Source organism: Roseivirga sp. YIW32 (assembly GCF_057219245.1).
Genome location: NZ_JBXVVG010000002.1, coordinates 1 through 57,671 on the forward strand (window position 1 = coordinate 1; position 57,671 = coordinate 57,671).

The 57,671-nt window shown below is 44.1% G+C and carries 47 protein-coding genes and 2 tRNA genes (1 of these 49 running past the window's edge); 20 read left to right on the plus strand and 29 right to left on the minus strand.

Annotated features, from left to right (window positions below):
* Positions 1-365: 365 nt before the first annotated feature.
* From AC2D6U_RS08720 to AC2D6U_RS08735, 4 genes are read right to left on the minus strand one after another with little or no spacing between them, the layout of a single operon-like run.
* Positions 366-1,634, minus strand: a complete 1,269-nt coding sequence (locus AC2D6U_RS08720) for an adenylosuccinate synthase (RefSeq protein WP_484720594.1) — start codon at positions 1,632-1,634, stop codon at positions 366-368.
* Positions 1,635-1,654: 20 nt separating this feature from the next.
* Positions 1,655-1,999 (minus strand): STAS domain-containing protein, encoded by a 345-nt coding sequence (locus AC2D6U_RS08725; RefSeq protein ID WP_484720595.1) that lies wholly within the window; start codon positions 1,997-1,999, stop codon positions 1,655-1,657.
* Positions 1,996-2,451 (minus strand): Fur family transcriptional regulator, encoded by a 456-nt coding sequence (locus AC2D6U_RS08730; RefSeq protein WP_484720596.1) that lies wholly within the window; start codon positions 2,449-2,451, stop codon positions 1,996-1,998. The genes AC2D6U_RS08725 and AC2D6U_RS08730 overlap by 4 nt, the downstream gene beginning before the upstream one ends.
* Positions 2,452-2,491: 40 nt before the next feature.
* Positions 2,492-4,711, minus strand: coding sequence for a RelA/SpoT family protein (locus tag AC2D6U_RS08735; RefSeq protein WP_484720597.1), 2,220 nt, complete (start codon positions 4,709-4,711; stop codon positions 2,492-2,494).
* 110 nt (positions 4,712-4,821) lie between these two features.
* On the opposite strand from AC2D6U_RS08735, the gene AC2D6U_RS08740 reads away from it, so the two are divergent.
* The 4 genes from AC2D6U_RS08740 (at position 4,822) to clpX (ending at position 8,280) form a co-directional block, all read left to right on the plus strand.
* A tRNA-Leu gene (locus AC2D6U_RS08740) sits at positions 4,822-4,903 on the plus strand.
* Between the two features lie 66 nt (positions 4,904-4,969).
* The gene (tig, locus tag AC2D6U_RS08745) at positions 4,970-6,295 is read left to right on the plus strand and encodes a trigger factor (RefSeq protein ID WP_484720598.1); all 1,326 of its coding nucleotides are present in this window, start codon (positions 4,970-4,972) and stop codon (positions 6,293-6,295) included.
* Between the two features lie 84 nt (positions 6,296-6,379).
* The gene (locus AC2D6U_RS08750) at positions 6,380-7,048 is read left to right on the plus strand and encodes a ClpP family protease (RefSeq protein ID WP_484720599.1); all 669 of its coding nucleotides are present in this window, start codon (positions 6,380-6,382) and stop codon (positions 7,046-7,048) included.
* Between the two features lie 5 nt (positions 7,049-7,053).
* Entirely contained in the window at positions 7,054-8,280 is a 1,227-nt protein-coding gene (gene clpX / locus AC2D6U_RS08755; protein ID WP_484720600.1) for an ATP-dependent Clp protease ATP-binding subunit ClpX, read from the plus strand.
* 183 nt (positions 8,281-8,463) lie between these two features.
* On the opposite strand, the gene AC2D6U_RS08760 is transcribed toward clpX, so the two are convergent.
* Complete coding sequence (locus AC2D6U_RS08760) at positions 8,464-8,880, minus strand: 6-pyruvoyl trahydropterin synthase family protein (protein ID WP_484720601.1); 417 nt, start codon at positions 8,878-8,880, stop codon at positions 8,464-8,466.
* A gap of 66 nt (positions 8,881-8,946) precedes the next feature.
* On the opposite strand from AC2D6U_RS08760, the gene rfaD reads away from it, so the two are divergent.
* Together rfaD and AC2D6U_RS08770 are read left to right on the plus strand one after the other, a co-directional pair.
* Complete coding sequence (rfaD, locus tag AC2D6U_RS08765; protein WP_484720602.1) at positions 8,947-9,912, plus strand: ADP-glyceromanno-heptose 6-epimerase; 966 nt, start codon at positions 8,947-8,949, stop codon at positions 9,910-9,912.
* A gap of 51 nt (positions 9,913-9,963) precedes the next feature.
* The gene (locus tag AC2D6U_RS08770) at positions 9,964-10,380 is read left to right on the plus strand and encodes a TonB-dependent receptor plug domain-containing protein (RefSeq protein WP_484720603.1); all 417 of its coding nucleotides are present in this window, start codon (positions 9,964-9,966) and stop codon (positions 10,378-10,380) included.
* Between the two features lie 15 nt (positions 10,381-10,395).
* Here AC2D6U_RS08770 and AC2D6U_RS08775 read toward each other — a convergent pair whose 3' ends face one another.
* The 10 genes from AC2D6U_RS08775 to lepA form a co-directional block, all read right to left on the minus strand.
* Entirely contained in the window at positions 10,396-13,995 is a 3,600-nt protein-coding gene (locus AC2D6U_RS08775; protein ID WP_484720604.1) for an FG-GAP-like repeat-containing protein, read from the minus strand.
* Between the two features lie 200 nt (positions 13,996-14,195).
* A complete protein-coding gene (locus tag AC2D6U_RS08780; RefSeq protein ID WP_484720605.1) occupies positions 14,196-15,128 on the minus strand; it encodes a hypothetical protein in 933 nt (310 codons plus the stop codon).
* Positions 15,129-15,148: 20 nt separating this feature from the next.
* Positions 15,149-16,651 (minus strand): SusD/RagB family nutrient-binding outer membrane lipoprotein, encoded by a 1,503-nt coding sequence (locus AC2D6U_RS08785; protein ID WP_484720606.1) that lies wholly within the window; start codon positions 16,649-16,651, stop codon positions 15,149-15,151.
* Between the two features lie 86 nt (positions 16,652-16,737).
* A complete protein-coding gene (locus AC2D6U_RS08790) occupies positions 16,738-19,845 on the minus strand; it encodes a SusC/RagA family TonB-linked outer membrane protein (protein ID WP_484720607.1) in 3,108 nt (1,035 codons plus the stop codon).
* Positions 19,846-20,471: 626 nt separating this feature from the next.
* The gene (locus AC2D6U_RS08795; protein WP_484720608.1) at positions 20,472-23,903 is read right to left on the minus strand and encodes a S8 family serine peptidase; all 3,432 of its coding nucleotides are present in this window, start codon (positions 23,901-23,903) and stop codon (positions 20,472-20,474) included.
* Positions 23,904-24,085: 182 nt separating this feature from the next.
* Positions 24,086-25,930: an OmpA family protein gene (locus tag AC2D6U_RS08800; RefSeq protein ID WP_484720609.1), complete on the minus strand. Its 1,845-nt coding sequence runs from the start codon at positions 25,928-25,930 to the stop codon at positions 24,086-24,088.
* Position 25,931: 1 nt separating this feature from the next.
* The gene (locus AC2D6U_RS08805; protein ID WP_484720610.1) at positions 25,932-26,543 is read right to left on the minus strand and encodes a 7-carboxy-7-deazaguanine synthase QueE; all 612 of its coding nucleotides are present in this window, start codon (positions 26,541-26,543) and stop codon (positions 25,932-25,934) included.
* 123 nt (positions 26,544-26,666) lie between these two features.
* Positions 26,667-27,542 carry a bifunctional methylenetetrahydrofolate dehydrogenase/methenyltetrahydrofolate cyclohydrolase FolD gene (gene folD, locus AC2D6U_RS08810; RefSeq protein WP_484720611.1) on the minus strand — a complete coding sequence of 292 codons (876 nt, stop codon included), beginning with the start codon at positions 27,540-27,542 and terminating at the stop codon, positions 26,667-26,669.
* A 40-nt stretch (positions 27,543-27,582) separates the two neighbouring features.
* Positions 27,583-27,942: a four helix bundle protein gene (locus AC2D6U_RS08815; protein WP_484720612.1), complete on the minus strand. Its 360-nt coding sequence runs from the start codon at positions 27,940-27,942 to the stop codon at positions 27,583-27,585.
* A gap of 48 nt (positions 27,943-27,990) precedes the next feature.
* Positions 27,991-29,778 (minus strand): translation elongation factor 4, encoded by a 1,788-nt coding sequence (lepA, locus tag AC2D6U_RS08820; protein ID WP_484720613.1) that lies wholly within the window; start codon positions 29,776-29,778, stop codon positions 27,991-27,993.
* 207 nt (positions 29,779-29,985) lie between these two features.
* Between lepA and AC2D6U_RS08825 the strand changes: the two genes are divergently transcribed.
* Positions 29,986-30,525: a DUF4924 family protein gene (locus tag AC2D6U_RS08825; protein ID WP_484720614.1), complete on the plus strand. Its 540-nt coding sequence runs from the start codon at positions 29,986-29,988 to the stop codon at positions 30,523-30,525.
* Positions 30,526-30,558: 33 nt separating this feature from the next.
* On the opposite strand, the gene AC2D6U_RS08830 is transcribed toward AC2D6U_RS08825, so the two are convergent.
* Both AC2D6U_RS08830 and AC2D6U_RS08835 read right to left on the minus strand, forming a co-directional pair.
* Complete coding sequence (locus AC2D6U_RS08830) at positions 30,559-31,836, minus strand: amidohydrolase family protein (RefSeq protein ID WP_484720615.1); 1,278 nt, start codon at positions 31,834-31,836, stop codon at positions 30,559-30,561.
* Positions 31,837-31,932: 96 nt separating this feature from the next.
* Complete coding sequence (locus AC2D6U_RS08835) at positions 31,933-32,658, minus strand: class I SAM-dependent methyltransferase (RefSeq protein WP_484720616.1); 726 nt, start codon at positions 32,656-32,658, stop codon at positions 31,933-31,935.
* A gap of 245 nt (positions 32,659-32,903) precedes the next feature.
* Here AC2D6U_RS08835 and AC2D6U_RS08840 point away from each other — a divergent pair, with 245 nt between their 5' ends.
* The 5 genes from AC2D6U_RS08840 to crcB all read left to right on the plus strand — a co-directional run bounded on the left by AC2D6U_RS08840 (position 32,904) and on the right by crcB (position 39,452).
* Positions 32,904-35,375, plus strand: coding sequence for a DUF5916 domain-containing protein (locus AC2D6U_RS08840; protein WP_484720617.1), 2,472 nt, complete (start codon positions 32,904-32,906; stop codon positions 35,373-35,375).
* Between the two features lie 117 nt (positions 35,376-35,492).
* Positions 35,493-37,994 (plus strand): DUF5916 domain-containing protein, encoded by a 2,502-nt coding sequence (locus tag AC2D6U_RS08845; protein WP_484720618.1) that lies wholly within the window; start codon positions 35,493-35,495, stop codon positions 37,992-37,994.
* 45 nt (positions 37,995-38,039) lie between these two features.
* Positions 38,040-38,639: an acyl carrier protein phosphodiesterase gene (locus tag AC2D6U_RS08850; RefSeq protein ID WP_484721759.1), complete on the plus strand. Its 600-nt coding sequence runs from the start codon at positions 38,040-38,042 to the stop codon at positions 38,637-38,639.
* A complete protein-coding gene (locus AC2D6U_RS08855; protein ID WP_484720619.1) occupies positions 38,636-39,085 on the plus strand; it encodes a hypothetical protein in 450 nt (149 codons plus the stop codon). Before AC2D6U_RS08850 ends, AC2D6U_RS08855 begins: the two co-directional genes overlap by 4 nt.
* Positions 39,078-39,452, plus strand: a complete 375-nt coding sequence (gene crcB / locus AC2D6U_RS08860; protein ID WP_484720620.1) for a fluoride efflux transporter CrcB — start codon at positions 39,078-39,080, stop codon at positions 39,450-39,452. The genes AC2D6U_RS08855 and crcB overlap by 8 nt, the downstream gene beginning before the upstream one ends.
* Here crcB and AC2D6U_RS08865 read toward each other — a convergent pair.
* From AC2D6U_RS08865 to AC2D6U_RS08890, 6 genes are all read right to left on the minus strand, one after another.
* Positions 39,449-40,501 carry a M42 family metallopeptidase gene (locus AC2D6U_RS08865; protein ID WP_484720621.1) on the minus strand — a complete coding sequence of 351 codons (1,053 nt, stop codon included), beginning with the start codon at positions 40,499-40,501 and terminating at the stop codon, positions 39,449-39,451. The two genes, crcB and AC2D6U_RS08865, sit on opposite strands and share 4 nt — an antisense overlap.
* Before the next feature lie 50 nt (positions 40,502-40,551).
* Positions 40,552-41,106, minus strand: coding sequence for a hypothetical protein (locus tag AC2D6U_RS08870; protein WP_484720622.1), 555 nt, complete (start codon positions 41,104-41,106; stop codon positions 40,552-40,554).
* Between the two features lie 109 nt (positions 41,107-41,215).
* Positions 41,216-42,988, minus strand: a complete 1,773-nt coding sequence (locus AC2D6U_RS08875; protein WP_484720623.1) for a hypothetical protein — start codon at positions 42,986-42,988, stop codon at positions 41,216-41,218.
* Between the two features lie 43 nt (positions 42,989-43,031).
* Positions 43,032-43,325 (minus strand): hypothetical protein, encoded by a 294-nt coding sequence (locus AC2D6U_RS08880; protein WP_484720624.1) that lies wholly within the window; start codon positions 43,323-43,325, stop codon positions 43,032-43,034.
* Between the two features lie 29 nt (positions 43,326-43,354).
* Entirely contained in the window at positions 43,355-43,960 is a 606-nt protein-coding gene (locus AC2D6U_RS08885) for a hypothetical protein (protein ID WP_484720625.1), read from the minus strand.
* A gap of 450 nt (positions 43,961-44,410) precedes the next feature.
* A tRNA-Leu gene (locus AC2D6U_RS08890) sits at positions 44,411-44,494 on the minus strand.
* 122 nt (positions 44,495-44,616) lie between these two features.
* On the opposite strand from AC2D6U_RS08890, the gene AC2D6U_RS08895 reads away from it, so the two are divergent.
* From AC2D6U_RS08895 to AC2D6U_RS08925, 7 genes are all read left to right on the plus strand, one after another.
* Positions 44,617-45,294 carry a LiaF transmembrane domain-containing protein gene (locus tag AC2D6U_RS08895; protein WP_484720626.1) on the plus strand — a complete coding sequence of 226 codons (678 nt, stop codon included), beginning with the start codon at positions 44,617-44,619 and terminating at the stop codon, positions 45,292-45,294.
* A gap of 6 nt (positions 45,295-45,300) precedes the next feature.
* A complete protein-coding gene (ggt, locus tag AC2D6U_RS08900) occupies positions 45,301-46,989 on the plus strand; it encodes a gamma-glutamyltransferase (RefSeq protein ID WP_484720627.1) in 1,689 nt (562 codons plus the stop codon).
* A gap of 144 nt (positions 46,990-47,133) precedes the next feature.
* Positions 47,134-47,709 carry a hypothetical protein gene (locus AC2D6U_RS08905; RefSeq protein WP_484720628.1) on the plus strand — a complete coding sequence of 192 codons (576 nt, stop codon included), beginning with the start codon at positions 47,134-47,136 and terminating at the stop codon, positions 47,707-47,709.
* Between the two features lie 241 nt (positions 47,710-47,950).
* Positions 47,951-48,685, plus strand: a complete 735-nt coding sequence (locus AC2D6U_RS08910) for a lysophospholipid acyltransferase family protein (protein WP_484720629.1) — start codon at positions 47,951-47,953, stop codon at positions 48,683-48,685.
* A 47-nt stretch (positions 48,686-48,732) separates the two neighbouring features.
* The gene (locus tag AC2D6U_RS08915; RefSeq protein ID WP_484720630.1) at positions 48,733-49,878 is read left to right on the plus strand and encodes a hypothetical protein; all 1,146 of its coding nucleotides are present in this window, start codon (positions 48,733-48,735) and stop codon (positions 49,876-49,878) included.
* Between the two features lie 33 nt (positions 49,879-49,911).
* Positions 49,912-50,307, plus strand: a complete 396-nt coding sequence (locus AC2D6U_RS08920) for a DUF4174 domain-containing protein (protein WP_484720631.1) — start codon at positions 49,912-49,914, stop codon at positions 50,305-50,307.
* Complete coding sequence (locus tag AC2D6U_RS08925; RefSeq protein ID WP_484720632.1) at positions 50,276-51,037, plus strand: tryptophan-rich sensory protein; 762 nt, start codon at positions 50,276-50,278, stop codon at positions 51,035-51,037. The genes AC2D6U_RS08920 and AC2D6U_RS08925 overlap by 32 nt, the downstream gene beginning before the upstream one ends.
* Before the next feature lie 24 nt (positions 51,038-51,061).
* Here AC2D6U_RS08925 and AC2D6U_RS08930 read toward each other — a convergent pair whose 3' ends face one another.
* The 6 genes from AC2D6U_RS08930 to AC2D6U_RS08955 form a co-directional block, all read right to left on the minus strand.
* Complete coding sequence (locus tag AC2D6U_RS08930) at positions 51,062-52,438, minus strand: pyridoxal-phosphate dependent enzyme (protein WP_484720633.1); 1,377 nt, start codon at positions 52,436-52,438, stop codon at positions 51,062-51,064.
* Between the two features lie 82 nt (positions 52,439-52,520).
* Positions 52,521-53,492, minus strand: a complete 972-nt coding sequence (locus AC2D6U_RS08935) for an alpha/beta hydrolase (protein ID WP_484720634.1) — start codon at positions 53,490-53,492, stop codon at positions 52,521-52,523.
* A gap of 6 nt (positions 53,493-53,498) precedes the next feature.
* The gene (locus AC2D6U_RS08940) at positions 53,499-54,425 is read right to left on the minus strand and encodes an aspartate carbamoyltransferase catalytic subunit (RefSeq protein ID WP_484720635.1); all 927 of its coding nucleotides are present in this window, start codon (positions 54,423-54,425) and stop codon (positions 53,499-53,501) included.
* Positions 54,425-54,973, minus strand: a complete 549-nt coding sequence (gene pyrR, locus AC2D6U_RS08945; protein ID WP_484720636.1) for a bifunctional pyr operon transcriptional regulator/uracil phosphoribosyltransferase PyrR — start codon at positions 54,971-54,973, stop codon at positions 54,425-54,427. The genes AC2D6U_RS08940 and pyrR overlap by 1 nt, the downstream gene beginning before the upstream one ends.
* A gap of 56 nt (positions 54,974-55,029) precedes the next feature.
* A complete protein-coding gene (locus tag AC2D6U_RS08950; RefSeq protein WP_484720637.1) occupies positions 55,030-56,577 on the minus strand; it encodes a hypothetical protein in 1,548 nt (515 codons plus the stop codon).
* The gene (locus tag AC2D6U_RS08955) at positions 56,574-56,981 is read right to left on the minus strand and encodes an EVE domain-containing protein (protein ID WP_484720638.1); all 408 of its coding nucleotides are present in this window, start codon (positions 56,979-56,981) and stop codon (positions 56,574-56,576) included. Before AC2D6U_RS08955 ends, AC2D6U_RS08950 begins: the two co-directional genes overlap by 4 nt.
* A gap of 72 nt (positions 56,982-57,053) precedes the next feature.
* On the opposite strand from AC2D6U_RS08955, the gene AC2D6U_RS08960 reads away from it, so the two are divergent.
* Positions 57,054-57,671, plus strand: partial view of a helix-hairpin-helix domain-containing protein gene (locus tag AC2D6U_RS08960; RefSeq protein WP_484720639.1) — the start only. The gene runs 1,089 nt beyond the window's last position; only the first 618 of its 1,707 coding nucleotides appear in the window; its start codon is at positions 57,054-57,056; its stop codon lies beyond the right edge, outside the window.

The window sequence follows — 57,671 nt, forward strand, 5'->3', positions numbered from 1 at the left end:
GGATCTGACCAATTAGACGCTTCTACAATAGCTAACTCATGGTTATATCTAATCGCCGATCCCTCGCAGTAAACGTAAAACTTCTAAGGCTTTCAAACCCCTTAAGTCTTATTCGAAAACTCACCATTGTGAGCCCCCACTTTTTTACACTTTCTAAACCTTCGTTCCGAAAGCGGATGCAAAGGTAAGAAGATGTTTTGATTCCAACCTATAAATCAAGAAAAATATTTTCAGTGATTGGTCAGTTTTTCAAGTTATTCCCTACGCCATTTGCTTAAGGGACTGCAAAGGTAAAACAATAATTTCTTTTGGAAAGCCTTTTGTGAAAAGAAATTCAAAGAAAATTCTTCGGTAAAGCTATCTGCTTAGCGCAGAATAGTTTGTGTTCTATCAGGACCTACAGAAACGATCTTGATCGGAATACCCGTTGCCTTCTCAATGTAGGTGACATAATCCATCAGTTGTTTTGGAAAGTCATCATACGACTTCACATTTGTCAGATCTGTTGTCCAACCCTCCATGGTTTCGTACACCGGGGTGATGTCTTCATCCATTAGCTGAAATGGCATCTCTTCTGTTTCCTTACCATCTGCCAAACGGTACTTTGTGCAGATCTTGATCTCGTCTAAGATCGACAACACATCCGCCTTCATCATGAAAAGCTGTGTTACACCATTGATCATGATCGCGTATTTCAAGGCAGGAAGATCCAACCATCCACAACGCCTAGGTCGACCTGTGGTTGCCCCAAACTCCCTACCTTCATCTTGAATCGCTTTGCCTACCTCGTCAAAAAGCTCGGTTGGAAAAGGGCCTCCTCCTACTCGTGTGCAATAGGCTTTAAAGATTCCGAATACCTCTCCAATGTTTCTTGGAGCAATACCGAGCCCTGTACAGGCACCCGCTGTCATGGTATTGGAACTGGTCACGTATGGATAGCTACCAAAATCAATGTCCAATAAAGAGCCTTGTGCACCTTCCGCCAATACCGTTTCATTGGTATTGATGGCTTCATTGATCATGTACTCTGAGTTGACCAAGTTGAAGCCCCTTAAAAACTCAATGGCATCAAAGAAGGGCGCTTCTACTTCTGAAAGATCATACTCGAACTCATAATGTTCAAGAATGCGTTCATGTTTACTGACCAAATTGCGGTAACGCTCTTCAAAGCCTTCTGCTAAAATATCTCCCACACGCAAGCCATTTCTGGCGATCTTATCTTGGTAGGAAGGTCCTATTCCCTTTAGGGTAGAACCGATCTTATCTTTTCCCTTTGCCTTTTCGTATGCCGCATCAAGCAATTTGTGACTAGGCAAGATCAGCTGTGTCTTTTTCGACAGGTACAAATTGGCCTTGAAATCAATGGTGAAATCAGCTAAGCCTTCAATCTCTTTCTTGAATATCACCGGATCGAGCACTACCCCATTGCCGATGATGTTTTTGATCTGTTGCCTAAAAATTCCGGAAGGGATCTGATGCAACACATGCTTATGTCCATCAAACTCAAGCGTATGCCCGGCATTAGGCCCCCCTTGAAAACGCGCAACAACATTGTATTTTGGAGCGAGGTAATCAACCACTTTTCCCTTGCCTTCATCTCCCCACTGTAAACCTAAAAGTACATCTGCTTTCATTAAACTAATTGATTGCTCCGTTAAGACTGTTGTAAATAATCGATCGCCTCTTCTATCCCATCGGCGATCTTAAAGATGGCTGTTAATTTTGTGATGATCAGTAGTTTTTGCACATGCTCAGACGGATGCATGATCACTACTTCTCCGTCATTGTTACGGAATTTCGTTAAAAGTGTGATCAACACACCGATCCCTGTACTATTGATGTACTTGACTCCTTTAATATTGATGATGCAATTCTTGACCTGTTCACTGATCGCATCATTGGCTACTTCGAGAATACCCGAGCCCATGTCTTCTCCGATCAGATTTCCCTCCAGGGTCAACAATAAATAGTCGTGATGAATTTCTGATTTGAATGTCATTGAGCCTCTTTTTCAGATTTCTGCTTAGCGAAAAAGTAGAGCGTATGGTGCATGATCTCAATATCGAACATCTCTTCCAGGGTATTCTTGATGTTTTGAATTCTCGGATCACAAAACTCCTTCACCTCAGAAGAATCTATCATTAATATGTGATCATGCTGCTTATAACCAAAAGACTTTTCGTATTGCGCCATGTTCTTACCAAACTGATGTTTGGTGACCAAATCGCACTCAACCAATAAGTCAAGGGTATTGTACACGGTGGCTCTGCTTACGCGATAATTCTTATTCTTCATACTAATGTACAAAGACTCTACATCGAAGTGACCATCTCTCGAATAGATCTCTTCCAAAATCGCGAAGCGTTCAGGTGTTTTTCTCAAGGACTTATTCTCGAGATAAGCCGTGAAAATCTTCTTTACTTCATCAAAAACACCTTGGTTCAAGGCCATATCAACTCTGTTAGATTGCAAATATAATACTTTGTAGAATCTATAAATCCTCCTTGGATTCAAATCGACTCACTCCCATAACGCCTTGTACCTTTTCTAGTTTTGCGATGAGTTCGTCAAGGTGGGCAGTATTGTTGATATATAACCTAATCTGTCCATCAAAAATTCCAGTTTCTGTATCAATACTGATCGATCGCATGTTGACTTTCAGTTCATTTGAAATGATATCGGTCACATCTCGCATGAGGCCTACTCGATCCGTTCCGATGATGCGCAAGCCTGCCAAGAAAGCCGACTGTTGTTTTGAGAGCCACTTGGCCTTCACGATTCTGTTGCCATGATTTGACAGCAACTCCGGGGCATTGGGACAGGTGGTCCGATGAATCTTTATGCCCTCATTGATCGTGACAAAGCCAAACACATCATCCCCTGGGATCGGATTGCAGCATTTTGCAAACTTGTAATCGATCACGTCCATGTTCTCTCCGATCAGGAGAATGTCGTGCCCATTGTCTTTGACCTTGCTGAAGTCATCCGAAAAAGCAGATTTATTGGTTTTGGATCGCCTCGTTTTGCTCTTTTCGGTTTTAAAGTCCTTATACTTTTTAATGTCCGCCGGGTCGATCAGGCCTTTACCTACCTTATAATAGAAATCCGTAATGGTTTTTTCTTCAAAAAAGGCACGCAATTGGTTCGCCACATCACCATCAAAAGGCACTTTCATCTGTTTGAGCTTTCGCTGAATGATCTCCTTCCCATCGGCGGCCGCTAATTTCTTGGCCTCCTTGAGGGTGTCCTTGATCTTGGATTTGGCCTTTGAGGTCACCACGAACCGCAGCCAGTCTTCATTCGGCTTTTGTTTGGACGAGGTCAGTATTTCGATCTGATCACCATTATGCAATTTGTAGTTGAGAGGAACCAGTTTGTTGTTGACTTTTGCCCCCAGACACCGCGCGCCCACTTCCGTATGGATATCGAAGGCGAAATCGAGTGCAGTTGCCCCGGCGGGTAGGATCTTCAAATCGCCTTTTGGGGTAAAGACGAAAACTTCTTCATTAAATAAGTTGCCCCTAAAATCATCTACGAATTCAATGGCATTGGTGTCATCCTGCTCCAGGATGTCCCGCACTTTCTGAATCCACATTTCAAGGCCCGACTCATGAGCCGGCGACATGCCATCTTTGTACTTCCAATGTGCTGCATAGCCCTTTTCAGCAATCTCATCCATTCGTTTGGTTCTGATCTGCACCTCGACCCACTTTCCTTTACGACTCATTACCGTTGTGTGCAGCGACTCATAGCCGTTGGCCTTTGGCGTACTCACCCAGTCCCGTAAGCGATCTGGATTAGGCATATAAAAATCCGTCACGATGGAATATACCTGCCAACATGCAGATTTTTCATGCTGAAGATCCGTATCAATGATGATCCGCACCGCAAACAAGTCATACACCTCTTCAAAAGGTATGTCTTGTTTCTTCATCTTATTCCAGATGGAATAGATGGACTTAGGTCTTCCTTTAACCTCAAAATGCAAACCCGTTTTGTCCAGCTCATCTGAAATTGGATTGATAAACCCACGGATGAAACGGGTTCTTGATGCCTTGCTTTCGGCAACTTTTTCTACGATCTGCTCATATACTTCAGGCTCAGTATACTTCAACCAAAGGTCTTCCAATTCCGATTTGATGGCATAAAGGCCCAGCCTATGGGCCAAAGGCGCATAGAGATAAATGGTTTCTGAAATGATCTTGAGTTGCTTGTGACGAGGCATGCTCCCTAACGTGCGCATGTTATGGAGTCGATCGGCCAATTTGACCAAGATCACCCGGACGTCGTCCGAAAGGGTCAGTAACATTTTTCTGAAGTTCTCCGCTTGCTGTGAAGAACCGTGATCAAAAACCCCTGATATTTTGGTTAGGCCATCGATGATGCGTGCCACTTTGGGGCCAAAATCTTCGGCAATCTCCTCCAGCTCGATGTCTGTATCTTCTACCACATCATGTAGCAATGCCGATACGATGGAAGTCGTACCAAGTCCGATCTCTTCTACACAGATCTGTGCCACCGCGAGAGGATGATAAATGTATGGCTCTCCAGACTTTCGACGCATTTCTTTGTGCGCCTCTAGTGAGGTATTGAATGCCTTTTTAATGACCTTCGCGTCGTCGTCTTTTAAAAAGGGTTTCGCTTTCCGCAGTAGCCTTCTGTACCTCCGAATTATCTCTTTTCTTTCTTCTTCTAAGTCAACCGCGATCATAGAGTAAATTTAATCAGAATTTGTGTTGTAGCCTTACAAATATTTCAGGAGAATATTGTTGCATTAAAAAGTATTCCACTTACCTTTGCATTCCATTTTCAAACACATAGGCGGATGTGGCGAAATTGGTAGACGCACTAGACTTAGGATCTAGCGCCTCCGGGCATGGGGGTTCGAGTCCCTCCATCCGCACAAAAGGAACCCTCGGTCGCAAGATTTGAGGGTTTTTATTTATTGTCAACATAAAAAGAGTTAGTAGTGGATATCACGTTAGACAAAAAAGATTCGAATGTCGCTTCTATTAAAGTTACACTAAAGGAAGCTGATTATCAATCGAAGGTGGACGAAAAGATCAAGGATTACAGCAAGAAAGCACAGATCAAGGGTTTTCGTCCAGGCAAAGTTCCACAAGGAGTCATCAAGAAAATGTATGGTAAGTCGATCCTTGTCGACGAGATCAACCACCTGGTTGGCCATGCAGTACAAGATTACATCAAAGACAATGAGCTGAAGATCTTAGGAGAACCCATTCCGAATCAGGAAGCGATCAATCAGGTCGACTGGGATACTCAACAAGATTTCGAGTTCGAATACAACATTGGTTTGGTAGACGAATTTGACGTGGCCCTTGACAAAAAGGTGAAAGTAACTGCCTACGAGATCGAGGCGGATAAAAAAGTACTTGACGAGACCTTAGAGAATGTCAGAACCCAATTTGGCACAATGACCAACCCGGACAAAAGTGAAGCGGGCGACGTCCTTTTTGGTACCTTGAAACAAGGTGACTTCTCTCACGATACCACCATTGACTTGAACGACCTAGCCAAAACCCATGCGAAAAATTTTGTGGGCAAAGCGAAAGGCGATGAGATCTCCGTTGACTTAGCAAAACTTTACAAAGAAGAATCAAAAAGAGCTGCTCAATTGGGCAAAACTGCAGATGAGCTGGCTGGAATGGACATGAACTTTGTATTTGAAGTCAAAAACGTCAATCGAAGAGCCTTGGCAGAAATGAACCAAGAGCTATTTGACAAAACCTTTGGCCCGAACACAGTTTCAAGCGAGGAAGAGTTTTTGGCTAAGATCAAAGACACCATCTCCGAAAACTATGCAAGAGAGACGCAGGCCTATTTGACCAAATCGATCCAAGATGCCTTGGTTGCCAAGACGGCGATTTCTCTTCCAGATGACTTTTTGAAAGAATGGTTGAAATTAACTGGCGAAGGCAAAGTCACTGATGAGGACATCAAAAAGGAATACGGCCTTTATGCCGATCAGCTTCGTTGGAACTTAATTTCCGGTGAGATCGCCAAGCAGCATGACATCAAACCAGAGCACGAAGATATCAAGGCGGCCACTCGTCAAATGATAGAAGCGCAATTTATGGGATCAGGCATGGGTCAGTTTGCTGACCAGATGGATGCCTTTGTTGAAAACTACTTGCAAGGAGAAAATGGCCAAAACTACATGAAGGTGGCTGAGCAAGTGCAAGGCGACAAAGTGATCGAATTCATCAAAGAAAAGATCACCATCTCGAACAAAAAAGTGAGTCTTGACAAATTCAAAGAGATTGTTGAGAACTAAAGCGACTTACAGCATGTTAAAAAAGAGTCCTTTGGTAGAAGGGCTTTTTTTTTAAATTTGTTAGGCTTAGAGCAATAAAATCGAATGATAAATAAAGAAGAATTCAGAAAATACGCCATCCACAACCAAGGGGTGAGCGGTACCTCAATAGATAAGTACGCCAATTACATCGAGAACATGACACGCTCCGTGATCGAAGAAAGACCGACTCGTTTTGCTGAGATCGATGTTTTTTCTCGTTTGATCATGGACCGTATCATCTTTTTGGGTATGCAGGTAGACGATAACATTGCGAACATCATTACGGCACAACTCCTCTTCTTAGAGTCTGTCGATCCGAATAGAGACATTGTGATGTACATCAACAGCCCTGGAGGCTCTGTCTATGCCGGTTTGGGCATGTACGACACGATGCATTTCGTTAAGCCAGATGTCGCAACGATCTGTACGGGCTTGGCTGCATCCATGGGGGCCGTCTTACTTGCCGGAGGGGCAGAAAATAAGCGCTCTGCTTTGCAGCATTCGCGCATTATGATTCACCAGCCGATGAGCGGGATGCAAGGACAGGCTTCTGATATGGAAATCTCTTTGAAACAAACCCTTGAAGTGAAAAAGGATTTGTACAACATTCTCTCAAAGCACTCAGGACAAACTTATGCCAAGATCGAAAAGGATTCTGATCGTGATTATTGGATGAGAGCTGAGGAAGCGAAAAAATATGGCCTCATTGATGAGGTATTAACAAGAAAATAAAGAGCATGGCAGAGGTTACCTGTTCATTTTGTGGGCGTAATAAGAAAGATGTTGACCTGATGATATCAGGTATTCATGCGCATATATGCAATCATTGCATCACGCAAGCCAACCAAATTCTTTCCGAAGAATTGAAAACCAAATCTTCGGACGACGCTCCAAAGTTCAACCTGATCAAACCCGTCGAGATAAAAAAGTATCTCGACCAATATGTGGTTGGACAGGATGAGGCCAAAAAGGTGATCTCTGTTGCGGTCTATAACCACTACAAACGCCTGATTCAAAAAAAGGTAGATGATGATATCGTGATTGAAAAATCAAACATCATTATGGTGGGCGAGACGGGAACCGGTAAGACCTACATCGCACGAACGCTTGCGAATATTTTGCAAGTCCCTTTTTGTATTGCAGATGCGACCGTCTTGACGGAAGCAGGATATGTGGGTGAAGATGTTGAAAGCATCTTGACCCGCTTACTTCAGTCGGCCAATTACGACGTAGAGGCCGCTGAAAGGGGCATCATTTACATTGATGAGATCGACAAGATCGCTCGAAAGTCAGATAACCCGTCGATCACACGAGATGTGAGTGGTGAAGGTGTTCAGCAAGCCTTGTTGAAATTATTGGAAGGCACAGCGGTGAATGTACCGCCTCAAGGTGGCAGAAAGCACCCGGATCAGAAAATGATCTCGGTCGATACGAAGAACATCTTGTTTATCTGTGGTGGCGCCTTTGATGGCATTGCGCGAAATATCGCCAATCGTTTAAATACCCAACCGCTAGGCTTTGCTTCTAAGAAGGAATCGCACTTGGAAATTGACCGTGATAATTTACATCAGTACGTCAATGCACAGGATTTAAAAAATTACGGATTGATCCCGGAATTGATCGGACGTCTACCCATCGTAACGCATCTGAATCCACTGACCATCGATATCCTCAAAAGCATTCTCACCGAACCGAAAAATGCCTTGACCAAACAGTACGCAAAGCTGTTCGAAATGGAAGACATCAGTCTAGCCTTCGACGATGACGCCTTGGAGTACATTGTGGAAAAAGCCATGGAGTTCAAGTTAGGTGCCAGAGGCCTGCGTTCCATCTGTGAGGCCATCATGACAGAAGCCATGTATGAATTACCCTCAGACGAGAATGCGAAATCTCTTCACATTGACAAGACTTACGCAAAAGACCAATTTGAAAAGTCGAAGTTCAAAAAGCTCAAGGTGGCGTAGTGCGTAGTGCGTAGTGCGAAAAAACGGAAAAAATCCTCGTCCTTAATTGATCTGAGTTTATCAATCTAGAGGTTGTGTTTGGTATTTGACAGCACCTTATTGCCGGCCTACTTAAAAGAGATTCCACTTCTAAATCTTAGCAATAAATTCAGACAAGCGGGATTGAACCCTCTCCTTTAGGCGCTAGCCAAAGTACTCAACAAAGTTTCGAGGCGTTTCATAGAGCTTCAAGGAATGCAATTCACCTGTTTCGCAAATTGACTTGATCTTAGGTGCCAAGATCTTCCAGAACTCCATCACTAAGATCTCGCAGCTGGCCATTTTGCCCTGCATAAAATCCACATCCAGGTTGAGGTTCTTATGATCCACTTTGTCGATGATCTCTTCCTTGATCAGGATCGATAAGGCCTTCAGATCAATCACGAAACCTGTTTCAGGGTCAGGTTCTCCTTTCACCGTGGTGATCAGCTCAAAGTTGTGCCCATGCCAATTCACATTGGCGCAAGGACCGAAAACTTCTACATTCTTTTCTTCACTCCAGTTCGGATTGTACAGCTTGTGTGCCGCATTAAAGTGTTCTTTCCGACTAACGTAAACCATCTACTCTGAATTTGACGGCAAATATACGCGCTAAATCTTTAACTTTGGGCATCAAAATAGAGCATCATGATCGTAGTTACAGGCGCCGCAGGTTTTATTGGAAGTTGTCTTATCAGCAAACTCAATCAAGAAGGTTTTCGTGCCATTGTTGCAGTCGATCATTTTGGTGATACAGCAAAGCAAAAAAACTTAGCCGGTAAGCAGATCCAGGCCTTTGTCGAAAGAGCAGAATTCAGCGACTGGCTCGATGTGCAACAAGATCGGGTGGAGTTCATCTTTCATCTAGGTGCCCGGACCGATACAGCCGAATTTGATCGGGCGCTGTTAGAAGAGCTCAATACGACTTACAGCAAAAAGGTATGGGAGCAATGCATCGCTTATCAGATCCCACTGGTTTATGCCTCGTCGGCGGCCACCTATGGCTTGGGCGAATTAGGCTATGCCGATGACCATGCCATCATTCCTGATCTACAGCCGCTGAACCCTTATGGCGAATCAAAAAATGCTTTCGATCAATGGGTACTTCAACAAGAAACAACGCCTTTCTTCTGGGCAGGGCTCAAGTTCTTCAACGTTTACGGACCGAATGAATACCACAAAGGTAGAATGGCCTCCGTGATCATGCATGCCTTTACGCAAATCTCTGCAACAGGGCACATGAAACTGTTCCGTTCTCATCATCCCGACTTCAAAGATGGTGAGCAAATGCGAGATTTTGTATACGTCAAAGATGTGGTTGACGTGTGTTACTTCCTGATGCATCATCGCAAAGATTCAGCGATCTATAATTTAGGAAGTGGCCAAGCCAGAACCTTCTTAGACCTTGTGCGCGCGACATTTGCTGCGATGGGCAAAGAGGAATCCATTTCATTCATTGACACCCCTGAAGACATTAGAGATAAATACCAGTATTTTACTGAAGCCAAAATGGAAAAACTAAAGAAAATTGGCTTCACACAGCCATTTACCTCACTCGAAGCCGGAGTTACTGACTATGTGCAAGAGTATTTACAGCAAGAGCGATATTTTTAGGAATAATATTTGCTGTGTTTAGTAAATTGTAACAGCTTTTAATCAACAACTATGAAAAAACTACATACACTTAGCCTAACCTTGGTTGTCGCTTTCTTCCTTGCCTCATGTGCGAGCGGTGGAGCTAGCGCGCCAAAATCTGCAGATGCTGAAAAAGATTATTCGAATTACACCTCTCTTGTGCAGGTATTGCGTTCGGTACCCGGTGTTCAGGTTTCGGGAACTTTATCAAACCCTAACATCGTCTTAAGAGGTGGGGGTAGTGGAGGCATCAACAACCTACAGCCTTTGTTTGTCATTGATGGACAGATCGTGGGTACTAGTTATGAACAAGCCAATGGCTTAGTAGCTCCAGATAACATCAAATCGGTCAGGGCATTAACCGGTCTTGCGGCTACTAACCGATATGGACAAGAAGGCGGTGGTGGTGTGATCTTGATCACCACGAAAGCGGCCGACAATAAATAAAAACTAAAGAGAGGATCATTGGATAATGATCCTCTTGAATATTCTTCTCTCCCCGAGGCTTGCCTCTACAATGTAGAGACCCGGTTTTAACTCTTGTGTTCGGATGTGGTGTTCTGTACCAGCACTTACATTGAGTAACTGCTCTACATACACACTCCGACCGTTCAAATCAATTACTTTTAAATCCACATTGCGCGTTTGAAACGAGCCGGTGAAGCGAAGATAAAATTCATTGTTCGCTTCAACTGGGTTTGGAAATACGGTCATTTCCAGCTTCTCATCGATTTGATCAGGCAGCACATCGGTAACCACATTCTCAAAATAGCTTAGGGCATAGTCAAACGCCTTGTTTCCAATATATTCGCCCATTATGCGACCAGGTAAATCATCTGCCGGAGGATGAATACCTCCCCAAATTCGAGATAAACTGGTTTGATCCGATGCATCGCGATAGGTCGCCCACTGCAAATGAACATCAACACTTGGTCCTTCCTCAAAGACCAAAAACTCATTCCTTGGTGCCGTGAATTCTCCCACGCCTCCCGGAAAGAACTCGTCTCCTGTAAGTCTGGTCATGACTTCTGCTGCGGCTCTAGAAAAAGTAGAGTGCCCCGAGACAAAGCCGGCAAATGGTGGGGTAACGAAAGAAGGCCGCTGATAAGGCCACCAATTCTCTGCCAAGATCCAACCGACACCTGCTTCATCTACTTCAGGATCATCTATATAGTCTGGTCCTCTCCAGGCAAACAGTTTGATCTTGCCTACATGCTCATTGTTTGCCCCGGCCAAGGCGTCGCCTGACCTGACCAATTCGACATATCCTTCATACAACGGAATGCCATGGACGTGGTAAGAGAGATCATTGGGGTCAGTACTTTGCCCTTGATCCGCCATGTAGCGAATGGCAGAAACCGGTCGGATATAATCGTAATAGCCCTTTACACTCCAGGCCGATACAGCCGCATCATGCATGGCACCTCCTAAAGTAAAATAAGAAACGATATCCCATTCCAGATCAGATAGCTCTCTACCCTCTCCACCTAACCGCTTTTCTAACAATTCATGATCGGAGACGTAATTAAGAATGGTAAACCAATGTCCAGGCGGCGTTTCTGAGTCTGGACCATCTGCCCAGAATTCAGCCAATACTCTGGCATAATCCTCTCTCGGCACAATATTCTCGGGGTAGGGCTGCCCTGTATGCGGGTTGATATCATGTCCTGTTCCAGGATCACCTCCATCAAACGTATCATAAAAGTCTCTATAGGCTGAATATGCCCTTGGGTAATTTTCAATGCTATAGTTACCTTTTGCCCCTGGAGAAATGTCCCACATGACGCCATCATTCCCTAGGTGGCTCGACCAAATAGAGACTAATGTGAAGCCCCACTTGTATTCCTCTGCCAATTCAGTATCCAACATCGGTGGAGCACCGGGGTCGACATAGACCTGGTATTGATCTCCATCTCGGCTGTGTGTGGTCATGTCTTCTTCACCTAAGGAGAAAGGCCAAACATTACCCCATTCAGGACTTAAAAAATCAGGGGTGTTGTCGCTCACCACGTTCCCGGACTGATCAATAAAAACATCCAAGGTCAAGGGTTGCCAATGATTCGGTGATGACATGTTTGGGTTACCATTTCCATTCATCACCAAAGGATCGTTCTTGGGTTCGTAAAAAAGATTGGCGTAATCATTTTCTTGGTTGGCACCATCCAAGTAACCGTATTCGATCATACAGGACCCCACATAATTGCCCAAGGCACGAGGGTCGTTGGTAGAGTAATCTGTGGACGTAAAGTCGATATCATAACCCAGCTCATCCATTAGCGCGTCTATTCTGGCCGAGACCTCAACAGCTCCAGGACTTATGGCGAAACGATTCGTCAGTATGCGATACGCTGCGTAGCTAATGGCTGCTTTGATGTCTTCTTGGTTTTTTGCCCATGAAACATTGGCATCATAAGCACAGAAATAGCCATTTTTTTCTTTACCTAATAAATAGGTGTTGAGGTTTGGATCAAAAGTGGCGTAGACGTCGTACATGGCTGCTGAAGTATGAAATAGGTTGCGCGCATGTACCGTAGGTCGTGCAAAATCGTTGCGAATGGCATGTAATAATTCTTCATTCCATGTGCGTGCGATAGAATGGGACAAATCGAACTCAAAATTCTCTTCTGTGATCACGGGTTCTAAGGTTCTGGAAGTGAACCCCTCTCCCTCTCTCATCGTATACAATTGGTTCACTGACAGGTTTTGGTACTCATCAATTTGACCACTTGGCCACACCAATCGCAGCTGATCTATGGTTTCAAACTGGGCCAAACCAAAGTGCATTGGTTTAAAACTCTGACGCCCTACACCAACCCCATGATACAGTTGTTTATACTTTTTCCCATCCAAGGTGATCGTCACTTCAGTTCCAAAACCACTACGGTTCGAATCAGCTCCTTCAAAATATAGTTGTAGCCAATTGCGGTTCGAAAAATCGGTGCCCGTTATTACTGTATTCTTTAACAAAAAAGGCTCGTTGTTTCGGTTACTAAACAGGAGGTCTATGTCACCATCACTGTCAAAGTCAAATGATTCTATACCGAAAGCACCTCCTGGTTTATACACACCAGACTGTGTAGAAATGTCAGTATAAATGTCTCGGTTCTGATCTAGCCGGTTGGAAAAAAAATAGTTGAAATCATTATCACCATAAGTTGCTACGGCCAAATCGCCATCCAGGTCGTGATCGGCGTCAAAAAGAGCGATGTCCCAGCCCCAAGCAGTATTCTCTAAGCCGAGCGCTTCTGCACGCTCTTCAAAAAAATAACTATTCCCTTGTTCTGTACTAGCTTCTTCATATTTCCCTACATAAAAAGGATTTGGAGCATTGAAATGAATATTTGTTACGTATAAATCATACAATAAGTCATTATTGTAATCCCCTAGTGCAATACCCATACCATTCCCGCCGTCGTTCATGCCCAGATCAGCAGCAACATTTACGAACCGACCTCCATCATTCCTAAAAAAACTGTTAGGATAACCGTCGTTACTCACATAAATATCCCAATCTCCGTCAAGATCATAGTCAATAGGCATAGCAGCCCAACTCGGATCAACTACGTCGATGCCTAATGACGCGGCTTGCTCCGTGAATGTTTCATCTCCATTATTTACGTAATACCTGTTATGTGTTCTGAAATCAGATATATAAATGTCCAGATCACCGTCATTGTCAAGATCCCACCAGAGAGCAGAGCTGCTGTAGCACTCATCACAACCCCTAACCCCTGCGGTCTCCGTAATATCCTCAAACGTCCCATCACCTAAGTTTTTGTAGAGGTAGTCAAAGCCGTCGTTGCCTAAAAATAGATCGATATACCCATCATTGTTAAAGTCTCCCCATGAAGCACCTGAAGTAATCCCTACGAGGTCATCATACTTTGAATCGCGTGTGTATTGGTTGTGTAAATTGGCTGCGACTGTAACATCAATAAATTTTCCTTTTCCATCGTTGCGATACAATCTTGACCAGGTTGTTGGGTCATTCGCATCATAAATATTGTAGGAGGTAAAGTAAACGTCCAAATGGCCATCGTTATCATAATCGGCAACTGCCACTCCCTGCGAGGCCTTGGTATTACTTAGATCTCCATAGTTTGTATAATCAAGAAAACTTTGAGCTGATAGATATGTCGAAAGAAGACTAAAACCGAACAACAAAACCCTCCTACGCATCGTAATTGACCATTTTATACTTTCAAAGATAAAAAAAAGGGGCTACCAATGGCAACCCCTTTTTATAATATAGTACTAACAGATTATTGTTTCTCTAATCTGAGGGTTCTGTTACCAAAAGAACCAGCAGCAACCGTTACTGCATGACGAATGATGAGCTGATGATTCGCACATTCGAAAGTAAAGTTTCCACCGCCACCATCTAGGAAGGTAATTGTTCCAAACGATGGGTTGGTCCATCCACCCGTATTCGCTGCAGGAGTCAACGTCTGATCAGGGTTTATGGTTACCACATAATCTCCTGATCCTTGGTTGTTTGCTGTGTTACCTTGTAGATTCTGGATGGTGATATCACTATCACCAGGTCCTTGAACAACAGTCACAGTTTGTCCTACCTGGAACCAACCATTACCAAAGGTCACTACATAGGTACCAGGGTAGGTAGACACATCTGGTTCACCTGGACATGCAATAGTCAGAGAGAATCGCATGGCATTAAAATAGCCAGGTTCCTCAAGGTTCTCTTGCGTATTACCAGTGTACACATTGTTATCAAAGTCTGCTGTCAAAGGTTCCATTGTAAAGACAACACCATCATTACGTGTTGCTGTTCCAATGAAGCGAAAGCTCTGACCAAACTCAAAAGTACTTGCATCAACACCTAAACCAGCCGCAACAGCAGCAGCAGTAATGTTGATAGGTACACCATCAGCACCGCCGAAGTCTGTAATGGTATTGACAGCAGTTGTATCAACCACTCCATTACCATCTTTGTCACCACCGATCACACTTATTGTGTATGAGCTCAAGTTGTTATTAGGATCCCAAACTGGGATATCATAAGTCCACGAATCGGGAGTACTTGCGCCGATCAATGGATTGAACGGATCAACGAAACGGACGAATCCACCTCTTTCTAATTTGAAGAACACTTCATTATTGAATGAATCCTCATCTGTACACGCGACAGAGACGATAAGTGCCAATAATGCGGTCCATAATATATTCTTTTTCATATTTCTTAACATTCTAATTATTAGTTAACGAAACCTGGAGGGTTAGTATCCCAGAATACAGGGTCAGTCAAAGACTTGTTCTGTGCAAAGTCAGGATTAGAATTTGAGTTCTGCTCCGACTCAGGATACAACAATGATCTCGGGAATACACCACCTGGAGTTACCTGATCTTGTAAGAAAGATGGGTAACCTGTTCTTCTGTAGTTGTTGTAAGGCAACAATCCTTGCGTAAACGAAGCCAAGTACCACTCTCTGATGATGATGTCCAATTGGCCTGCTGCATCTTCTGCTGCATACTCAGCCAACACTTCAGTCACGTAATCGTCGATCTGTGCATTGGTCATCCCTGATGGATTGAACGCTCTAACTTTCGCCATGGCAATTCGAATACCTGTCTCCAAATACGTTGTCGGATTACCTGTTGTTCCTAACGTCAATGCCGCTTCAGCCAACATAAAGTGCGTCCAAGAAGACAAGTGAATTGGAGCGAAAGCGCCCGCACCCGTTGCTCCAGAAGCTAAGGCTGCAACACCTTGACCTGCGTCGAAAGTACCACCTGCAGGATAGATACCATACGTCGTTCTCAAGTTTTGATCACCCGGGATACCTTCATCATCGGCATGGTCTCTACCGTAGTAGCCATCACCCACATAACAGAAGTCATAACGAGCAACACCCAAACAAGGAACAAGATCAGGGTTTTCATTCACCAAATCTCTATTGGTTTGTCGGTAGAAATAGTATACCAATCTAGGGTCAGCAACAGACATAGAATCTTTCATGTAAGACATCAAGCCGTTACTCATGTAACCACCAGCTCCGTTGATGTAGTTACCCGTAAATAAAGGGTGTCTACTTTCTACCGGAGGTCCGTTCGTTCCATAGTTGAACTGGAAGTCCTCACCGATCTCATCGATCAACTCACCACCAGCTACCAAGCTATTGATGGCAGCAGTTGACGCTCCAGCATCTACTAAACGTGTTTGAAGGGCCATTCTTAATTTTACCGTATTGGCAAATTTAACCCAATCTGCAGCGCTTCCGCCGAAGAAATCATTTACCGGTGCTCTACCACCTGCTTGTAGGTTCGCAATCCCCTCATCGAGTAGTGCCAACACACCTGCATAGATATCTTCCCCGCTATCCAATCCTGGATTAGGGAATTCTTCCGGCTTGTTCGCTTCTGTAAATACAGCAGAACCAATGTAATCCACAAGGTTCAAGTACATCACCGCCTGCATTACCTGCGCAGCGCCGTAGTGATAGGTAAACCCATCTCTTTCAGCAAAAACTTGCAGACCTGCTAGCTGTGTACCTGTAGTGTAGGTTTGACTCCACTCACCATTCATCGTTCCTGCGCCAAAAGCGTAGAAACCGAATTGGTTGACCATTCTCATGGTTTGGTCAGTAGTGAAACCCATTGAGTTCATCTGGTTTCTAAAAGTGAACTGTACCGTGTTGAATAACAAGTCAACGTCAGCAGACTCAAGCGTCAACGCATCCGGATTCTCTTGCAATTCCATATCAAATGTCTCACATGCACTCACTATGAGCACTGCAAAGACAAGTAAAAGAGTTTTATATGACTTAAATAACATTTCCTTCTAGTTTATAGTGTAAGGTTTAAACCCAAAGAGAATTGTCTCATCGTAGGATCTGATTGTGTATCAAAACCTCTACCATTCGAGTTGTTCGAGCTTACTTCAGGATCAAAATTCATGTGCTCAGGGAAGTTAAACGCTCTGAACCACAAGTTTTGCACGTTGAAAGACAAGCTCGCATTTTGGAAAGGAGATCTGTCGATCAAGCTTTGCGGCAAGCTGTAGTTCAAGTTGATCTCTCTAATTCTCAAACGAGTTGCATCGAAAACTAGGTTATCATTCACATCAATTGTGTTGATGAAGTATAGGTCATTCGCACCAATTTGAATGTTATTACGAATCTTCTGACCGTTCTCATCAAGAATGACCTCACCAGTTCCTGGGTTACCGTAGTATCCCGGAAGGATGTAAGAACCTTCTCTGTCTTCAGTGTCTTTCGTTACCCCTCTTCTTAACAAGTTAGAAGCAGTTTGGGAGTAAACATCACCACCATGCGTGTATTCTACTTGGATATTCAAACTCCAGTTCTTGTAGTTCAAACCGTTGATCATGGTGTATTGGAAATCCGGGTTAGGATCACCTACGACTTTGTCGTTCAATGGTGTATCATAATTCGGAATGATCTTACCGTTAGACGGGTTGATCAATAGATTACCATCCTCATCTCTTACTGCATAGCTTAATCTAAATACAGACAAAGGCTCACCTTCGATCGCATAGTTCAAACCATTCGCTAGGTTAATGAATTCCTCTGGAAGGTCAATTACCGTAGTTTCGTAAGTAGTGAAGTTATTGATGATTCTCCATTCGAAGTTGTTTGTTCTGATCGGATACACAGTGACCTGTGCTTCTAAACCTTTCGTATCGATACGGCCGGCGTTGATTGTTGTGCTCGTAAAACCAGTTGTAGAAGGCAATGATCTACCCAATACTTGGTCTTCACTGATTCTTTTGTAGATACTCAAATCAACATCCACTTTGTAATCAAACAACTTGGCGTTCACACCTGCCTCAAATTCACGCAATTGCTCAGGTCTCAAATCTGGATTTGGACGGAAAGTAGAGATTGCGTTTGTTGAAATGTTAGTACCAGCTGGCGTAACAAATGCTTGTGCATTAGCACTCAAAGTTGGTCTTGTTTGGAAAGCACCAGGATAACCTGCTGAAGTTCCGTAACCGAATCTAACTCTCAATGAGTTCAATGTGCTAGATTTCAAGCCATCCCATACATCGGTTGGAACGAAAGAAACAGAAGCAGATGGATAGAACAAGGCTCTATTTTCTTCCTCTACTTGAGATCCCCAGTCATTTCTACCACTCAAGGTTAAGAACAAGTAGTTCTTGTAACCGAATTCAGCCTGACCATACAAACCAACAATGTTAGTTCTTCTGTCTGTGTTACCTGTAGGCTGGTGATCAGTAAAGTTACCATGTCTGAAGAAGTTATACACTACTTGACCGGTTGAGTTCAAGCCGAATGAAGAAGAGTTGAAACTTCTCATGTTCAAACCTGCCTGTACGTTCAATTCAAGATCGTTACCCAATTTCAAGGCATTACCTGAGATCAAGAAGTTATGGTCAAAGTTTTGAACTGTAGATGTAGTGGAGCTCATGCTACCAATACCTTGTTGTGTTAAACCACCTTTGTTTCTAGTGAAGAAGTTGTTGTTGCTGTAGAAATCTACACCAAAACGATATGACACGTTGACTTTGTCTGTAATGTCAAAGGTCAATTGTGCCTTACCTAAGAAACCTTTTCTTTCACCTTTGCTCTGCGTATTCTCTAGCTGCCATCTTGGGTTCTCCAAATCAGGTCGGTAGAATACACTTGATCCATCAATAGGATTAGAGTAAGGAAGTCCTTGGATATCCAAGTTTCTTGGTAGATACAATAATCTATCGAAGAAGTTGAAAGTAGGTCTTCTTCTATCATTTTCAGAGTAGCTGAAGTTTGTTGACAACCTGATTCTATCCGTGATCTCAGTGTTCACACTTGTCGCAAAGTTGAATCTTCTCAGCTGGTTTTCTTTGATGTAACCCGTTTGATCAACATAAGCCGTAGAGAAACCAATTGAAGTTTTACCTACTGTACCGTTTGCATTGATACTTGTGTTAGAACCGTAGTTGTTTTCGAAGAAATCGCTCACGTTGTTAGGGAAGGCCTGGTAAGGCACATCTCCTTGTAGTTCAGGGAACACTAGATCCAAACCAGGCACACGACCTGTAGCATAGTGACCAGGAACAGTGTAGTTATCAGAAAAACGACCACCCCAGTTACCAATAAAGGTTACGTTCGGGGAGTTATCTGCTCCTTGTCCGTAAGTATTTTGGAAATCAGGTAAGTTTGATACCTGGTTCATTACTACTTGCTGGTTGAAAGTAATGTTGAAATCACCGTCACGACCACTAGTTGAACCAGTTTTTGTTGTAACGATCAACACACCGTTTCTACCTTCTTGTCCGTAAAGAGCAGAAGCAGAAAGACCTTTCAAAATATTGATGTCTTCAATATTGTTAGGATCCAAATCCTGGAAACGTGCGAAATCATAGAATACACCATCCACAATAACTAGTGGGTTGTTGTTACCCGTAGCAGAGGAAAGACCTCTAATGTTGATGTTTGGTGCTTGACCTAGGAAACCACCTGGGTAAGAGATCTCAACACCTGCAACTTTACCTCTTAGTAGTCTGGCTACTTCAGCTTCAGGTCTTGACTCTAATAGGTCTTTTTCAACCTGGCCAATTGCATAACCCAAGGATTTTTTCTCTCTAGCGATACCTTGAGCTGTTACGACAACTTCTCCAAGTGCTACTGCATCTGGAGCTAGTTTGATGTTGATTACATTTTGGTTACCCACTGTAATCTCTTGCGTTACGTATCCTAAGTAACGAAATACTAGGACACTGGAGTTCGACACGCCAGAAATGGTGTAAGCACCATCTGCGTCTGTCGGAACACCTTGAGTCGTACCCTTAATAAGGATATTAACTCCTGGAAGTGGCAGTCCGTCATCGGAGCCCGTTACCTTACCGGAAACGGTTCTCGTTTGAGCGAACACAACGTTCGCGGACATAAAGGCCACTAACATGAAAAACGTCAGTAAATTCCTATTCATACTGTTTTCATTTTAGTTAGTAAAAGTTTATTTGTTTGAATTGAAAGGCTAAACATAGCCTAAAAAGTTATTAATCAATAACATTTTGAAAACAAATCAGGCAAACGGTTTCCATAAAGCAAAACACAATTTTCTGCGTTTAGAACCAAATAGGGGCGATTTTAAAATTTTGTTTGGCGTAGTAAGGGTAATCGAAAGCATAAGAAACAGGGCTGACTTAAGCCGAAGGAAACAATTTCTTAATTTTCGTTAAAACAATTTCTTTCCGATTACGTTTCCGAAATCCTTCAAAAACGAGCAAAAATCGCCCATTAATCAGCCTATACGTACATTTTGGATTCTATCTAATGATTTCCAACTGCTTTATTTTACCGGATATTAAATGTACATACATATTATTTAGCCTTCTCTTGAATTACCAAATTTTCTTCTGTTTAACATTTTTTTAGAAAATCAGGAGTGGAAACCGCAATGCTTCAACAAAATATTCAGGTAGTTCAATTTTCCTATTCAGGTCTTTCCATTTCGCTCTTAACCGCATTCTCGAAAGAGGACTCTCTTTCATTTAAAAAAAAGAAAAAGGGAAAGCCTTCGACCTTCCCTTTAGTTGATGCGATGGGCTAGGGTTATTTTAGCCAAATTTTCTTCGTGATAACGACCTCCTCATTGAGTACCAATCTTATGAGGTAGATACCTGCCGCTAAGGCAGACATATCTCTGTTGTATTCGAAACGGCCAGCACCCATGTCCTGAAAATTATCCATACCGTAACGCTTCCCTTGCATGTCCATTACCGTTATCTTAAGACTTGACAAGGTCATTCCCTGAATGGTCAGGTGAAGTTGATCGTCCACAGGGTTGGGGTAGATCGTAATGGCTTCCTCAATCGTTGTTTCGGGCTCCTCCTCAATGGAAGTTACGCTGATCTCAAACGCTTCTGAAAACCTGTTGCACCCTTCATCATACAGCAAGACCCGGTAAGACCCAGGCTCTTCTGTTTGGTACTGACGGGTGGTTTCATTTGGAAGAACTTCATTGTCCTTGAACCATTGGTAACGGTCGCCCATTCGCTCGGAAACCATGATTCCCTGCTGCTGCACAATGTTGAATGGTTGGATAGTATTGGCTACTATTCCCACCTCTTTTGTGTATTCGGTAGATGCCCCTTCCCCTTGGACCAACAATCGAATCGTGTAATTGCCTGGGCTCTCAAAACTGGCCGATAAACCGGCGGCGGCTCCATTTCCGTCATTGGCGACGTCGCTTCCATTCACTGACCATCGGCTAGAGGTCAGTGGCCCTGAACTCTTGTTTTCAAAAAAGGTCAACCCCACCGCACAGCCATAGGCAAAATCAAAGTCAGCAAATAGGGTGTCGTCGCAGGCTTGCAAGAGCCATCCAGTGCCGTTTTCGACTTGACTATTGGCTCCAATGGTCATCGTTGCTTCGCCTACGTAGTTTACATTGGTCACCGTCATGAAATCTTGACAGATCTTTTGATGACCCGCAACAGCAAAACGATTGCCGCCTACTCCTGTGATCGTTGTGCGCTGATCGGGGGTACCCGTAGCCACAAAACCCTCGAGTACGTCGAAGCCTGCATTCGCTTGTAAATTCAAGCGCCCACCGGGTGCAATGAATAAGCTATCTGTTAATGAGGAAGAGTTGACATTGACAAGGCCTGAGATGTCCAGTTTTTGCATGGAAGGTAGCTGCTCCATGGTAAGCGCACCATTCACCACTAATGCCGCGTTCAGGTCGAGGTTCCCGAAAAAACCCGTAACTGTTGCACCAGAAGGAATATGCAGCGTTGTCTTGCTGTTGGCTAATGATAATTCTTCCACCCAATTGATCGCATTACGCACCTCAATTACAGCATTCGTGGAACCAAAGCTTTTGGAGGCTGTTGTTCTGGCAATCCAATTGTTAACGCTCAAGGTATCTCCCAAAAATGTCACTTGACCAGATTCGATCACCAGTTCAGCCAAGTTCATTCGTCCTACTAAATCCACCTGCCCCTGCTGCGCATCCACAACGAGGGTAGCATTTGTTAAGTCAGCATTGGCAAAGATTCTGGCCTTATTGGTTGATGGAGTCACGACCAATTCACCTCCTTGGATGGCAGCATTTCGATCAGACAAATACACATCATTGGCTATGGTCAACCGATTGCCATTCAATTCAACCTGACCTGATTTTTCTCCAAACCAGCTTATTCCAGCAACTGCAGTACTTGCATTCAATTGAATGGTAAACGCCTGGTCCTGTCCAAGCGAGCCAAACGAATTGCGGTCAAAAATAACCTGATCTCTATTTGAAGGAATGGCCCCACTTGCTTGCCCGCCACTAGTCAGTGACCAATTGGCCGCATCTTCCCAATTGCCTGACCCTCCGATCCAGTAATAGGTTCTGGGAGCGTCGTCCCTTTCATATTCGATGATCAGCGCATATTCTTGCACCTCATTCGTGATAGCATTTTTATGCCCAACAGTCAAACTGTAGGCTTGTCCGGAGGCTTGAAATTCAATCTTTTCTACATTATCACGGAAATTATCCCCTTTTGTGGCCGCCGCATTTGGTCGCCGAGGGTCTAAGATCCAGGGCAGATGCTCCTCCCCTTCATTATTCACTCTCATGTCGAGATCATTGACCAACATCAGGTCTTCAGGATCCAGTTGAGGGGCCACTGGGGTCCCCGGAACATCGGTCCAAACGAGGGTTATTTTAACGGCAGTGCCTGCTTTCGGCTGCAACGTATAGGTATCGGTTTCTCCTTCAGAGATGCTATCTACTCGGATTACCTGGTTATCGCCATTTTCTTGCAACAAGAAATCGGCCATGCCTTTGGTGTTGATGAAGCCCCAACCAAATTCATAATCAGGCCCAACCGCATTTCCGGCTTCGTGCGCTGTATGCAACAACAAGGCCTTGAGTGTGGCCGCCTTCATGAATCGACCGGTCCTTTTTTGATGCAACTGTTGAATCAATGCCAAGCTGCCCATCACTACCGGGCTAGACATCGAGGTGCCTTGCAATCTCACATAGGCATTGTCGGCACTTGCTGCAGAAGAAAGAATGGAGACGCCGGGAGCTGAAATATCCGGCTTGATGCGTCCATCATCTGTGGGGCCCCAGCTACTGAAGCTGGACATCTGGATCTGTCCCGGATCATTGTAGGTGCCTGAAAATTTCTGTGTGGCCCCTACGGTGACGATGTTCTTTGCCGCACTTTGAAAAACGATCTGATCGTAAGGACCGTTGGGTGGTCTTGACCCATCACCGACACCATTTCTCGAATTTCCTGCAGATTTCACCATCAGGTAGTAGGGCGCGTCGTACACCAGCTGATCCCAATTTCTAGCCCCTGATGAATAAAAGCCGAACTTCCAATCTTCATTCGGGTCAATGTCTTCATCGCCATTCCATGACCATGAGTTACCTTCAAAACGCCAGCCGGCGGGCACTCCATAGGAGTGATTACTAAGGATCATGGTCTCGGCATTAGTGGCCAGTTCCTGTGCGATCTCTGCTTCGTCATTCGTGAAATTGTACACTACAGCCCCTGCTTTTGGCGCCATTCCTCTAGCTTCGGCATTAATCCCTGCACCTATGATGGTTCCCGTTACATGCGTGGAGTGATTGACCGGTGCATTGCTCTCAAAATCACCTCCTGGCAGTAGCCTGTCTTCGAACTCCACATGCTTTTCTCTTGGGCCACCGGGTTCTTCCCAGATGAGCAAGCGCAAACCTTCTCCATTAAGTTGTAAACCAGCAGCACCCGTGATGAGCTGATCGGTGTTGACATTGACAGCAGCGCCTAAGTTGTCAGAAGAGAGGTAGATGGGTTTATTGTTGATGACATCGTAAAGGTAAAGGGCGGGTGCATCGTCAAAAGTGATCACCTTGGGTTGCTCGGTTTTCGTAATAAAGACCTCCACTCGAATGAGTCGATCGGCATGGTATTGCTGAATGGTTTGTTGCAATTGCTCTAGCCTATCTTCCTGTCCCAAAAGATTGAAGGAACAGCAAATCGGAAAGATGAGTAGTAATCGTTTCATGGCAAAATGGTCATTGAAATTAACCAAATAGTCGTAAAGAATATCCTCCGTTTTAAAGCAAATAGAAAGCCAGACTCATCGGCCTTGCTGATTTATCGCTTTTTCTGTTTAAAATAACTCCCTTTACTTAACACTTAGGTCGGTCGGCAACAACAAAACTTTATTCAACTATGCGAATCACCCTAATTTTCTGAAACTTCATTAAGCCGAATCAGCACTTTTCGATCTGATTGTTTATTGGGTAAGTAGGCCTCTTGCTTGGATTTTGTCTCGCCAAAGTAGACAGGTTCTAGTTGATCAGGAGATACCCCCTTCTTGATGAGGTACTGAACCACCTGATCAACCCGCCTCTGGGACAGCAGCAGGTTGTCTTCCGTTTTGCCTAATGTATCTGCATACCCTTCGACGGATACTCTCCATTCAGGATGCTCCCGTAACCGTTTGGAAAGCCTGTCCAACTCAGGGTAATGCACTTGTCCTAACCTCCACTCATTGCTGGCGTAGAAAATAGGCTCCGAGAGCAGTTCATTGAGGGGGAGTGGGTTGAGTTCGATCTGAATGGAATCCATTGGATCGACGACTACTTTTTCAACGTAACCCTTGGCTTTGGCGATAATTCGTTCTGGTCTCGATTGAAGGACCTCAGCAAAAACTCCCAGAGCAGATGGACTCATAAGCTGCACCTTATCCTCCCATTCGATGCTAATTTGGCCGTCAATGCGTTCTTTGGTTTTTGCATCAACCAAAACGACCTGTTGCTCGATAAGGCTTAGCTCCGGCAACAAAAATTCAGGGAACTTAAATCGCCTCATGATGATCTTCCCCGAGGTTAATGTACTTGAAAAGTAAGCCCAACCATCCACGCTAATGCTGTAACCCAATTGATCCTGTTCGTTGTTGATCGGTTTTCCAAGATTCTCAGGGGTCAACCAGCCGCTGTTTGTTTTTACCGATTTAAACAGATCGAAACGGCCTAGACCGGGCCTGCCATTCGTTGCAAAGAAAAGGGTCTTATCATCCGGATAAATGAAAGGCGATGCATCGTCTTTCATGGTATTGATCTCATTCAAGGGGTCAGCGGTTGTCCATCTTCCATTGACTTTCTGCGACACCCAAATGTCCTGTCCTCCCATTCCCGGCTGCGTGCTTACGAAGTACAAGGTCTGGCCATTGCTCGACAACGAAGGTTGAGATTCCCAATATGGCGTATTGACTGTCTTTGGTAAGAGTGTTGGTTCTGGCCACTCCCCATTCTCTTTATAGGATACATACAAATCGCAACCACCAATATTGTTCTTGCGATTGCAACCGGTAAATACCAATGTCTTGCCATCTGCAGAAATGGCCGCAGTTCCTTCATTCTTTGAAGAGTTAATGCGTTCAGCAATGGGCTGCGGCATTCCCCAAACACCAGCGCTGTCTCGAACTCGCATGATCTGTTCGTCGCCTCCCCATCGTTTATCTCTTGCCGTAAAGATCAGCTGACCTGAGGCATCCAATGATGGAAAGTATTGCATATCAAACAGGTTCATTTTTGGAAGAAGGTCTTCGAATAAGATGTTCTGTTCAGGCATTTTTGCTTTTAAGGCGAAGTCTATTGAGGCTACCAACAAGGCAAGGTCATTCTGCCGCGTGTTGTAAATGGGAGGGCTGATCTGATCGGCAAATTGCTTGGCCAGCTCATAATTTCCTTCCGACCAAAGAAATTTGGCCAAATCATAGGTCAACCTTGCCTGAAAAGGCTGTTCTACTTCCTCCTTGCTATTGGAATAAAGGTTTAGTGCCAAGGTCTTTTGGTTGGTGTTCAAGTACACCTGCATCAATGACATGATGGCTTCATCAAAGCTCTTGTCTCTTCGAATTGCTGAGACGAGCAATGGCGTCGCTTCAGCATTTTGGCCCAGCACCAGCAGTGACCTGGCTTCTAGATACTCCTCAATGGCTTTTTTCTTTCGTGAATGCAGCTCAGTTTGCCCTAAGGTAAGTAAGGGAAGAAGGGACAGTATGATCAGCGCTAGACGTTTCACCTTAAGGAATCTTCATGAACTTATGTGTTTGTAACGAAATATTCCACTTGGGATTCTCTTTTACATAGTCAATGATCAAAGGAAGCATCTTATCTGATTTCTCCCATTCTGGTTGAAGGTAGAGCAAGCAGTCGGGATTTACCTTCGCCGCATGTTCTTCTGCCCAAGCAAAATCACTCTTGTTGTAAATGACCACCTTCAACTCATCGGCTACGTGATAGAATTCACTTCGTGGTTTCATGAATTTTTTCGGAGAGAAACAGATCCAATCCCAAGATCCTGTTAGCGGATGTGCACCAGAAGTTTCAATGTTGACCTGCATGTCGACTTGATCCAGTGCCTCTGTTAGCGTGCTCAGATCGTACATCAGTGGTTCACCTCCTGTGATCACGGCCAAACGTCCTTTGTGCGCTTGTGCTGCTTCGACAATCTCTTGAACAGACTGCTTTGGCCACTGATCAGCCTTCCATGAATCCTTTACGTCGCACCAAACACAACCGACGTCACAACCTCCTAATCGAATGAAGTATGCGGGAGTGCCAGTGTAATGGCCCTCTCCTTGAATGGTGTAAAATGCTTCCATAATAGGAAGCATAGATTGTTCTTTTGTCATCTCAACTTTTTTAGAGCAGGTGGCTGTAACTGCTTTTTCCATCTACCGTCACCCTGAACTTGCTTCAGGGTCTAGCCAGATGCTGATCCCAATTGCTCTCGGGACAGCATGACGGTTCGTGTGCTATACTAATTTCTGGCTTGCAAGGTACGTATTCCAAAGTAAAGAAGCGATGGTCATGGGACCTACACCTCCGGGTACCGGTGTGATGTAAGAACATTTCGGTGCTACCTCGTCAAATTTCACATCGCCTTTCAAACGAAAGCCTGATTTTGTCTCTGTGGAAGGCACTCGATGAATCCCTACATCGATCACTACAGCTCCCTCTTTTACCATGTCTTCACTAACAAATCCCTCTTTACCGATCGCCACGATCAAAATATCGGCTTGTCTGGTGACCTCCCCTAAGTTTTTGGTTCGGCTATGGCAGAGGGTGACCGTGGCATTACCCGGGTTTGCATTTCTAGACATTAACACGCTGATCGGGGTGCCTACTGTATGACTCCTGCCTATGACTACGCAGTTCTTACCGGAAGTCTCAATGCCATTTCTTTCCATCAGAAGCATCATGCCTTTTGGTGTAGCCGGTAAAAAAGTCGGTAGGTCGAGTAGCATTTTACCCAAATTCGAAGGGTGAAAACCATCCACATCTTTCTCTGGACGTATCGCCTCCACAACCTTTTGCTCATCGATCTGCTTGGGTAGCGGTACTTGCACAATGAACCCATCGATCTCCGGATCATTGTTGAGCTGTTCTACCGTGGCCAGCACATCCTGTTCAGAAGTGTTTTCAGGTAAATGGATCAATGTTGAACCAAAGCCGATCTGTTCACAAGCTTTTACTTTTGCGTTCACATAAGTTTTGCTCGCACCATCTTCTCCCACCAATACTGCCGCCAAATGAGGAACTTTACCACCAATTGCCTTGATCTCGTTGACCTTTTCGGCAAGTTCTTCTTTGATTGATTGTGCTGTTGCTTTTCCGTCTAATAGTTGCATGTTGATATGGTTTAATAGTGCCCGGTGTCTGGTGCACAGCTTACTTCTTCAAATAGTTTATGTACCCTTGAACCAATTTCTTGCAGCTGGTGATTTGTTCAAAAATATCACTTATATCTCTTGAGTTGACAAAACCTTGGTCAATTGCAAGATACAATTGAGTTTCAAGTTCGTAGAGTGAACCACGAGAAATGTATAAAAACTGTATTCGTTCCTTAGTATACTGCCGACCCACCCCTTCCGCAATGTTTGAAGGAACAGAAATAGCAGCTCTTTTCAGCTGGCTGGTAAGTGCATACTTTTCGTCTTCTGGAAATAATTTAACGAGCTCATAGATGTAGGACACAAGTCTTCTCGACTCTTTCCAAACGTCTAAATCAGTATAATCTTTATTGTCCATCTTCTGAGCACTGGGCACTAAGCACTAAGCACCAAGCACTGTTTTCTACTAATCTAACTTAAGCACAGCCATGAACGCTTCTTGTGGAATTTCAACGTTTCCAACCTGGCGCATTCGTTTCTTTCCTTTTTTCTGTTTCTCTAAGAGTTTTCTTTTTCGGGTAATGTCACCACCATAACACTTGGCCAATACGTTCTTTCGCAAAGCCCGTACGGTTTCACGCGCAATAACCTTTGTGCCGATCGACGCCTGGACAGCGATCTCGAACATTTGGCGAGGAATCAGCTCCCGTAGCTTTTCGCACAAGCGTTTTCCCCATTCATAGGCTTTGTCGCGGTGGACGATGGCAGATAGGGCATCTACCTTATCTCCATTCAATTGAATGTCTAGTTTCACCAGATTCGACTGTCTAAAACCGATCAATTCGTAATCCAAAGAAGCATAGCCTCTGGAGATGGTTTTTAGCTTATCAAAGAAATCAAAAACGATTTCGGCCAAAGGCATTTCAAAGGTCAATTCTACCCTGTCCGAGGTTAAGTAGACCTGATTCTTGATCTGCCCTCTTTTCTCCATACACAAACCGATGATCGAGCCGACGTAATCTGATTTGGATATGATCTGCGCTCGAATAAAGGGTTCTTCCAAGTGGGACATTACATTGAACTCTGGCAATTCTGAAGGAGCATTCACCATTTTCACCGAACCATCGTTCATGATGGCATGGAATTGAACAGAGGGGACCGTTGTGATCACGGTCATATCGAACTCTCGTTCCAAACGCTCCTGCACGATCTCCAAATGGAGCATACCCAGGAAGCCACAACGGAAGCCAAAGCCTAAAGCCGCTGAGGTCTCGGGCTCCCAAACCAAGGAAGCATCGTTGAGCTGTAGCTTTTCCATGGATGCCCGCAACTCTTCAAAATCTGACGTCTCTACAGGGTAGATCCCTGCAAATACCATGGGTTTTACATCTTCAAAGCCCTTGATGGTCTGCTTGGTGGGATTGGACTGGTGGGTAATGGTATCACCCACTTTTACCTCTTTAGCCACCTTGATGCCGGAAATAAGGTAGCCAACATTTCCGGCGGACATTTCTTGCTGTGGTTTTTGTTGCAACCCCAGGATACCAATTTCGTCAGCGAAATATTCTTTACCTGTGTTCACAAATTTGATCTTGTCTCCTTTCTTGATCTTCCCATTGAAAATCCGGAAGATGACTTCTATTCCTCGAAAGGAATTGAAAACAGAGTCAAAGATCATGGCCTGCAGCGGTTCCTCTGGGTCTCCTTTTGGAGCAGGAATTCGCTCAACAATCGCTTCGAGAATTTCTTCGATGCCAATTCCGGCCTTGCCGCTGGCCAAGATGACGTCTTCAGGATCACAGCCTAAAAGCTCGACCACTTGATCTGTCATTTCTTCCGGCATTGCTCCTGGAAGGTCAATTTTATTCAGCACTGGAATGATCTCTAAGTCATGCTCAAGGGCCAGATACAAATTGGAAATGGTTTGCGCCTCCACACCTTGTGAGGCATCAACGATCAATAAGGCTCCTTCGCAGGCAGCAATGGACCGAGACACTTCATATGAAAAATCGACGTGTCCGGGGGTGTCGATCAGATTCAACGTATACTCCTCCCCCTTGTGCTGGTATTTCATTTGGATGGCGTGCGATTTGATCGTAATTCCACGTTCGCGCTCCAGGTCCATATCATCCAACAACTGCTCTTGCATATCACGATCAGCCACCGTTCCGGTGTGCTGTAAGAGTCTATCGGCCAAGGTACTTTTCCCATGGTCGATGTGTGCGATAATGCAAAAATTTCTAAATCTCTCCATGCCTGTCATAAGAACTGCAAAAATAGGAAAAACAAGTGCATTTTGATTCTCTCTAGTAAGCAGTTTACAATATTCTATTTAATTCTGTCCGTCATCCTGAATTTACCTGCCGGTAGACAGGTTTATTGAGGATCTCATGAAATAGATGCCGAAACTAGTTTAGCATGACGTAACTATTTTTTAGCACTAACCCTTAGTTTTGCAGCTATGTTATTGGCCGATAAGAAAAAGCAAGAAAACATCGCTGAATACATCATTTACATGTATCAAACCGAATTGCTGATTCGAAATTTTGAATTCGATGAATCAAAGATCAGGGTGCATGTTTTTGGTAACATTCCAGATGAAAAAATGTCTCCCGCAGAAAAAGAGAAGAACCTCAATTGGTATGTGACAGTAATTGCTGACATGCAAAAAGAGGGTCTTCAAAAGGAGGGCCATCTGAGCTATGTACAAGAAGAAGTGGAGAATTTAGCGGATTTGAGTATCAAGCTACTGAGCACTAATCCCGACTACCAACATATTTTTAACGCAGCTCGACCTGCCATCAGGGAAAACATTGAAGCGTCACAAGGACTCATTAGCAACCCGGTTCAAATCTGTTTGAATGGTGTTTTTGGTTTGCTCTTGGCTCGAATGAACGGAAAAGAAATTTCTGAAGACATTCAAGAACAACTGACACACTTTGGTAATGTGCTTTCTTTCCTTTCTTCAGCCTATCGAGACCAGCAAGTAGAAAAAGGCTAAGTCTAGTGGACTTGTATTGAAGTTGGCTCCTTCTTATTGCTTGAAGACCGTTCCATTCTTCATGACAAAAGTGACCTTGGTCATGGCAGCAATATCTTGGATAGGGTCTCCATCTACCGCGATAATATCTGCCATTTTACCTGATTCCACTGAGCCCAATTGGTCTTGTACCCTGAGTAATTCTGCTGCTGTTCTGGTCGCTGATTGGATCGCTTTCATGGGGGGCATGCCCGCCTCCACCATGTACACGAATTCTTTACCGTTTTCGCCATGAGGAAAGACCCCTGCATCAGTACCAAAGGCGATCTTAACCCCGCGGACATAAGCCGCAGCAAAGGTTTCTTGGATCTTTGGCCCTACTTCTAATGCCTTGGGTACCACAACTGGAGGGAAAAACCCGGAAATTTTGGCTTTCTCTACCACAAATTTTCCCGCCGATATTGTAGGCACGTAATAGGTCCCCATTTCTTTCATTTTATCCATTGTTCTTTCTGACATGAACGTTCCATGCTCTATGGTATTGATGCCTGCCGCCACTGCGCGGTACATGCCTTCATCCCCATGGGCATGCGCTGCTGTCACAAAACCGTATTCTTTGGCCATTTCGACAATCCCCTTGAGTTCCTCCATGGTAAACTGTGGACCTTGACCATCTTTTGCTACAGAAAGGACACCTCCGGTTGCTGTGATCTTGATCACATCCGCACCATTTTTGTAGCGCTGGCGAACCGCCTTTTTCGCTTCTTCGTAACTATTGATCACGCCTTCTTTCGGGCCAGGATCATCCATCAAGTCCGCTTTGTTCCCGTTGGTCGGGTCAGCGTGTCCACCGGTTGTAGCAATCGCTTTCTCCGCCGTATAAATTCGCGGACCAATCACCTTGCCCGCGTCGATGGCTTTTCGCAAGGACACGTTAACACCGCTGCCACCAAGGTCCCTTACCGTGGTGAAACCGGCCATTAAGGTGCGCTGGGCATAAACCTGAGCATCATAGGCCACATCAGCCTCGTTGAGAATAAAGCCATTGACCTGGCTTTTCGGACTGCTTTCACTTTCTATATGCACGTGCATATCCATTAGCCCTGGCATTACGGTTCTATCTTTGAGATCAATGACCGTATCGTCATTTCCCCCGCGCGTATACCCTGATTCAACGGTAACGATCCGGTTTCCTTCAATAATAATAGACATTCGGCTTTGTACCTGATCGGACGTTCCATCGATAAGTTTTCCGCAGTGTAAGATGGTCTTTTGAGCACTAAGCGATAACAGACTAAAGAACATGCTCGCAAAAAATAGTATTCTTTTCATAGTAGGTAAGGTTGAGCACATAATATAGTCAAACTAGAAAACAGTTTTGGGAAAACCGGCTTACAGTTGAACAGGTTTTGATTCCTAATCGGTGCTTTACCTCCTCACAAGGCGGGCCAAGTACTGATCATTTTCATCTTTATTTAAGATGTAAGTGATCCAACCAAGATCGTATGCCTTTTCTGTTAAAGTATCCATGTCGATGTAGACCCAATCGAACCAATCACCTTTTTGGCCTTTGTACTCGTATTGGAACTGCACTTCGCCGTAGTAGCGATCCTTGGGCTTTTCCTCTCGTTCATAAAGGTAACTGATGTCGCTTGAGTCCAGGATGATCTGACCTTCTCTGCTGAGCAGTTCATCCGCCTTTTTCAGAAAAAGCCCTAGTCGATCCAATGTACCAATGAACCCAATACCATTCATCAAGCCCAAAAGGGTATCGAATTGCTCCCCTTCAAGGCTAAAAAAATCCTGATTACGCGCATCTTTCACCTTGGATGCTTTCATGATATCGACGGCTTCACTAGAGGTATCTATTGCAGTCACTTCCCTTTGCATTTGTTGCAAACAGATGGCGTGAGAACCTGTACCGCCACCAATATCAAGGACTCTCCCCTCACAAACAGAAAGTGCTAGCTGCTCTAAGGTTGGCATCTCCTCATATTCGCGAAAGAAGTACCATAGTGGAATTTCTTCAGGTTTTCCATAACTGGTATTGACCATGAGTTTGGCAACCTCCTCTTCTTGCGCAAAATCCTTCAATGCTCGTCCATAGGGGTCCATTTGGACAAGATACGTATTGCTTACAAAAAGTAAATCCATATCCATCCTTATTATATTTTGCGTAATACCTGCTTTACCAAATTTCCATACAGCCTATTAACAGTAAGCCCTGCTAAATTCTATAGGTCAGCTATCTGATAGAATTATTTCAATTCGCTATGGCTCAATCACTTAGATGAACGGTAGCCACTCAAACAAAAAACCTATCGCTGGTACAATTTTACTACAAGGTCTTAGGAACAAATTTAAATTTTGTGTGTTGGTACAGAGATTATAAGTGAATTGTGAAAGTCTTATTCAGCCTTGTATTAGTTCTTCTATCAGTTGCCACTTCTGCCCAAACGGTTAGAAAAGAGTTCGACGCGGAACGCGCTTTGGATAAAATCAAAATAGATGGGGTCTTGGATGAAGCTACTTGGCAAAACAGATCCACCTTATCAGGTTTTACCCAACGGAGACCAAATCCAGGAAAACCGGCCACGAAAGACACCGAAGTCATGCTCTCTTATGACGATGAAGCCATCTATGTGGCGGCCAAAATTTACGAGGAGCGTGACAGCATCTTCAACTTTTTAACCAACCGTGACAACGTCGGAAATGCCGATTTTTTTGGGATCGCCATTGATCCGTTCAGAGCAGGATTAAATGGCGTGGGCTTATTTGTTACCTCAGCGGGTGTTCAATTGGACTACCTTTATTCTAATGGAGGAGACGAACGCTTTTATCGCAACGACGAATCGTGGAATGCAGTTTGGCTGTCTGAAACAAAGATCTATGACGACTATTGGGTAGCGGAATTCAAAATACCCTATGCTGTGTTACGCTTTGATTCAAAGAACATCCAAGAATGGGGAATTAATTTTGGAAGAAGGTCACGTTCACGAAATGAATATTCTTATTGGAATCCCATTGACCCACAAATAGATGGTTTTCTCAATCAAGCCGGAAGAGTAAAAAACTTAAAAGACATTAATGCACCGACGCGTCTCTTCTTCTACCCATATGTTTCTACGGTGGTGAGCCGATCGACCCAAACCGGATTTGTTTCGCCCCAATTAAATGGTGGCATGGACATTAAGTACGGGCTCAATGACGCGTTTACTTTGGACATGACATTGATTCCTGATTTTAGTGGGGTAAGATCAGACAATCAAATACTCAATTTATCACCTTTTGAGGTCCGCTTTGATGAACAGCGGCAATTCTTCACGGAGGGCGTGGAGCTATTTAACAAAGCCGGACTCTTCTATTCAAGAAGAATTGGTTCCACTTTTGGCAACATGACAGAAAACCTGAACCCTAATGAAGTGATCATTTCGAGACCACAAGCGGCTCAGCTGATCAACGCTTGGAAAATTTCAGGGAGAACCAACAGTGGTTTGGGAATTGGTTTTTTCAATGCCATCACGGACAGAACATTCGTAGAAGTAGAAAATGAAGAAACTGGTGAGATCAGACAGGTGGAAGCCGATCCCCTGACCAATTTCAACATTCTTGTCTTAGACCAAAACTTGAAAAATAACTCTAGCGTCACGTTCACTAACAACAGCGTGATCAGAGGAAAAAATGGTGATGATGCCAATGTGACTGGTCTTAACCTAAGTTTGAATGACAAAAGCCTGACCTGGCGTTTGCGTGGTTTTTATGGATATAGCCAAATTGCCCAAAGGCCGATAGAAGGAGAAGATGCAGACCTCAAAACAGGGTTTAAGTACAACGTTGAGTTTTCTAAGCAACGGGGTAATTTTCAATTTGAATTGAGTCGGAATGTGGAAACGGATGACTATGACATCAATGACCTTGGTTTCTTAAGAAGAGCCAACAGGCTCGACCATAGATTGCAATTGTCCTATATTCAATTCGAACCCAAAGGCATTTGGAACGATTATAGTTATCGACTACAATTTGAGCATAGAGAGCTCTATCAGCCGAATGATTTTGCAGAGTTTCAGATGAGCGGAAATTTTTCCGGTTCGTTTAGAAATTTTTGGAGCTTTTCTGTCGATGCTAACTCTACCCCCGTACCAAGTAATGATTTTTTTGAAGCTCGCGAGCCAGGCTACGTCTTTACAAGACCTGAAGACTACTCGGTGGGCACTCGCTTAAGCACAGACAGAAGGAAAAACCTATTCGTATCGACCAGACTTCGGTATTGGGTAAGACCAGAGTGGGATCAAACGGACAAATTCATCAATTTAAGTGCGAGATTGAATATTGGTAGTCGATTTCAGGTAGACCATCGCATAGATCTATCGACGAGAGACCAAGAAAGAGGCTATGTCACCAAGCTCAGAAACGATCAAGGTGAAATGACCAATGTGGTCATTGGTCAACGAGATGTACGCAACCTGACGAATACCCTCTCGTCGAGTTACATTTTCAACAACCGCATGGGACTAACTTTCCGATTGCGACATTATTGGTCAAGGGTTTTGTACAATGATTACTTCGACCTATCAGAAAATGGCGAATTAACCCCCATTGATTACGATGGGCTAGACGAGAACGGGCTTCCTCGACATGACCGAAACTTCAATCAATTCAACATTGATATGGAGTACAACTGGCAGTTCTTACCGGGTAGTGAAATACGGATCATCTGGAAGCGTGCGATTGGTACAGATGATGTAAGAACAGACCTAGATTTTTTCCAAAATTTTGGCAATACGGCCACCGCACCCAATTTCGATACCATCACCATTCGCTTGGTTTATTTTGTCGACTATTTGAAAGTAAAGAGTCTATTTAGACAATAAACGGTACCACTTTCTATGAGCGGTATCCATTCATCCGAGCGTCGGCTTATCTCGAATAAAATACGTTCCAATTACCGGCGCATTTAGTCAATTTCGTCGTTCATAGAGAAAATTGTGTTGAACATATCCTTTAATCTTTTCCGAAGCTTTTGCCTTCTCCTTGTCGTGGTCTTCGCTACGACCGGCAATGTCAATGCACAGTACGAAAAGAAAAGCTTTCAGGGCACTCGAACAACGGAAAAAATGAAAGTCGACGCCAAGATGGATGAAGCCATCTGGCAAGAGGCTGAAGTATTGACGGACTTCGTACAACTCAGGCCAACCCCTGGCGAATTGTCCGAGCGAAAATCTGAGGTTCGGATGGTCTATGACGACGAAGCCGTCTACATTCTCGCTAAACTTTACGAAAAGGAAGAAGACATTTTCAATTTATTGACCAACCGCGATAACATCGGGAGTTCAGATTATTTCGGGGTCAGTCTTGACCCCTTCAAGGCGGGGCTGAATGGCGTGGGCTTATTTGTCACAGTTGCAGGGGTTCAATACGACACGCGCTACAGCGGTGGCGGGAATGAGCGCATCTGGCGAAATGATGAAGACTGGAATGCTGTTTGGCTTTCAGAAACCGCCATTAACGACGACCACTGGGTAGTAGAATATAAAATTCCTTATGCCGTTCTGCGCTTTACCGGTAGCGATATTCAAAATTGGGGAATTAATTTTATGCGCCGCAGTACGAACCTCAATGAGGAGTCTTTCTGGAATGGCATTGACCCTGAGCTTGATGGATATTTGAATCAGGCGGGAGAGGTGCAAAACCTGAAAAACATTCAAACGCCTACACGTCTTTTTTTCTATCCTTACGTATCGACTGTTCTATCAAGGTCTACAGAAACTGGCTTTGTTGATCCCCAGTTCAATGCCGGGATGGATTTACGCTATGGCTTAACCGACGCCTTTACTTTAGACATGACCCTGATTCCGGACTTTAGTGGGGTGCGATCAGACAATCAAGTATTGAACCTCTCTCCTTTTGAAGTCAGGTTTGACGAGCAACGGCAGTTCTTCATTGAGGGGGTTGAGCTTTTTAACCGCGCAGGTTTGTTCTACTCGAGAAGAATTGGTGGAACAACGGGACATATTTCGGGTGAAATTGAGGATTCGGAAGAAATCATTAGTAAACCCCAAACAGCTCAGCTGCTGAATGCATTTAAGCTGACAGGTCGGACAGGCAAAGGATTGGGCATTGGCTTTTTCAATGCGATTACAGACAGAACCCTGATCACCGTTGAAGATACGGCAACAGGTCAGACTCGTGAAGTGGAGGGCGAACCCATCACGGATTATAACATCCTGGTATTGGACCAAAACCTGAAAAATAATTCCAGCGTGACCTTCACTAATGCCATGGTAGTTCGTGGAAGTACAGCAGATGATGCCAACATTTCTGCCATGAACTTCAGGTTGAACGATAAGTCCTTGACTTGGCGAACGAATGGGGTATTTAGTTATAGCAATGTGATCTCATATGAAGGTGACAATGCCAATCGAGAGGTCAAGTCCGGTTACAAATACAACATTGGCCTTTCAAAAGCACGAGGAAACTTTCAGTTCAGGGTAAATAGAAATGTAGAAACCGATGATTATGACATTAATGACATCGGTTTTTTAAGGCGAGCCAATCGCGTGGAGCATGAAGGAAACCTATCGTACAATTCCTTCCAACCGAAAGGAATGTTCAACAATTGGCGTGTCAGTTTGTCGGGTCAATACAATGAGCTTTTTGAACCCCGTGTTTATACAAATACAAATTTCGGTGTCAACGTAAGGGGCCAATTCAAAAACTTCTGGTCAACAGGAGTTGACTTCCGCTCCACTCCGCGAAGTACCTATGATTATTTTGAACCGCGGGTCAACGGATACTATTTGATCAGGCCGAAAGAACACTCCTTTAGCATGGACTACGGAACGGATAGTCGCAAAAATTTCAGAGCAAATGGGCGATTCCGAGTGAGCCGACGGCCCGAATGGAACAACACCAATCAATCCATTTTTCATTCTGAGCGAATTCGGGTGGGCCAACGTTTTGAACTCACACATCGCATCAATTACGATATCCGATCGAACGAACGTGGTTATGTTCGTCGTCTATACGATGGCAATGGCGACCTCACGGACATCATTATCGGGCAACGAGAAGTTCGAAATCTCGAAAACACGATTGACTTCAGCTATATCTTCACTAACCGCATGGGCCTAACATTTAGGGTCCGGCACTATTGGAGTCGCGTGAAATACGACGACTACTTTGCTTTGCAAGAAGATGGTTCATTGATCGATTCTGATTATCCTGGAATTAACGATGAAGGTTTGCCTGCCCATGATCGAAACTTTAATGCTTTCAACATTGACATGGATTACAACTGGCAATTCAAGCCCGGTAGCGAAATACGCGTGATTTGGAAGCGTCAAATTGGTACCGATGATAACAATTCAGCATTGGGTTTTGGCGAAAACTTCAGTAATGTGATCGGAGCACCCAACTTTGACACCATAACGATCCGTATGGTCTATTTCATCGATTACCTCAATATCAAAAAACTCTTTCAAAAAGGGTAAGTAGAATTTCCGAGTGATTGCTTAGCTTTAATCAAAAGCAGGGCCATCAATTTTCTAGCGCACTTACTACTATCTGGACCAGATGAGGAAATCGCCTTAGGCAATTTCATGGGAGATTTTGTCAAGGGTAATCAGTACCAAACGTATCCCTCCCGAATTCAGGTCGGCATTCTCTTGCATCGCGAAATAGATAGTTTTACAGATCAACATGAGGTTGTTAGACAAAGCAAAGACCGCCTGAAGGACAAGTACCGCCATTATTCCGGTGTGCTTGTTGACGTGTTTTATGATCACTTTTTAGCCTTACACTTTTCGGACTTTTCATCCGAGACTTTGGACCAATTTGTTTCTGATAAATACGCCCTACTGATGGAAAGAAAAGCTGAATTGCCAGAGCGCGCACAACAGATGCTTCCTTATATGATCAGAGGAAATTGGCTGGTGAATTATCAAAGTTTTGCAGGAATACACCGTTCATTGAGCGGGATGTCGAGACGGACAAGCTTCGATTCGAAAATGGAGCAGGCGATTGTGGATCTGCAAAAACATCATGAGGCATTTGATCAAGAGTTCCTGGCATTCTTCCCTGAGGTAGTCCATCATGCTAACAATTTCCGTGAAGAATTACTTAATTCGCAGAGATGATCATTTCTAAGCCAAAGAGGAAAACCATTTTTGCCTTGAGCATGTCGACCATTATAACAGGCTCCGGATCGTATTATTTTATGAATGCGTTGCTAAAGGGAGAGGATTCAACTTGGCGCTATGTAGTGCTTGGCATCCTACTCCTGGCCACCTCTGTACTGCTGTACAAATTGATCTTTAACTACAAGGTGATCAAGATCAGCCATGACGTTGTCCATGTCTATTATCCCTTTCGTTTGTTCAGGTCAAGCCAACCGATTCAATCGCTTGGTGCATGGCAAGAAACCGTTATCGAGACAAAAAGCGGTGTATTTAAAGAGCTTAAGCTCGTCTTTGAAAACAAAGGCTTTGTCAAACTCAGCAATCAGGAAAACAGCGAGTACACAAAGGTCTATCAGTACGTCAAGCGAAAAGCAGCAAAAAAGGAGGTAAAAGAGAATGCTTAAAAATTTACTTTTAGTGGCTCTTGGAGGTGGAATCGGTAGTGCCTTACGCTATTTAATTCAAGAATTGCTTCATAAAAACATTGAAGGATTTTCGCCTTATGGAACCTTTGTGGTCAATATGATTGGTTGTCTGATGATCGGCATTTTCTTTGGTTTACTTGAACAGGAAAAATACCTTTCGGAGAACAGTAGCCTGTTACTCATCAGTGGTTTTTGTGGTGGGTTTACTACTTTTTCGACCTTTGCAATGCAAGGACAAGGCCTCCTGGCTGAAAAACCCTTGCAAGCCTTCGTCTATCTTGGCCTAAGTGTCTTTATAGGCCTTATTTTAGCCTATGCAGGCCTTAAGCTTAGCGCTAAAATCTAATGAGACCAATCGTAGGTGTCTAAATCCATCAAACAAGCCGAAAGCAACTCGATCGCCCCCTGGATATCGTCTTTGTCTGCCATTTCGATCACTTGATGCAAATGCCGTGTTGGAATGGAAACAGCACCAGAAATTGCCCCACTTTTACCCATTCGTTGAACGCCTGCAGTATCGGTTCCTCCTGCGGTTAATATTTCCGGCTGCCATTTGATCTGATGAGCATCAGCCGTTCTCTTCATGAAGTCGACCATTCGATAATCACAAATGGTGGAAGCGTCCATGATCTTAATGGCAGCCCCTTCCCCAAGCGAAGTCACTTTTTCATGTGCCTGCGCACCTGGAAGGTCAAATGCGATGGTGGTATCTAGGCCGAAACCAAAATCCGGATTGATCTGATGCGCCGATACATTGGCGCCTCGTAATCCAACTTCTTCTTGCACGGTAAACACCCCGTAAACGTCGTAAGGTTGGTCTTTCAATCTCCTTAAGGTTTCGATCAAAATGAAAACCGACACGCGATTATCGATCGACTTGCAATTGACACAATTCCCCATTTCGATGAGTTCTCTTTCTCTTGTGATCGGGTCGCCTACAGAGATTATCTTTTCTACTTCTTCCTTTGGCATGCCAAGGTCAATAAAGTAATCCGTCGTTTTGGCTACTTTATTCCGTTCTTCGGAAGTCATCACATGAATGGGTTTACTGCCCATGACACCAATAATGTCCTTTTTCCCATGCACAATGACGCGCTGTGCGGTCAAGGTTTTGGGATCGAAACCTCCTAGGGTATGAAAGCGTAAAAAGCCATTATCGTCAATGTGGGTCACAATAAAGCCTATCTCGTCCATATGGGCAGCCACCATGGCCTTTTTACCACCTGGATTCTTCACCCCACGTTTAACGGCGATCACGTTGCCCATATTATCAACGCTGAGCTCATCCACCAAAGGACGAACTTCTTGTATGACAAAATCACGCACCCGCTTTTCGAAGCCTGGTGCACCAGCTGTTTCACAAATTGTTTTTAATAGGGAGACATTGATCGGCATAGCACTTTTTTTGACGAATATACGCCCTCTAGCCGGTGTGAAAAAGAGATTTATAAATCTTCAGCGAGTGTAAAGACAATGGTCAGTCCATAAATCCCCGGCTGATAATCGACACCAGGAGTCAGTTTGTAATCAATACGAAATCGATGAGTAAAGGCATTGCTACCGGGGTCACCCGGTTGATTGGTGCCGACACCTGTGGTCACCAGTACATCATCTGCTGCAGAACCGATCAAAAATACCGGTGTGGAAATATCTTGTAATTGAAAAAAAGATGTTTGTTGTGACGATCCGCCTGGGCTGACCGCGCGAATTTCTAAAATGGAAACCGGTACCTGCGAGTTGCCGGCACTCGAATAAGAAGACATAATGTCCCACTCTCCGGGAGTGATGGTTTGTGTACCTACATAAAGGTCCCACTCACTCGTAGAAGTGACCTGGAATTCGGTTGCATTTGGGGTAATGACACCATTCATGTAGTCACGAATGGTATTGAAGGTAAAGTTTAGGTCAGTTCCTTTCGTTATGACAATATCAATCGTCTGACCATAGAATGGAAGGGTGGTTAAGGTGAATAGAAATATGAAGCCAATGCCTCTCAACATAAACTACTAAGGTATAAAAACACAAAAAGAGGTAGTGTTATACTACCCCTTTTACCAATCAACATAAATCGAACTAACTTATTTACTACGTCTTAGTAAATAAAATATTTTAAAGGTCTTCTGCTAAAGTGTAAATCACATTAAGGTTGTTCACCACAAGGTTATAGCTGCTTTGGGCAAACTGGAATTGTTGATCAAAAGCATTTTCGTTCACTTTAATGGTATACTGACCAAAAGGCACATACAACCTGAACTCACCACTTGGTCCGCTTAAAGTAGAGTACTCCTCTCCATTGCCATCAATGGCGGTCACCCGTACACCTTTCGAGTCCATGGAGTTTTCACCAAGTGCAGAGAACCTGGCTTTTTGTAAGATGATACTCCCGTTGATCTGCACTCCTCTTTTCAGCGGAATGAACACGGTCTGGTCATTACGAAGATCTACCTCTATACTCTTTGACCGGAACCATCCTTCGGTATTTGTCAGCAATTGGGTCTCTATTTGGTATCGATTTTCTGGAAGGTCTTGGAAGATCACATTTCCATTCTTATCCGTCATCAACATGGCGTCACCTACTTTCACGATCACATTCTTTTCAAACTCTTCACCCTGATCTCTGAGGTTATTGCCATTCATATCCTTGAACACGACCACTTCCAATTCATACGATTTCTTTCCCGGCTTTTTGATGTTGAATTGTTTGGTGATACCAAAGCGCAAAAAAGTATTGCTTTGGGCAAATGGATTGAATGCATTCGTCCCTGCATCGTTGATACTGGCTAAAGGACTCTCCCCCTGATTGATATTGAAATGCTCTAAGGTCACATTGAACTCAAATCCAGAGGGTGCATAGTAGGTCAGCTGAGGGGCAAGGTTCATGCGCCACCTGGCAAGCACTGATTCGTAGCTCATCGTCATCATGGGGCGAAACGACAAGCGGGCTTGCACAAAATTCAAATTGGCAAATGCACTGAGAAAGAAGGATTGCGGATTGATCCGATCTTCAATGATCCGTAGGTTATCTAAGATGTTGTATGGACCATAATAATAACGGGCCGACAGATTCAGGTTCTTAAAGCGAAGTACATTCTCCCACCGATTGACTAAATAAGGATCAATGTCGTAGTCTTTTGCCTTGGTAAATCCTGAATAAAAACGAGTGAAGAATCGTAGATCTGATCTGTTGTTTGTGGAGAAGGTAATTCCAGCTCCGGCGGTAGTGGTTCTCACATCCAAAAACTCCTCGTCATATACCTTGGGAGAAAAGATGAAATTTCCACCAGCTGTATTCCACCCATACCTCAATTCGTAAGTATTCCGTTTGAACAACCTGTCAGGAAAGCGAATTCCCTTTGAGTAGATCTCTGGGTTGCGCTGGTTCATGTTGACCCTAAGCCCTAAAAAGCTATTGTTTGGCATTGGATAACGGGCATTCATGCTGAACGACTGTGTACCCCTGAACTGTGAAGAGAAGTTCTTTGAATTGAAGCGCACTTGGGTACTGACGCTCAATTCCTTAATTCTGCCGGTATATCGCCCTGCGATTCCAACCCCCGGTGTAGTGAAGGTTGTATCGATCCCTTGATGGGCCTCATTGGAATAACCAAGCTTCAATTCGGCCAAGCCCTGATTTTTAAAGCGATAGTTGCCTCTGACAGTCCCCAATTGACGATCAACCTGATTGAATTCGTAGATCTGATAAACCAATTCTGACTCCACATTCCAGCCTTTTCCTGACTTAAAACGAACACTAGATCCTGCACTCGTCAGGTTGTTATTGATGTTTCCGGGTTGAGGCCTTGTCACAAAGATCCCTGTGACATCGACATGATCGAAACGGTAAGTTCCTCTGGCTCCGGTTCCATTGAGGAGTAATTCCATATTGGCACCCAAATCCCCTACCGCCACGGTATAATCTGAAGAATTATTCGGCAAATCGATAAGAGCCGAGAAATTGAGTCCCGGCGAAGCTGCTGATCGAAATGATCGTTTGGTAGTAATACCTGAAATTACGCTCGAATCCAAGGTCCACATCACCACTTAAATCAAGGCTATAGTTTGTAAACTGTGACAGCACATTATAGCTATTCAACTGTACTTTCAGTGGGATGGTGGAAGACCCATTCTCCGATTTGATCTTGACTTGCTTATTGAGTCGCTTCACGGTCAATCGCCCGCCAAAACTCGCTCGATCATTATCGATGTCCTTGATCTGCACGTTCAATCGATAATCAATTTTCTCCTCCTCTACAGCATTGATGGGGCCGCTGTAGAGAAATTCTCCTTAGTTGCCTCTTCGTCGAGTACGACTCTAAAACGAAGTGTGGAGTCAACATCAACCGGCAATTCCATGGCCATGGCATTATCTGCAAAGGAATTTCCAAACTCGTCGAGTACCGTCAACTGCACGTCCGTATTGAAATAAAAAATGACATTCTCGGCTGAATTGCCTTCGTTACGAATATTGACCCGAAACTCCGCTTCATTTTTATCGGTTGGGAAATAGATTTCCGTGTCGATCATGGACGCGAACCAATTGGATACTTTTGAGATCTGCATGGACCAAGGCGCCGAGGCTAAAGGAACCCCATTGGTCATGAAGGCAGTGGCATTGATGAAGTAATTAACGTTTCCTTGTGCTCCTTTGGGAGGGATCATCCGAACTGGAACAAAGAGCGTATCGGCATTACCGACGTTATAGACCTTTTCTGGGTCTGCCAGTACGCGCCAATCTGCAGGATAAGCATAATCGAGGGTGAAGACGGCTCGTCTTCCTGTGGTATTGACAATACGAAGCACGTTGGAGGCTACCTCACTGACAGAGCCAATGGTAGCGTCCTTCACAAATTGCATTGTGAAGCCGCTTACTGAAGCATTTGTGTTCTGAGCCTTGGTGAGTAGTCCACTGCTTAGAAACAATACAACAGTGAACAGAACGGAGAATCTCCTCCAGCATCTGAGTCGCTGCGTAGTCAAAATAAGTTAGTTCGGTGTTAGGTTGGATAAATATACGGATTAAATCGAATCCTGGATTACCCTTAATGCATTTCTATGGCTGTTTTTAGAGGAAAACAGTGGCAAATCGTGGCTAAGCGAATGTGAACTGCAAAAATCAGAATGCATAAAAATGTCAAAATCTGTACAATAAAATTTATAGTGCAATATTTTATTATAATAGCTTAATAAATATTGGGCTGAGCATAGAATTTATGGGCTTATTTTAGTCTTTCTGGTTTCCCAATGAAGTTCGTTTTATCAATGCTGAGCAAATAAAAAAAGGCTCCGATCGGAGCCTTTTACCTGTGCGCACGAGAAGATTCGAACTTCCACACAACTTAATGCACCACCCCCTCAAGATGGCGTGTCTACCAATTCCACCACGTGCGCAAGAACTGGGAGTGCAAAAGTAATCAACCGATTGATTCAATCAAATGAAAGAGTTCTCCATTCGAATATTTCTTATTGTCGCAAGAGTCGAGTCTTTGCAGTTTTAAGGATAACTTTGTGTTATGGAGCAAAACAACAAACGGATTTACCTTGGCCTTCTCTTCATGCTCATTGGTATCGTTTGGGCGCTTGATAATATCGACATCATCCCGCGTCAACTTAGTCATGTTCTCTTCCGATGGGAGAGCCTACTCATCCTACTCGGAGGTTATCTCTTACTCAGCCGTGAAAACATTCGAGCGGGTGCCATATTGCTTTCGCTTGGCGTTTTCTTTTCCTTAGATAATTGGTTCGACATTCGTCTTTCCATTTGGGACCTTTGGCCACTTGCCTTGGTTTTTATTGGTATTTACCTGATTGGAAGAAAAACATCAACCGATACGCAGATCACTACTGCGCAAGAAGGGGACACTGTGAATGATACCGCCATTTTTAGCGGAGGAGATAAAATCACTTCGACAAAACATTTCAAAGGGGGCACCTTGACTGCTTTATTTGGTGGCTCAAATATCGATCTAACAAGTTCAGACATGGACAATGAGCGCGTGATTATTGACGTTTTCTACATGTTCGGAGGATCCAAAATTCGGGTTCCGCACGATTGGCAAGTTGACCTTCAGGTCACTAATCTGTTCGGTGGCATTTCGGATAAAAGAAAAGGGCTTGAACATCAAGTGTCTTCAAAAAAGCTTACTATCAAAGGACTCATCCTATTTGGAGGGTTAGAAATCACAAACTAACGCAACATGAGAATAGCACTTATTGTCGTACTTCTAGGTGTCCTATGTCTTTCGAGTCAGGGACAAGATCGCATTACAGGGAAGAAATTTGCCACTCGATCTGAAGTGATCGCCCAACATGGCATGGCGGCTACAAGTCAACCACTGGCTACCCAAGTTGCCCTGGATGTACTCAAAAAAGGCGGTAATGCCGTTGATGCAGCCATTGCAGCCAATGCCGTCCTCGGCTTAGTAGAGCCAACGGGTAACGGCATAGGAGGCGACCTATTCGCTATCGTGTGGGATGCAAAGACCCAAAAGCTTTATGGCCTTAACGCATCCGGTCGCTCACCTTATAAATTGACCCTTGACTATTTTAAGCAGAATGGATACAGCAAGATTCCTTCCTATGGCCCACTGCCTGTTTCTGTTCCCGGCGCAGTAGACGGCTGGTTCGAATTGCACGGTAAATTTGGCTTGATGGAGATGGAGGACATCTTAGCACCTGCCATTGACTATGCGACCAATGGTTTTCCAGTCTCAGAACTTATTGCTTGGTACATGGAAAGAGGTGCTGAAAACCTTCAGCGCTTCCCTGGTTTTAAAGAGGTTTTTATGCCCAATGGAAGAACTCCCCGAAAAGGAGAGGTTTTTCAGAATCCGGCATTAGCCAATACGTTACGCATCATCGCACAGGAAGGTCGTGATGGTTTTTACAAAGGAAATGTAGCTAAGACCATTGCTGACTACATGCAGCAGTTAGGTGGCTTCTTAACAGAAAAAGACCTTGCCGATCATACCTCCGAATGGGTGGAACCGCAGTCTATCAATTACCGAGGCTATGACGTTTGGGAATTACCACCGAATGGACAGGGAATTGCTGCGCTCCAGATCTTGAACATCTTAGAAGGCTATGACATCAAATCGATGGGATTCGGTAGCAAAGAGTATATCCACACGTTTACCGAGGCCAAAAAGCTAGCCTTTGAAGATCGTGCTAAGTTCTATGCCGATCAGGATTTTTATCAGACGCCAATCGAATGGCTCTTGTCAGACGAATACGCAGCAGAACGCAGAAAACTCATTAACCCAAATCAAGCAGGGCGCTCCTATCCTGCCGGTCAATTAAAAGATGGAGATACGATTTACCTCACCGTCGCCGACAAAGACGGTAACATGGTTTCGCTTATCCAGAGCAATTACCGAGGCATGGGCTCAGGAATGACCCCTCCGGGATTAGGGTTTGTGCTACAAGATCGTGGTGAACTTTTCTCATTAGAGGAAGGGCATGCCAACGTATATGCACCGCACAAAAGACCTTTTCATACCATCATTCCCGCTTTCATCACCAAAGAAGGAAAACCTTGGGTAAGCTTTGGCCTGATGGGTGGGGCAACCCAACCCCAAGGTCATGCTCAAATTGTCATCAATTTGATTGATTTTGGGATGAACCTACAGGAAGCTGGAGATGCCCCTAGAATTCTCCACAATGGCTCTTCGCAACCAACAGGTGGTCGTATGTCCGACGGTGGCGTATTGCAACTCGAATCAGGTATCGATTATGAGGTCATTCGCGAATTGGTCAAAATGGGACACCAACTTTCATGGAATGTTGGTAGTTATGGTGGCTACCAGGCCATTATGTGGGATGCTGTCAATAAAGTGTACTATGGTGCATCCGAATCCAGAAAAGATGGTCAAGCCGCGGGGTACTAATTGATCGAGCAATACCTATTTGCTGTTGCGCCCTCATTTTTATCCTACTTGCGGTAAAAAAATCTAAGAAAATAGTCCATTCCACTATTTTATTGTTGCAACTTTGTTGCATATGCACTAATGTTGCATCTAAAATTAAACGCTATGAAACTAGAGATGAGAAAACTATGGATGCTGTTCAGCTTACTGCTGGCAGTTACGGTTGTTACTTCTTGTGACGACGACGATCCAGAACCCGTGAATGAGGAAGAATTGATCACAACGGTAAGGGTAACCTTCACCAATCAAGCCAACGCATCTGATGTTAAAACGGCACTTTTTGTCGATTCAGATGGAGAGGGCGGAAATGCGCCAAGCATCACCAACCCAACGCTTTCTGCCAATAGCACCTACAGTGTTAGCATCGAGTTCTTGAACGAATCAGAAACCCCTGCTGAAGACATCACGGAAGAGGTGGCTGAAGAAGATTATGAGCATCAGGTATTTTATGTTGTAGGCTCTGGGTTAAACCTTACCTACAGCTATGGTGACGAAGACAGAGATGGTAATCCACTTGGTCTGAGCGGTTCAGCTGTTACCACCACAGCAAGTAATGGAACCTTGACTGTTCTTCTACTCCATGAGCCTAATAAAACTGCTTCTGGTGTAGCAGCAGGTGATCCGGCAAATGCAGGCGGAGAAACAGATGTTGAAGTCACCTTCAATGTAACAATTCAGTAAATTCGTTTTAATTTGGTTGAAATCAAGGGAGCACTTGCTCCCTTTTTTTATGCCGAAAAAAACCCTGACGAAAACGCCAGGGTTGCAAGCAAAGAGTTAGGTTTCATCCAAATTTAACGGCAATGCGTAGGATGAGTCAGCATCACCGGTTTCCATTAAATTCGACCAAATGTAAATAGTGGTTTGACTTTAAAAAATTATTTTCGAGAATTATTTATAAATTTTAGCTAGCTAGCGCGTGTTGAAAATCCTTCAAGTTATTTATACCGCCTGGTGCGCATTGAGCTTCACCCTATCGATGTTACTCTGTGCTCCTTTCCTGATCCTTCCGATCCTTTTCTCACGAAAATATTTACACGTGACGTTCTTTTTCATCCGTGTATGGGTCTATCTCTTTGGCTATACTTCTGGTATTCTCTTTAAATCACACAATAAAGAGTTGGTCGATCGCAGCAAATCCTATGTCTTTGTGATCAATCATACCTCATTCCTGGACACATGTGCAATTCCGATCGCCATACCTGCACCACTTGTTGCGCTGGGCAAAGCTGAGCTTAAAAAAATCCCCATCTTCAGCACCATTGTCAGTCGGTGGACCGTTTGGGTAGATCGTAGCAGTGTAGAAAGTCGCAAAAAAAGCAGCTTGGAGTTGATGAGAATTTTGAAAGGGGGCACCTCCATCTTGGTTGCACCTGAAGGAACCCGCAACAATACCGACGAACCCCTGCTCCCCTTCCGCTACGGGCCCTTCCGTCTGGCAATTGAATCGCAGATCAATATTCTACCTGTGGTAATCCATAATGCGGATAAACTCATGAAAAGAGGTAGTCTTTTGCTTCAACCCGGAAGCATTACAACCTATTGTTTACCTGAAATTTCAGTCCAGGGAAAAACAGAGCAAGACGTTGAGGAGATCACTCAAAAAACACATGATGCCATGCGGTCCAAAATAGTTGAACTAAAGGGGCAGGCTTAAGTTTGGCATAATATTCGTCTATGATCATTCATCCTAACAGATCCTTTATGAACACTTTTTACAGGAATTTCGTGGTTGTGTTGACTCTAGCGATGCTGGCATCCTGTGCTACTGGCAAGAATGCCTTTGATAAAGGAGATTATGTAACTGCTGATAAAGCCGTTAATCGGTTAAAATCGAACCCCAACAATAAGAAAGCAAAAGAAGTCCTTATAGAGGGCTATCAGTATGCATTACAATACCATTTGAATCGCATTCGGGAGTTCAACAGGAGTACGGACAGTTTCAAATGGGAACGAATTTATTCAGAATATGCGCTGCTCAACAGGTATTACCGCGACATTTACGGTTGTCCAGCCTGCGTTGATGCGGTGAAACCTGCTAGTTACTTCGATGAGCAGGAAAAGGCGGCCTTCGAAGCTGCCGACGTTCATGTTCAGCTCGGCTTAGAAGAACTCAAGTTCAATACCGTTGAAACCGGAAGACAAGCCTACGGTCATTTTCGGTCCGCTATGCGATTCAATCCTAACGTGAACGGACTCGATAGCTTGTTGAATCTTGCATTAGACATGGGCACATTGAAGGTGTTGATCGCACCCATCCCGGTTCATTCGAGAAACTTAGAGATCACGAATTCCTATTTCGCCAACCGCATGATCGAATATTTCGATCAATTCAGCCGTGGGAAATTCCTCCGGTTCATTACCGATGAAGAAGCCATGAGTTTTGACATCCAACCCGACCATGTGATCAGTATGGCCTTCGACGATTTTGCGCTGGGTCAGCAACTGGTGGAGAAGGAAAGTAGAACGATAGAAAGGGATAGTGTGAAAGTAGGCACCTACACTGACGACGAGGGTACCACACATGACGTTTTTGGTACAGTAAAAGCAGACCTCACCGTTTTTAGAAAAACTCTTTCCTCTGCTGGTGTGCTTAATTTCGAAGTCCGAGATGCTTATTCGAATCGCGTCTTGGTCAACCGAAAATTTGCCAGTGAGGATAATTGGACCTATCAATGGGCGAACTTCAATGGAGATGAGCGTGCGCTATCGGATCAAGAGTTGCGTCTGACAGAAAAAAACGAGATCTCCCCTCCATCTCCACAAGTACTCTTTGGGAATTTCATTGATCGCATATATGACCAAGCCATTGATCAGATCCGCCAGCTTTACCGCAACAATGACATCTGATGAACAAGGCGCTTTTCGTGCAGTTATTTGCATATGAAATGCCTACTGCTCGTCTGTCTATTTTGTCTGTCCACAGCGATGAATGCCCAATTGCTGAATGATTTCAAATGGAAAAACCGAATCGTCATCTTTGATGCCCCACAAGGCCATGATTGGGTTAGGCACTATCTTGATAGTATCGGAGTAAAAGAACGTAAGCTCCTTTTCTTTCATGTGACAAAAAACAAGGTCGTTGCGCTTTTCAATGATGAGATGAAAGGACCCGTACCCGGTTTCATCGACGGAAAATCCGTTTTCTATTTGATTGGCCTAGATGGAAGCGTTAAATTAAAAAGTAAGGAGCTCCCAGAGCAGCAAGCACTTTTTGCTTTAATTGACAGCATGCCCATGCGAGCCAATGAAATCAGACGAAATGAAGAGAACGAATAGCTATGGAATCGCCAATTTGATCGTGCTCATGGCTACGATTTATTGGAACTACCTTTCTAACACGGGTATCATCAACGGCGAAACCATGGGAAGCCTAAGCAACAAGTACGACACGCTCTTTACCCCAGCCGGTTATGCCTTTTCGATATGGGGTTTCATTTACATTGGCCTTTTGGGCAATGCGATCTACTTGCTGAGAAATGCATCCAGCCCTTATAGCAAACCACAAGCCTTGAGCTTGATGGTCGCTAACCTGGCCAATTGTTTATGGATCTATTGTTGGTTGAACGAATACACTTTGGCCAGTGTAATTGTGATGGTCGTTCTCCTGTTGACTTTGCTTTGGCTGGTGATTCGACTGGATATAGGACAAGAAAAACACGCCATTTGGGTATGGTGGCCGATCTCAATTTATTCCGGTTGGATCGTAGTTGCCTTGGTGGCCAACATCAGTGCCTACTTGACCAAAATTCAGTGGACATTTCTTATGGAATCGTCTTATTGGGCCGTATTGCTCATCATTGTTGCTACCTTGATTTACATCTTCTTGAGTGTCAAAAAACACCTCACATACATGAGTTATGTTGGCGTTTGGGCACTCTTTAACATCATGATCAAACAATGGGATATCACACCGGCAGTGCAGTACTCTGCGCTGGCTTGTTTGCTATGCCTTTTTGCTATCACCATTATTAAAGATTATCAGGCCCGTAGAAAGGGTATTTATTAAAAAAGCCTCTTTCGAGGCTTCAGTTTAATTATTCGTCATGGCATTTAGCAGATCGTGCCGCGTAATGATGTGCACTTCATCGTGTTCATCCCTTACCATTACAGCCGGATTGTCCTTTGTGATCACACTTGATAGTACATCCAAGGTGTTATCTGCCGATACAAACTGAAAGGGCTTATCCATGATGTCCGCTACTGGTCTTTCTTTAATGTTAGGATCATCGATCATTAGCCCTAATAATTTCGAGTCGATCAGACTTCCTACGAACTTTTTACCGTCTGTAACCGGAAGTTGAGAGATGCTTGTCGATGTCATCAGACGAATTGCATCACCGACCGATGTGTCTTTGGAAACCGTAGTCAGTTTACCATGTCCGTTTTGATGTGCCAGCACATCGGCAGCTGTACCAAATTCTCGTTCCTCCAAGAACCCTCTCGCTTTCATCCAATCGTCATTGTAGATCTTACCGAGGTAGCGCGTTCCATGATCTGGTAAAATGATCACCATGACATCATCCTCTTTCAGGTTTTCTTTGGCATATTCCAACGCCCCTGCAACGGCAGATCCGCAAGACCATCCACAAAAAAGACCTTCTTCTCTAGCCAATCGACGCGTCATGATAGCACCATCCTTATCCGTGACTTTTACAAACGTATCGATCAGACTGAAATCAACATTTTTAGGTAAAATATCTTCTCCAATACCTTCAGTAAGGTAAGGATAGATCTCCTTTGTATCGAATTCGCCGGTCTCCTTGTATTTTTTAAAGACAGATCCGTACGTATCAATTCCAACAGAAACAACCTCCGGATTTTGTTCCTTCAAGTATTTAGCTGTGCCACACATCGACCCTCCCGTGCCGACACCGGCGGCCCAATGGGTGATCTTGCCTTCCGTATCTCGCCAGATCTCAGGACCTGTGGTTTCGTAATGCGCTATCGCATTAGATAGGTTGTCGTATTGATTTGGATAGAAAGAATTTGGCGTGTCTTGGTTGATCTTTTTGGCCACCGAATAATAAGAACGAGGGTCATCGGGCTCAACATTCGTTGGGCACACGATCACTTCAGCACCTACTGCCTTGAGGATATCGATTTTTTCTTGTGACTGCTTATCGGCCAAGGTAAAGACGCACTTGTATCCCTTGGCAATCGCACCAAGGGCAAGCCCCATGCCCGTGTTACCCGAAGTTCCTTCAATGATGGTTCCCCCAGGCTTTAACAAACCCGCGGCCTCGGCATCTTCGATCATTTTAAGTGCCATGCGATCCTTCATGGAGTTTCCCGGGTTAAAGTACTCCACCTTCACCAAGATCGTTCCCTTGACTCCCTTATTGACCGAATTTAGTTTGACCAATGGAGTGTTTCCTATGGTTTCAACGATGCTGTTGTAGTATTTCATTTCCTTTTCCTATTACGTTTACAAAGCTAAAGTTTTCCGTACTCTTTGCATGATACGAGACTACTTTTAAGAAAACCCGTAGCTAGTCCATTCTTAAAAATTCACTCACCTTGGTACCATATCGCTCCTTGTACTTTTCTTGAGTATACAATTGAACGTGATCGGCGCCATCAAACATGATGGGTATGACATTGTACAAACCTTCTACTTCAGCTTCCAGAGTTTCATGTGGTGTGGTTCGATCTCCGGTGCCATAGAGCACCAGCGTTGGTAATTTCGTATTGGATAACAGATAGGAAAACTTCATGTTATCTGCCCAGCCGTCAACCTCTTTGTCGAAACCTTTCCATGCCAGGTCGAATATAGGCCTTGGGATGCCCATCTCTTCTCCGGCCACCCAAGAGGTTTCCTTTGCATTACTCAAAGGACTGGCTAAAATGAGTTTGGTCACCTTCAAGTTTTCGCGATCAATGTAATCCACCAAATCAGGTCGATTCACCGCAATGGCCGAGGCCATGGCACCCATGGAAAATCCCCACAACACGAATTCGCGCTGCCGTTCCCGACCTTTAAGCATCGTCATGGCCGCGACTATGTCTTCGGCAAACTCATACCCCAAAGCGGTCGATGCCTCTTCTGACTTGCCTGAATTTCGATGATCCGGAATGAAGACGTTGTATAAGGTGTCTAATCCATGCTCTTTGACCAATGCCAAATACTTCATCGTTTTTAGTCGATTCGACGTTCGACCATGGCTGATGATCAAGGTTTGCTGAATACCCGGTTTCGTTGCCGGTACCCACCAACCATTGAGGTTCAAGTCATCGAAAATGGTCTTATAACTGATTTCCTCGAATTCAAAGCCATAGTCCCCAGGGTCCCTGTTTTCGCCAATGGCATAATCAGTCACCATTTCAGGGTTTGACAACACAAAATCAAAGGTGTATCGATCATAGTCCTTGATCATGCCGACAAAATAAGGCACCACTAAAAAATAGAATGCCAGCACCACCAAAAGAATGATGACGAAGAGAGCTCTTATAAACTTTTTCATGTTTTGTTATTTTGAAACAGATGCCAATAAGTACAAAACGGCCATCCGAATGGCCACACCATTTTCAACTTGATTCAGGATTATGGCCTGATCAGAATCTGCAACGTCACTGGCTAATTCAACTCCCCTGTTGATGGGACCGGGGTGCATCACTGTAATTTCTTTATTGAGTGAATTCAACAGCGCCTTGTTGATTCCATAATAGAGGGAATATTCTCTTAAAGAAGGAAAGTACTTCAAGTGCTGTCGTTCCAGCTGTATGCGCAACACATTGGCCACATCGCACCATTCTAAGGCCTTTCTCACATCAAGTTCTACCTTGACACCTAAGGAAGCAATGTGTTTGGGCAATAGGGTGATCGGTCCGCAAACCATGACCTCTGCCCCCAATTTCTGCAAGGCAAAAATATTGGATAAAGCCACTCTTGAGTGAAGGATGTCGCCAATGATGGCGACCTTTTTACCTGCAACCTCACCGAGTTTTTCGCGAATGGAAAAGGTATCGAGCAAGGCCTGTGTAGGGTGTTCGTGTGTCCCGTCTCCGGCATTGACAATATTCGCCTTAATGTGCTTCGAAAGAAAATGGGGAGCCCCGGGACTTGAATGGCGCATAACGATCATGTCCACCTTCATGGAGAGAATATTATTCACTGTATCCAGAAGGGTTTCGCCTTTTTTGACTGAACTATTGCTGCTCGAGAAGTTGATCACATCTGCCGAAAGACGCTTTTCTGCCAGCTCAAAAGACAATTTCGTTCGTGTTGAATTCTCGAAAAAAACATTGGCGATTGTAATGTCTCTTAAGGACGGAACCTTTTTGATCGGTCGATTGATCACATCCTTAAATTCATCTGCAGTGTCAAATATCAATTGAATATCTTCAGCCGTAAGCCCTTTGATACCCAACAGATGTTTTGTGCTTAACTGCCTCATTAATTTTCTTTGTTTTGTAGCCAAATGTTATCCTCAGAAATGCCTGCTTGTCCACTCCATTCAACCACTACCTGCTGGCTCTCTAAGGTATTGACCTCTTTGCCTACATAATCCGGTTCAATGGGAACGTGTGCTGCATACTTCCTCTTCACTAAGGTTAGTAATTCTACTCGCGCGGGCCGACCAAAAGCGATCATGGCGTCCATAGCTGCACGAACAGACCTGCCCGTATAGAACACGTCATCGACCAATACCACTTTTCTTCCCTCGATCAAGAAATCGATCTTGGTCTCATTGGCTTTGACAGGTGTATCTCTTCTTCTGAAATCGTCTCGATAAAAGGTCGCATCGAGGTAGCCCAAATCTACTTTTGTTGTAATAAAGTCATTGAGTCGTGCAGCAATGCGGTCTGCCAAGTAAATGCCACGGGGCTGGAGACCTAAAATAACCGTATGCTCAAAATTTTGATGATTTTCTATCAGTTGTTGACAGAGTCGGCCAATGGTGATGGCCAGTTGCGGTTGACCTAGGAGAAGTCTTCGTTGCATTTCAAGAAACAAATATAGAAAAAGGATTTGACTCGTGAAGGCAGGAGAATATTTATCTATTGTCCCGACGTCAAATTTGGCCCTATTGCAATTCCATTGATGTAAAAAACTCGTCGCCTATCGACTGATTTATCCTTGGGGCGAACATGCTGAATTCCGTAGACCAGGTACTTATTTTCATGCCATTTGACCAATCCTCTAAAAACTTCATCTTCAAAAAGTAACTCGTCTTCATTCAGTAAGGTCAAGCTGGTTGAAAAGGTAGTATCCTTCACCACCTTTTTATTCATGTGATCGACAAGTAGCTCCTGATCGTAGTAGTGAGCGTAGAATAGATTGCCCTCATTGTATGTGAAATCACCGTAGGGTCTCAACAATCCTTCAATGCTTTCTCCAATAGGGGCATTATAATCCCAGAGGACATTACCCGATTTGTCGATCGCTAAGGCCCAGGCATGTGTAAATTGATATTCATTTGAGCTTTCACGCTGTATTCCTCTCATCGGATCTCGCTCGTTGAATCTGTCTCGGCCGGCATAATCATAACCGCTGGAAAAGCCTGTGTTTTGAGAATTCCCTCCCCAGACCTTAAAAAACTCTCCTTGTAGCACAATTTTGTCTTCCTCTTCCAGCATACTTCTAAACAACACAGCTGTTCGATACCGATAGGCCTTTCCTTTTTTATGCGCTGACAAGGATTTTCTCTTAAGTTTGGCCGCACGTTTTTCTCCTTCATGGGCAAAGAAGGTATTGAACTCCCCAAAAGGTAAAAAATTCATCGTTTGCTGGCCCTTTCGGTTCACATGATTGACATACACCCCACTTGGCGAGGTTCCTAGGTTCAGGTTGTAGAGCCCTACTGTAAGTTGTTCAACTGCAAAAATCGAAGAGGTTGAAGCCGTCATCAATTGGTAATTATTGGGCGTGATCAATTCATAATCACGAATAGGGTTGCCTTCAAAATCATAGGTGTTGATCTGAACTGTACGGTCCTTCTTTTCATCCTGTACAGCGACCGCTATGTTAAAAGTAAGACTGTCCGCATTGATCTTTACCTCTAACAATTCACTCTTGTTCTGGTACACATTATTTAAGGTGACCAGTTTTTCATTGTCCATATTATAGACAAAAGCAGCCGGTCGATTCGAAATGTACCCGGCAATGACTGCAGAATTCTGGATGACATCGAAATTTGTCACTTCCATTTCCGTTAAGCGTCTAGGCTCAAACTCAGTGATTGAATCGTTGTCAGGATCCACACGAACGATTTTGAGAATTCTACTCTCCGTTCGGTCTTGAAAAAGCACATAGGTTTGATCACCATTGAAATCGTAGCCTTTGATGAATAAGGATTTTGACACTTCAAGCGACTTCGACCATGTTTCTTCAAACTCATTATTCAAATGTGTGAATCGTGTGGTGAAGTCATTTCCATCAAGCGAGCGCTCTGCTCTTATGATGAGTACCCCTTTACCCGCATTAGGTACTGGAATAAAATCTTCGGTATTCCAATCGTACTCAGTTTCATACCGGCCAATATGTTCAACTTGCGCGGTGGCCAACAACACAGAGAAACAGCACACTATGGAATAGAAAATCTTCATATTTCTGACATGGCCACGATCAAATCAAACTCTTCTTTTTTCACGGGTTGAACCGATAGCCTTGTATGCTTAACCAAAACCATGTCAGAGAGTTCCTCTTTTTCCTTGATCTCTTGTAGGCTTATGGGTTTTTTCAATTTTTGCTTCGGCACAAAATCCACAACCACCCAACGCTCATCCTCAGTGGTTGGGTCAGGATAAGGAGCAGAAACACACTCTGCAATACCAACAATGCGCTTTTCATTCACGCTATGATAAAAAAATGCCAGATCTCCCTGCTTCATGTTTTTAAGGTTGTTTCTTGCTTGATAGTTGCGCACGCCATCCCAATGGTCTTTGCCTCGTTCTACTAAGTCTTCCCAAGCATAGGTATTCGGTTCGGATTTGATCAACCAATAGTTCATGTTCGCGTTGTTAATCTAGATAATAACACCCTATTTTAACTAAAATTCATAAGTAAACTAAGCAACCGAGTAGTGGATAATCGCAGCATCATCAAACAATTGAAGCTTCAAGCAGCACTCATGGAACTTCACGATGAAAACAGTTTCAAAATTAGAGGTTACCAAAATGCCGTTTTTCATTTAGATAAACTTGAAGAGCCCTTAGCCGACATGAGTCTTTCATCTCTTGAGCAGATAGAAGGGATAGGAAAAGGCATTGCCGGCACCATACATGAAATAGTGCAGCAAGGCACTTCAAAAGCCATGAATGAGCTGGTCTCCAATACACCAGAAGGTATCATTGAGCTACTCGACATGAAAGGTATAGGCCCCAAAAAGATCAAGGTGCTGTGGAAAGAGTTGGGTATCGAAAGTGGCCATGAGCTCAAGGAAGCAGCCAACTCAGGTTTGGTCGCCAAGTTGAAAGGCTTTGGAGAGAAAACACAAGAAAGCATCATTGCGGCCTTGGCTTTTAAAGAAGCAAATGCCAATAAATTGCATTATGCGGAAGCGGAACAGTTGGCTGAGCGCGTCATTGAGTCCTTGGCCAACCTTGGCCTTCAAGCCTCTTTTCTTGGGGCGCTTCGACGGAAACTAGAAGTAGTAGAAGAAATCCAACTGTTGGTGTTGACGGAGAATTTTGATGAGGCA

Bases quoted from the DNA above. Each gene is read 5' to 3' on its own strand.
- AC2D6U_RS08915 (WP_484720630.1), top strand. From the start codon at position 48,733: ATGAACACTTTTTACAGGAATTTCGTGGTTGTGTTGACTCTAGCGATG.
- AC2D6U_RS08875 (WP_484720623.1), bottom strand. From the start codon at position 42,988: ATGGAATTACTCCTCAATGGAACCGGAGCCAGAGGAACTTACCGTTTC.
- AC2D6U_RS08955 (WP_484720638.1), bottom strand. From the start codon at position 56,981: ATGAACTATTGGTTGATCAAATCCGAACCGAATACCTATGCTTGGGAA.
- crcB (WP_484720620.1), top strand. From the start codon at position 39,078: ATGCTTAAAAATTTACTTTTAGTGGCTCTTGGAGGTGGAATCGGTAGT.
- AC2D6U_RS08735 (WP_484720597.1), bottom strand. From the start codon at position 4,711: ATGATCGCGGTTGACTTAGAAGAAGAAAGAAAAGAGATAATTCGGAGG.
- AC2D6U_RS08760 (WP_484720601.1), bottom strand. From the start codon at position 8,880: ATGGTTTACGTTAGTCGGAAAGAACACTTTAATGCGGCACACAAGCTG.
- AC2D6U_RS08950 (WP_484720637.1), bottom strand. From the start codon at position 56,577: ATGAAGATTTTCTATTCCATAGTGTGCTGTTTCTCTGTGTTGTTGGCC.
- AC2D6U_RS08830 (WP_484720615.1), bottom strand. From the start codon at position 31,836: ATGAAAAGAATACTATTTTTTGCGAGCATGTTCTTTAGTCTGTTATCG.
- AC2D6U_RS08895 (WP_484720626.1), top strand. From the start codon at position 44,617: ATGGAGCAAAACAACAAACGGATTTACCTTGGCCTTCTCTTCATGCTC.
- AC2D6U_RS08750 (WP_484720599.1), top strand. From the start codon at position 6,380: ATGATAAATAAAGAAGAATTCAGAAAATACGCCATCCACAACCAAGGG.
- AC2D6U_RS08780 (WP_484720605.1), bottom strand. From the start codon at position 15,128: ATGAAAAAGAATATATTATGGACCGCATTATTGGCACTTATCGTCTCT.
- clpX (WP_484720600.1), top strand. From the start codon at position 7,054: ATGGCAGAGGTTACCTGTTCATTTTGTGGGCGTAATAAGAAAGATGTT.
- AC2D6U_RS08935 (WP_484720634.1), bottom strand. From the start codon at position 53,492: ATGAAAAAGTTTATAAGAGCTCTCTTCGTCATCATTCTTTTGGTGGTG.
- AC2D6U_RS08815 (WP_484720612.1), bottom strand. From the start codon at position 27,942: ATGGACAATAAAGATTATACTGATTTAGACGTTTGGAAAGAGTCGAGA.
- AC2D6U_RS08855 (WP_484720619.1), top strand. From the start codon at position 38,636: ATGATCATTTCTAAGCCAAAGAGGAAAACCATTTTTGCCTTGAGCATG.
- AC2D6U_RS08865 (WP_484720621.1), bottom strand. From the start codon at position 40,501: ATGCCGATCAATGTCTCCCTATTAAAAACAATTTGTGAAACAGCTGGT.
- AC2D6U_RS08920 (WP_484720631.1), top strand. From the start codon at position 49,912: ATGAAATGCCTACTGCTCGTCTGTCTATTTTGTCTGTCCACAGCGATG.
- AC2D6U_RS08795 (WP_484720608.1), bottom strand. From the start codon at position 23,903: ATGAAACGATTACTACTCATCTTTCCGATTTGCTGTTCCTTCAATCTT.
- AC2D6U_RS08785 (WP_484720606.1), bottom strand. From the start codon at position 16,651: ATGGAATTGCAAGAGAATCCGGATGCGTTGACGCTTGAGTCTGCTGAC.
- AC2D6U_RS08725 (WP_484720595.1), bottom strand. From the start codon at position 1,999: ATGACATTCAAATCAGAAATTCATCACGACTATTTATTGTTGACCCTG.
- AC2D6U_RS08870 (WP_484720622.1), bottom strand. From the start codon at position 41,106: ATGTTGAGAGGCATTGGCTTCATATTTCTATTCACCTTAACCACCCTT.
- pyrR (WP_484720636.1), bottom strand. From the start codon at position 54,973: ATGCAACGAAGACTTCTCCTAGGTCAACCGCAACTGGCCATCACCATT.
- AC2D6U_RS08825 (WP_484720614.1), top strand. From the start codon at position 29,986: ATGTTATTGGCCGATAAGAAAAAGCAAGAAAACATCGCTGAATACATC.
- AC2D6U_RS08940 (WP_484720635.1), bottom strand. From the start codon at position 54,425: ATGAGGCAGTTAAGCACAAAACATCTGTTGGGTATCAAAGGGCTTACG.
- AC2D6U_RS08835 (WP_484720616.1), bottom strand. From the start codon at position 32,658: ATGGATTTACTTTTTGTAAGCAATACGTATCTTGTCCAAATGGACCCC.
- AC2D6U_RS08720 (WP_484720594.1), bottom strand. From the start codon at position 1,634: ATGAAAGCAGATGTACTTTTAGGTTTACAGTGGGGAGATGAAGGCAAG.
- AC2D6U_RS08930 (WP_484720633.1), bottom strand. From the start codon at position 52,438: ATGAAATACTACAACAGCATCGTTGAAACCATAGGAAACACTCCATTG.
- AC2D6U_RS08885 (WP_484720625.1), bottom strand. From the start codon at position 43,960: ATGCAATTTGTGAAGGACGCTACCATTGGCTCTGTCAGTGAGGTAGCC.
- ggt (WP_484720627.1), top strand. From the start codon at position 45,301: ATGAGAATAGCACTTATTGTCGTACTTCTAGGTGTCCTATGTCTTTCG.
- folD (WP_484720611.1), bottom strand. From the start codon at position 27,542: ATGCAACTATTAGACGGAAAAGCAACAGCACAATCAATCAAAGAAGAA.
- AC2D6U_RS08805 (WP_484720610.1), bottom strand. From the start codon at position 26,543: ATGACAAAAGAACAATCTATGCTTCCTATTATGGAAGCATTTTACACC.
- lepA (WP_484720613.1), bottom strand. From the start codon at position 29,778: ATGGAGAGATTTAGAAATTTTTGCATTATCGCACACATCGACCATGGG.
- AC2D6U_RS08790 (WP_484720607.1), bottom strand. From the start codon at position 19,845: ATGAATAGGAATTTACTGACGTTTTTCATGTTAGTGGCCTTTATGTCC.
- AC2D6U_RS08905 (WP_484720628.1), top strand. From the start codon at position 47,134: ATGAAACTAGAGATGAGAAAACTATGGATGCTGTTCAGCTTACTGCTG.
- rfaD (WP_484720602.1), top strand. From the start codon at position 8,947: ATGATCGTAGTTACAGGCGCCGCAGGTTTTATTGGAAGTTGTCTTATC.
- AC2D6U_RS08770 (WP_484720603.1), top strand. From the start codon at position 9,964: ATGAAAAAACTACATACACTTAGCCTAACCTTGGTTGTCGCTTTCTTC.
- AC2D6U_RS08730 (WP_484720596.1), bottom strand. From the start codon at position 2,451: ATGGCCTTGAACCAAGGTGTTTTTGATGAAGTAAAGAAGATTTTCACG.
- AC2D6U_RS08925 (WP_484720632.1), top strand. From the start codon at position 50,276: ATGAAATCAGACGAAATGAAGAGAACGAATAGCTATGGAATCGCCAAT.